Source organism: Synechococcus sp. FACHB-909 (assembly GCF_014698945.1).
Lineage (GTDB): Bacteria > Cyanobacteriota > Cyanobacteriia > PCC-6307 > Cyanobiaceae > Cyanobium.
Map to the genome: position 1 here is coordinate 167,239 of NZ_JACJTY010000002.1, position 55,426 is coordinate 222,664.

At 70.8% G+C, this 55,426-nt stretch carries 52 protein-coding genes (2 of these 52 running past the window's edge); 33 read left to right on the forward strand and 19 right to left on the reverse strand.

Annotated features, from left to right (window positions below):
* On the forward strand, positions 1-249 hold the 3' portion of the coding sequence (locus tag H6G99_RS04185; RefSeq protein ID WP_094585314.1) for an FmdB family zinc ribbon protein. 24 nt of this gene lie to the left of the window's left edge; the window shows 249 of its 273 coding nt (coding positions 25-273); its start codon lies off the left edge, out of view; the stop codon is at positions 247-249.
* Between the two features lie 93 nt (positions 250-342).
* Here the strand turns inward: H6G99_RS04185 and urtE are convergent, their stop codons facing one another.
* The 6 genes from urtE to ureG form a co-directional block, all read right to left on the reverse strand.
* Positions 343-1,068, reverse strand: a complete 726-nt coding sequence (gene urtE, locus H6G99_RS04190) for an urea ABC transporter ATP-binding subunit UrtE (protein ID WP_190610091.1) — start codon at positions 1,066-1,068, stop codon at positions 343-345.
* A 31-nt stretch (positions 1,069-1,099) separates the two neighbouring features.
* A complete protein-coding gene (gene urtD, locus H6G99_RS04195; RefSeq protein WP_094585312.1) occupies positions 1,100-1,846 on the reverse strand; it encodes an urea ABC transporter ATP-binding protein UrtD in 747 nt (248 codons plus the stop codon).
* A 70-nt stretch (positions 1,847-1,916) separates the two neighbouring features.
* Positions 1,917-3,023: an urea ABC transporter permease subunit UrtC gene (gene urtC / locus H6G99_RS04200; RefSeq protein WP_094585311.1), complete on the reverse strand. Its 1,107-nt coding sequence runs from the start codon at positions 3,021-3,023 to the stop codon at positions 1,917-1,919.
* A gap of 60 nt (positions 3,024-3,083) precedes the next feature.
* Positions 3,084-4,241 carry an ABC transporter permease gene (locus H6G99_RS04205; RefSeq protein WP_094585310.1) on the reverse strand — a complete coding sequence of 386 codons (1,158 nt, stop codon included), beginning with the start codon at positions 4,239-4,241 and terminating at the stop codon, positions 3,084-3,086.
* 139 nt (positions 4,242-4,380) lie between these two features.
* Positions 4,381-5,676, reverse strand: coding sequence for an urea ABC transporter substrate-binding protein (gene urtA / locus H6G99_RS04210; RefSeq protein WP_190610093.1), 1,296 nt, complete (start codon positions 5,674-5,676; stop codon positions 4,381-4,383).
* Between the two features lie 226 nt (positions 5,677-5,902).
* On the reverse strand, positions 5,903-6,517 hold the full coding sequence (gene ureG, locus H6G99_RS04215; protein ID WP_094585308.1) for an urease accessory protein UreG: 615 nt from the start codon (positions 6,515-6,517) through the stop codon (positions 5,903-5,905).
* A 50-nt stretch (positions 6,518-6,567) separates the two neighbouring features.
* Here ureG and H6G99_RS04220 point away from each other — a divergent pair, with 50 nt between their 5' ends.
* Both H6G99_RS04220 and H6G99_RS04225 read left to right on the forward strand, forming a co-directional pair.
* Positions 6,568-7,188 (forward strand): hypothetical protein, encoded by a 621-nt coding sequence (locus H6G99_RS04220; protein WP_190610095.1) that lies wholly within the window; start codon positions 6,568-6,570, stop codon positions 7,186-7,188.
* 2 nt (positions 7,189-7,190) lie between these two features.
* Positions 7,191-8,060, forward strand: coding sequence for an MlaD family protein (locus tag H6G99_RS04225; RefSeq protein ID WP_190610096.1), 870 nt, complete (start codon positions 7,191-7,193; stop codon positions 8,058-8,060).
* A gap of 36 nt (positions 8,061-8,096) precedes the next feature.
* Here the strand turns inward: H6G99_RS04225 and H6G99_RS04230 are convergent, their stop codons facing one another.
* The 3 genes from H6G99_RS04230 to ureE are packed head-to-tail and all read right to left on the reverse strand — an operon-like array spanning position 8,097 to position 10,338.
* The gene (locus H6G99_RS04230; protein ID WP_190610098.1) at positions 8,097-9,110 is read right to left on the reverse strand and encodes an ABC transporter substrate-binding protein; all 1,014 of its coding nucleotides are present in this window, start codon (positions 9,108-9,110) and stop codon (positions 8,097-8,099) included.
* Positions 9,110-9,793 carry an urease accessory protein UreF gene (locus tag H6G99_RS04235; RefSeq protein WP_190610100.1) on the reverse strand — a complete coding sequence of 228 codons (684 nt, stop codon included), beginning with the start codon at positions 9,791-9,793 and terminating at the stop codon, positions 9,110-9,112. Before H6G99_RS04235 ends, H6G99_RS04230 begins: the two co-directional genes overlap by 1 nt.
* Positions 9,790-10,338, reverse strand: coding sequence for an urease accessory protein UreE (gene ureE / locus H6G99_RS04240; protein WP_190610102.1), 549 nt, complete (start codon positions 10,336-10,338; stop codon positions 9,790-9,792). Before ureE ends, H6G99_RS04235 begins: the two co-directional genes overlap by 4 nt.
* 110 nt (positions 10,339-10,448) lie before the next feature.
* Between ureE and H6G99_RS04245 the strand changes: the two genes are divergently transcribed.
* The 9 genes from H6G99_RS04245 (at position 10,449) to ureC (ending at position 19,432) form a co-directional block, all read left to right on the forward strand.
* The gene (locus H6G99_RS04245) at positions 10,449-11,363 is read left to right on the forward strand and encodes an urease accessory protein UreD (protein ID WP_190610104.1); all 915 of its coding nucleotides are present in this window, start codon (positions 10,449-10,451) and stop codon (positions 11,361-11,363) included.
* 53 nt (positions 11,364-11,416) lie between these two features.
* The gene (locus tag H6G99_RS04250) at positions 11,417-12,100 is read left to right on the forward strand and encodes a Coq4 family protein (RefSeq protein WP_190610106.1); all 684 of its coding nucleotides are present in this window, start codon (positions 11,417-11,419) and stop codon (positions 12,098-12,100) included.
* A 33-nt stretch (positions 12,101-12,133) separates the two neighbouring features.
* The gene (locus H6G99_RS04255; protein ID WP_190610108.1) at positions 12,134-12,910 is read left to right on the forward strand and encodes a sulfite exporter TauE/SafE family protein; all 777 of its coding nucleotides are present in this window, start codon (positions 12,134-12,136) and stop codon (positions 12,908-12,910) included.
* 104 nt (positions 12,911-13,014) lie between these two features.
* Positions 13,015-13,566: a LemA family protein gene (locus H6G99_RS04260; RefSeq protein ID WP_190610110.1), complete on the forward strand. Its 552-nt coding sequence runs from the start codon at positions 13,015-13,017 to the stop codon at positions 13,564-13,566.
* Complete coding sequence (locus tag H6G99_RS04265; protein ID WP_190610111.1) at positions 13,559-15,358, forward strand: DUF2207 domain-containing protein; 1,800 nt, start codon at positions 13,559-13,561, stop codon at positions 15,356-15,358. The genes H6G99_RS04260 and H6G99_RS04265 overlap by 8 nt, the downstream gene beginning before the upstream one ends.
* A 55-nt stretch (positions 15,359-15,413) precedes the next feature.
* Positions 15,414-16,988, forward strand: coding sequence for a serine hydrolase (locus H6G99_RS04270; protein ID WP_190610113.1), 1,575 nt, complete (start codon positions 15,414-15,416; stop codon positions 16,986-16,988).
* 78 nt (positions 16,989-17,066) lie between these two features.
* Positions 17,067-17,369, forward strand: coding sequence for an urease subunit gamma (locus tag H6G99_RS04275; protein ID WP_015110097.1), 303 nt, complete (start codon positions 17,067-17,069; stop codon positions 17,367-17,369).
* 14 nt (positions 17,370-17,383) lie between these two features.
* The gene (locus H6G99_RS04280; protein WP_094585297.1) at positions 17,384-17,701 is read left to right on the forward strand and encodes an urease subunit beta; all 318 of its coding nucleotides are present in this window, start codon (positions 17,384-17,386) and stop codon (positions 17,699-17,701) included.
* A gap of 6 nt (positions 17,702-17,707) precedes the next feature.
* Positions 17,708-19,432, forward strand: coding sequence for an urease subunit alpha (gene ureC / locus H6G99_RS04285; RefSeq protein ID WP_190610115.1), 1,725 nt, complete (start codon positions 17,708-17,710; stop codon positions 19,430-19,432).
* On the opposite strand, the gene H6G99_RS04290 is transcribed toward ureC, so the two are convergent.
* Complete coding sequence (locus H6G99_RS04290; RefSeq protein WP_190610117.1) at positions 19,417-20,178, reverse strand: hypothetical protein; 762 nt, start codon at positions 20,176-20,178, stop codon at positions 19,417-19,419. The genes ureC and H6G99_RS04290 overlap by 16 nt on opposite strands.
* Before the next feature lie 36 nt (positions 20,179-20,214).
* The gene (locus H6G99_RS04295; RefSeq protein ID WP_190610119.1) at positions 20,215-20,685 is read right to left on the reverse strand and encodes a PilZ domain-containing protein; all 471 of its coding nucleotides are present in this window, start codon (positions 20,683-20,685) and stop codon (positions 20,215-20,217) included.
* Positions 20,686-20,906: 221 nt separating this feature from the next.
* On the opposite strand from H6G99_RS04295, the gene H6G99_RS04300 reads away from it, so the two are divergent.
* From H6G99_RS04300 to H6G99_RS04325, 6 genes are all read left to right on the forward strand, one after another.
* Positions 20,907-22,346 carry a circularly permuted type 2 ATP-grasp protein gene (locus H6G99_RS04300; protein WP_190610121.1) on the forward strand — a complete coding sequence of 480 codons (1,440 nt, stop codon included), beginning with the start codon at positions 20,907-20,909 and terminating at the stop codon, positions 22,344-22,346.
* Complete coding sequence (locus H6G99_RS04305; protein WP_094585292.1) at positions 22,340-23,320, forward strand: alpha-E domain-containing protein; 981 nt, start codon at positions 22,340-22,342, stop codon at positions 23,318-23,320. The genes H6G99_RS04300 and H6G99_RS04305 overlap by 7 nt, the downstream gene beginning before the upstream one ends.
* Positions 23,305-24,204, forward strand: a complete 900-nt coding sequence (locus H6G99_RS04310; protein ID WP_190610123.1) for a transglutaminase family protein — start codon at positions 23,305-23,307, stop codon at positions 24,202-24,204. The genes H6G99_RS04305 and H6G99_RS04310 overlap by 16 nt, the downstream gene beginning before the upstream one ends.
* A 105-nt stretch (positions 24,205-24,309) precedes the next feature.
* A complete protein-coding gene (locus tag H6G99_RS04315) occupies positions 24,310-26,736 on the forward strand; it encodes a glycogen/starch/alpha-glucan phosphorylase (RefSeq protein WP_094585290.1) in 2,427 nt (808 codons plus the stop codon).
* Positions 26,737-26,766: 30 nt separating this feature from the next.
* Positions 26,767-28,893: a transglutaminase family protein gene (locus H6G99_RS04320; protein WP_190610125.1), complete on the forward strand. Its 2,127-nt coding sequence runs from the start codon at positions 26,767-26,769 to the stop codon at positions 28,891-28,893.
* 157 nt (positions 28,894-29,050) lie between these two features.
* On the forward strand, positions 29,051-31,186 hold the full coding sequence (locus H6G99_RS04325) for a putative bifunctional diguanylate cyclase/phosphodiesterase (RefSeq protein WP_190610127.1): 2,136 nt from the start codon (positions 29,051-29,053) through the stop codon (positions 31,184-31,186).
* A 9-nt stretch (positions 31,187-31,195) separates the two neighbouring features.
* Here H6G99_RS04325 and H6G99_RS04330 read toward each other — a convergent pair whose 3' ends face one another.
* Positions 31,196-31,672: a redox protein gene (locus H6G99_RS04330; protein ID WP_094585287.1), complete on the reverse strand. Its 477-nt coding sequence runs from the start codon at positions 31,670-31,672 to the stop codon at positions 31,196-31,198.
* 231 nt (positions 31,673-31,903) lie between these two features.
* Here H6G99_RS04330 and H6G99_RS04335 point away from each other — a divergent pair, with 231 nt between their 5' ends.
* The 3 genes from H6G99_RS04335 to H6G99_RS04345 are packed head-to-tail and all read left to right on the forward strand — an operon-like array spanning position 31,904 to position 34,042.
* Positions 31,904-32,365: a nitrate reductase associated protein gene (locus H6G99_RS04335; protein WP_190610128.1), complete on the forward strand. Its 462-nt coding sequence runs from the start codon at positions 31,904-31,906 to the stop codon at positions 32,363-32,365.
* On the forward strand, positions 32,362-32,955 hold the full coding sequence (locus tag H6G99_RS04340) for a molybdenum cofactor guanylyltransferase (RefSeq protein WP_190610130.1): 594 nt from the start codon (positions 32,362-32,364) through the stop codon (positions 32,953-32,955). The genes H6G99_RS04335 and H6G99_RS04340 overlap by 4 nt, the downstream gene beginning before the upstream one ends.
* A 10-nt stretch (positions 32,956-32,965) precedes the next feature.
* Complete coding sequence (locus H6G99_RS04345; protein ID WP_190610132.1) at positions 32,966-34,042, forward strand: GTP 3',8-cyclase MoaA; 1,077 nt, start codon at positions 32,966-32,968, stop codon at positions 34,040-34,042.
* Here H6G99_RS04345 and H6G99_RS04350 read toward each other — a convergent pair.
* On the reverse strand, positions 34,027-36,309 hold the full coding sequence (locus tag H6G99_RS04350; RefSeq protein WP_190610134.1) for an FdhF/YdeP family oxidoreductase: 2,283 nt from the start codon (positions 36,307-36,309) through the stop codon (positions 34,027-34,029). The two genes, H6G99_RS04345 and H6G99_RS04350, sit on opposite strands and share 16 nt — an antisense overlap.
* Positions 36,310-36,432: 123 nt before the next feature.
* Here H6G99_RS04350 and H6G99_RS04355 point away from each other — a divergent pair, with 123 nt between their 5' ends.
* Complete coding sequence (locus H6G99_RS04355; protein ID WP_190610136.1) at positions 36,433-36,882, forward strand: VOC family protein; 450 nt, start codon at positions 36,433-36,435, stop codon at positions 36,880-36,882.
* Here H6G99_RS04355 and grxC read toward each other — a convergent pair.
* Positions 36,879-37,145, reverse strand: coding sequence for a glutaredoxin 3 (grxC, locus tag H6G99_RS04360; RefSeq protein ID WP_190610139.1), 267 nt, complete (start codon positions 37,143-37,145; stop codon positions 36,879-36,881). The two genes, H6G99_RS04355 and grxC, sit on opposite strands and share 4 nt — an antisense overlap.
* A gap of 118 nt (positions 37,146-37,263) precedes the next feature.
* Between grxC and H6G99_RS04365 the strand changes: the two genes are divergently transcribed.
* From H6G99_RS04365 to H6G99_RS04375, 3 genes are read left to right on the forward strand one after another with little or no spacing between them, the layout of a single operon-like run.
* Entirely contained in the window at positions 37,264-37,605 is a 342-nt protein-coding gene (locus tag H6G99_RS04365) for a YciI family protein (RefSeq protein ID WP_190610140.1), read from the forward strand.
* Between the two features lies 1 nt (position 37,606).
* Positions 37,607-38,884: an RNA polymerase sigma factor gene (locus tag H6G99_RS04370; protein WP_190610142.1), complete on the forward strand. Its 1,278-nt coding sequence runs from the start codon at positions 37,607-37,609 to the stop codon at positions 38,882-38,884.
* 56 nt (positions 38,885-38,940) lie between these two features.
* Positions 38,941-40,251: an alpha/beta hydrolase family protein gene (locus tag H6G99_RS04375; RefSeq protein ID WP_190610143.1), complete on the forward strand. Its 1,311-nt coding sequence runs from the start codon at positions 38,941-38,943 to the stop codon at positions 40,249-40,251.
* Here the strand turns inward: H6G99_RS04375 and H6G99_RS04380 are convergent.
* Positions 40,148-41,134 carry a hypothetical protein gene (locus H6G99_RS04380; RefSeq protein WP_190610145.1) on the reverse strand — a complete coding sequence of 329 codons (987 nt, stop codon included), beginning with the start codon at positions 41,132-41,134 and terminating at the stop codon, positions 40,148-40,150. The genes H6G99_RS04375 and H6G99_RS04380 overlap by 104 nt on opposite strands.
* 5 nt (positions 41,135-41,139) lie before the next feature.
* Positions 41,140-43,362 carry a catalase/peroxidase HPI gene (gene katG / locus H6G99_RS04385; RefSeq protein ID WP_190610146.1) on the reverse strand — a complete coding sequence of 741 codons (2,223 nt, stop codon included), beginning with the start codon at positions 43,360-43,362 and terminating at the stop codon, positions 41,140-41,142.
* 116 nt (positions 43,363-43,478) lie between these two features.
* Here katG and H6G99_RS04390 point away from each other — a divergent pair, with 116 nt between their 5' ends.
* From H6G99_RS04390 to selD, 6 genes are read left to right on the forward strand one after another with little or no spacing between them, the layout of a single operon-like run.
* A complete protein-coding gene (locus tag H6G99_RS04390) occupies positions 43,479-44,039 on the forward strand; it encodes a hypothetical protein (protein WP_190610149.1) in 561 nt (186 codons plus the stop codon).
* On the forward strand, positions 44,039-45,469 hold the full coding sequence (locus H6G99_RS04395; RefSeq protein WP_190610150.1) for a glycoside hydrolase family protein: 1,431 nt from the start codon (positions 44,039-44,041) through the stop codon (positions 45,467-45,469). Before H6G99_RS04390 ends, H6G99_RS04395 begins: the two co-directional genes overlap by 1 nt.
* Positions 45,470-45,510: 41 nt before the next feature.
* Complete coding sequence (locus tag H6G99_RS04400; protein WP_094585274.1) at positions 45,511-46,455, forward strand: calcium/sodium antiporter; 945 nt, start codon at positions 45,511-45,513, stop codon at positions 46,453-46,455.
* A gap of 54 nt (positions 46,456-46,509) precedes the next feature.
* Complete coding sequence (locus H6G99_RS04405) at positions 46,510-46,845, forward strand: hypothetical protein (RefSeq protein ID WP_094585273.1); 336 nt, start codon at positions 46,510-46,512, stop codon at positions 46,843-46,845.
* Between the two features lie 19 nt (positions 46,846-46,864).
* The gene (gene sulP, locus H6G99_RS04410) at positions 46,865-48,577 is read left to right on the forward strand and encodes a sulfate permease (protein ID WP_190610152.1); all 1,713 of its coding nucleotides are present in this window, start codon (positions 46,865-46,867) and stop codon (positions 48,575-48,577) included.
* Positions 48,574-50,700 (forward strand): selenide, water dikinase SelD, encoded by a 2,127-nt coding sequence (selD, locus tag H6G99_RS04415; RefSeq protein WP_190610154.1) that lies wholly within the window; start codon positions 48,574-48,576, stop codon positions 50,698-50,700. The genes sulP and selD overlap by 4 nt, the downstream gene beginning before the upstream one ends.
* Here selD and mnmH read toward each other — a convergent pair.
* Positions 50,657-51,697 carry a tRNA 2-selenouridine(34) synthase MnmH gene (mnmH, locus tag H6G99_RS04420; protein ID WP_190610156.1) on the reverse strand — a complete coding sequence of 347 codons (1,041 nt, stop codon included), beginning with the start codon at positions 51,695-51,697 and terminating at the stop codon, positions 50,657-50,659. The genes selD and mnmH overlap by 44 nt on opposite strands.
* A 105-nt stretch (positions 51,698-51,802) precedes the next feature.
* Between mnmH and H6G99_RS04425 the strand changes: the two genes are divergently transcribed.
* Both H6G99_RS04425 and H6G99_RS04430 read left to right on the forward strand, forming a co-directional pair.
* On the forward strand, positions 51,803-52,750 hold the full coding sequence (locus tag H6G99_RS04425; RefSeq protein WP_190610158.1) for a putative selenate ABC transporter substrate-binding protein: 948 nt from the start codon (positions 51,803-51,805) through the stop codon (positions 52,748-52,750).
* 134 nt (positions 52,751-52,884) lie between these two features.
* Positions 52,885-53,961 (forward strand): ChaN family lipoprotein, encoded by a 1,077-nt coding sequence (locus tag H6G99_RS04430; RefSeq protein ID WP_190610159.1) that lies wholly within the window; start codon positions 52,885-52,887, stop codon positions 53,959-53,961.
* Between the two features lie 15 nt (positions 53,962-53,976).
* On the opposite strand, the gene H6G99_RS04435 is transcribed toward H6G99_RS04430, so the two are convergent.
* Together H6G99_RS04435 and H6G99_RS04440 are read right to left on the reverse strand one after the other, a co-directional pair.
* Entirely contained in the window at positions 53,977-54,642 is a 666-nt protein-coding gene (locus H6G99_RS04435) for an SDR family oxidoreductase (protein ID WP_190610161.1), read from the reverse strand.
* Positions 54,643-54,686: 44 nt separating this feature from the next.
* Positions 54,687-55,426 carry the 3' portion of a cation diffusion facilitator family transporter gene (locus H6G99_RS04440; protein WP_190610163.1) on the reverse strand. Its footprint extends 169 nt past the window's final position, so the window shows 740 of its 909 coding nt (coding positions 170-909); its start codon lies beyond the right edge, outside the window; the stop codon is at positions 54,687-54,689.

The window sequence follows — 55,426 nt, forward strand, 5'->3', positions numbered from 1 at the left end:
AGCAACGGCTGCGAAAACTATGAGGTCTGGCGCAGCATCGATGAGCGCCAAAAGGAAACCAACTGCCCCACCTGCACTGCCGAAGGCGTCCGTGTGTTCACGCCGGTGATGTCACTCAGCGGTTCGTTTCGCCTGAAGCAGGAGCAGTCCGAACCCCGCCTGGTTCGCAAGGAAACCAAGGAAGCCACCGGCAAGCCACGGCTCAAGGAGAGCGGCACCCGCCCCTGGATGCTCAATCGCGGCTGCTGAGCGCAAGACGAAGCCAAAGTCCTCCCAAGCAAAAGTCCCGGGCCGCGCCACCGCTGGTGGCATCGACCCGGGACTGGCTGTTGGCCGGACTCCTCAGACGGTGAGGAATTCCTTGATCACGTCATCGGAGAGCTTGTCGGTCTGGCCGCTGGAGACGATGCCGCCGCGTTGCATGGCGTAGTAGAAGTCGGACTGGCGCACGAAGTGCAGGTGCTGCTCCACCAGCAGCACACTGATGCCGGTCTCCTTCATGATCCGCTGCACCGCGTGTTCGATGTCGAGGATGATCGAGGGTTGGATGCCTTCGGTGGGTTCATCGAGGAGCAGCAGCTTGGGCTTGCCGAGCAGGGCCCGGGCGATGGCGAGCTGCTGCTGCTGGCCACCACTGAGGTCGCCGCCTTTGCGCTTGAGAAACTTCTCCAGGATCGGGAAGAGATCGAAGATCAGCGGGTCGATGTGGCGGTTCTTTTCCAGACCACCGGGCAGGGCCTCCATGCCCAGCAGCAGATTCTCCTTGACCGACACCTGGGGAATGATGTCCCGGCCCTGGGACACGTAGCCGATGCCGGCCCGGGCCCGTTTGTAGGGGGGCTGGTTGGTGAGCTGGCCGTCCTGGTAGGCGATCGTCCCCGATCGCTGCTGCAGCAGGCCGATCACGGTCTTGAGGAAGGTGGTCTTGCCGACGCCGTTGCGGCCGATCAGGCAGACCATCTTGCCTTCGTGGATCGTCAGATCCACGTTGCGGAGAATGTGGCTCTCCCCGTAATACACATTGAGGTCGGAGACCTGAAGCAGGGGCTGGGCGCTGGTGGTGGACATGGGCTCGCGGTGGGTGAAGGTCGGGAAACGATCAGTGTTCGGGCGGCCCCAGGTAGACCTCGATCACGCGCGGGTCGGCTTTGACCTTCTCCAGCGGACCCTCGGTCAGCACCTGTCCCTGGTGCAGCACGGTGACATCGAAGCCCAGGTCGCGGATGAACTCCATGTCGTGCTCGATCACCACCACGGTGTGGTCACCGGCGAGGGACTTGATCAGTTCGGCCGTGCGCAGGGTTTCCTCATCGGTGAGGCCGGCCACGGGTTCGTCCAGCAGCAGCACCTCGGGGGCCTGGGCCACCAAGGAGGCAATGGCCAGCCATTGCTTCTGGCCGTGGGAGAGGGAGCCCGCCTTGACGGTGGCGAAGGGCGCCAGGCCCACGTAGTTCATGATCCGATGCACCTCGTCCTTGGAGGACTGGGGCAGGCCGGAACCCAGGAGGCTGAAGGCGTTCTTGACCGGTGAGGCGGAGAGCTCCAGATTCCGCAGCACGGTGAGATTCTCGAACACCCGCGGGGTCTGGAACTTGCGGCCAATGCCGTTGCGCGAGATCTGCTGCTCGGAGACGCCAAGCAGGGACTTGCCTTTGAAGCTCACCGATCCTTTCGTGGGCCGCACCTTGCCTGTGATGACATCGAGGAAGGTGGTTTTGCCGGCACCGTTGGGGCCGATGATGGACTTCAGCTCTCCCTTGTAGAGCTTCAGGCTGAGGTCGGTGAGGGCATAGAAGCCATCGAAGCTCACGCTGACGTCATTGAGCTCGAGTAGAGGTTCTGACATGGACTTCGGAAGGGTGCGGAATCAAAAGAGCGGTCACAGCAGATGAGCCAGGAAGCAACTTCCTGGAGGGCTAATCCACAGGAACGGCCTCCTTGTCGAGCTTGGGGTAGGTCTTGGCAGGTTTGGCGATGCCGAAGGCGGCCAGGAAGGTGCGGAAGCCTCCTTTGGTGATCCAGCCGTAGATGCCATCGGGCATCAGAACCACCACGAAGATGAACAGGGCCCCCTGGACGAACAGCCAGGCTTCGGGCAGGGCCTCGCTCACCAGGCTGCGCAGGTAGTTGACCACGGTGGCGCCGATGATCGGCCCCACCAGGGTGCCCCGTCCGCCCACGGCGACCCAGATCACCATCTCGATCGAGAAGGAGATCGACATGTACTGGGGCGAGACGATGCCGGACTGGACGGTGTAGAGGGCTCCGGAAATGCCGCACAGGGCGCCCGCCACCAGGAAGACGATGGTCTTGAAGGGGACGGGGTTGAAACCGGCGAAGCGCAGGCGGCTCTCGTCGTCGCGGATGGCGATCAGGGCATCACCGAAGCGACCGCTGGTGAAGTAACGGCAGACCAGAAACGCCAGGGGCAGCAGCACCACCGTGAGGCGGTAGAACCACACCTGCATGTCGGGCGAGCCCACCAGCTGGCCGAACAGTTCGCTGGTGCTGGTCTTGAGGCCGTTGGTGCCGTCGAAGAGTTTCTGCTGGCCGTTGAAGAAGTGGAAGAAGACCATCAGAGCCGCCTGGGTGATGATCGAGAAGTACACCCCCTTGATGCGGTTTCGGAAGATCAGCCAGCCCACCAGGCCCGCCACCACGGCCGGAATCACCCACAGGGCGATCAGGGTGAACACCGGTGACCAGAAGGGTTGCCAGAAGAAGGGCAGCTGGTCGACGCCGTAGTTCTCGAAGAACTTGGGAATCCCGTTGCCACCGGCGAGGCTCTTGGTGTTGAGCATCAGGTACATGGCCACGGCGTAGCCGCCGAGGGCAAAGAAGATGCCCTGGCCCAGGCTCAACAGACCGGTGTATCCCCAGATCAGGTCGATCGCCAGTGCCGTGATCGCCAGCGAGAAATAGCGGCCGAACAGGTTGAGGCGGAAATCATCCAGGGCTGCCGGCAGGATGAACAGGGCGATAGCCAGGAGAATCCAGGGGACGAGTCGTTGGAAGATTTTCACAGGTAGGGCCTCCTGGTGGGGAGATGGAACGGGAATCTGCAGTGGGTGGAACTGATCGGGTCAGGCATCGACCGAGCGACCCTTCTGGGGGAACATGCCGTTGGGGCGGAACTGGAGGAAGACAATGATGAAGATGAACACCAGCACCAGCGACATGCTTGTGGTGGCAAAGAACTCGATCACCCCCTTGGCCGCCAACGGCATGTCAGGGAAGATTGTCAGCAGGGTGCCCGAGCCGATCACCGACTGGATGATGCCCAGCAGCAGCGAGGCCAGCACGGTGCCGAGCAGGTTCCCCACACCACCGAGAACGATCACCATGAAGCAGGAGACGATGTAAGCCGCCCCGAGGTTCGGACCCACCGAACCGAGCAGGGTGATGGCACAGCCGGCCACCCCGGCCAGGCCGGAGCCGATGCCGAAGGTGATGCTGTCGACACGGTCGGTGGGAATGCCGAGGCAGTTGCTCATCTGACGGTTCTGGGTGACCGCACGGATGCGCAGGCCCCAGACGCTCTTGTTGAGGAACCAGTAGGTGGCGAGCAGGAGCAGGGCCGACAGAAGAATGATGAAGATGCGGAGGCCGGGCAGTTCGATGCCGCCGATCATCCCCCAGCTTCCCTGGAGCCATTTGGGGGCGGTGACATCGATGTTGCGCGGGCCGAACCAGGGCTTGGCGAGGGGCCGGACCTGGTCGAAAAGGTTGACGGCGATCAGGCCGATTCCGATGGCGATGGCCCAGCCGAGTCCGTTGAGATAGGTGAAGAATGGTTTTTCGGAGAACTTCGCTGCCAGTAATTTCGAGATAATGAAACCGACAACGACACCCACGATGATGCCCAGCATCATGGCCGTCGAAACGCTTCGAATCAGCTGGATCAGAATCAGGCTGACTCCCCAGGTCGCCAGCAGCGTTTCAAGGGGCCGGCCATAGAGCTGCCGGATCAACGTTCTCTCCAGCAGTACCCCAATGAGCCCCGTCACGATGAACGCGAGTACCAGGGAGACCGGGAAATACAGCTCGAAGATCACACCACCCATGGGCTTGAAGGCCGATTGCACCACGTAGGTGACATAGGCCCCGAGCATCATGAATTCGCCATGGGCGAGGTTGATGACACCCATCAATCCGAACACGATGGCCAGACCTGTGGCTGCGAGCAGCAGCACAGATCCGATGCTGAGGCCATCGAGGATCTGAGAAAAGAAAAGTTCCAACGGAATGAAGGTTGAACGTTAGATCCAGCGCTGCCTGGGCGACGCTGGATCGGGTCGAACGTGGTGGTGTGCTGAGCCGGAAAGGGGTGGCCCCCGAAGGAGCCACCTGTCTTTCATGGATTCACGGACCGGGCCGTGATCACATCTTGAACTTGCCGGCGTCAGGACGATCCTGGGTCCAGTCGCAGGTGAAGCCCTTGGTCTCGGGAACGAACTGGTTCCAGGGCAGCGGGGGAATGGCCTTGACGCTGTCGTAGAGGATCTTGAACTGGCCGGTGGGCTCCGCCTCGCCGATGAGCACCCGCTCGGAGGTGTGGTGGTTGGGGAACATCTTGATTTCGCCCTGGGGAGCGGCGAAGGTGATCCCAATCATGTTCGAGCGGACCTTGTCGAGGTCTTCGAAAGTGCCTGCCTTCTCGACGGCGTTCTTCCAGAGGTACACCATGTTGTAGGCGGATTCCGCCGGGTCACCCGTGACGCGGTCGGCGCCGTACATCGCCTGGAAGTCGGCGGTGAACTTCTTGGAGGCCGGGGTGTCCAGGCTCATGAAGAAGTTCCACGCGGCGTAGGTGCCCGTGGTGTACTCGGGACCGATCTGGCGGATCTCCTCCTCGGCGATGGAGAAGGACATGATCGGGTACTTGGCCGGATCAATGCCCGAGGCCTTGAACTGCTTGAACAGGGCGACGTTGGAGTCACCGTTCAGGGTGTTGATGATGATCCCGCCATCGGGGAAGGCCTTCTTGATCTTGGCGATGATCGGGGCCACCTCGGTGTTGCCGAGGGGGATGTAGTCCTCGCCGACGGTTTCACCGCCAAGGGCCTTCATCTGCTCCTTGATGATCGTGTTCGCCGTGCGCGGATACACGTAATCGGAGCCGACTAGGTAGACCTTCTTGCCGAGCTTGTCGCCGAACTTGTCCATCAGCCATTGAACCGCGGGCTCAGCCTGCTGGTTCGGAACGGCGCCGGTGTAGAAGATGTTGCGCGAGCACTCCTGACCCTCGTACTGAATCGGGTAGAAGAGCATGTGGTTCTTCGACTCGAAGACCGGCAGCATCGCCTTGCGGCTGGCGGAGGTCCAGCCACCGAAGACGACGGCGACCTTGTCGGAGTCGATCAGTTTCTGGGCCTTCTCGGCGAAGGTGGGCCAGTCGGAGGCGCCATCTTCAGAGACAGCGACGATCTTGTAGGACTTGCCGCCGACCTTGACGCCGCCGGCGTCATTGATTTCCTTGATCGCCATCTCCTCGACTTCTTTCAAAGTCGTTTCGGAGATGGCCATGGTGCCACTGAGGGAATGAAGGATACCGACCTTCACTTCCCCATCAAAATTGCCGCCGGAACCGGACTCGCCCCCACAGGAGACGAGGGTTACGCTCACAGCAGTTGCGGCGATTGCAGCTGCCAGTCGCCTTGAAAGATGCAGAGACATTGAAGCCTGTTCAAGATGAATTGTAGTCGCCGTAACCGACGGCAAAGGGAAAGGTAAGGAAGGACGTGGTTACCCCCGGTATCCAATGAGACAGAAAGCCGCCCAGGGCTTGCCGGAGTGAGGATTTGAACGTCGCTGAGCTGTCGATATGTTGCATTACCTACGGTTTTTCTGATCAGCGGCTGAAAGGGGAATACCAGAAGGCTTGACCGATCCGGTGCAACGCTCAGACGGCCAGCGGTTCGGGCAGTTGCCGCAGCAGGAAGCTCTCGACCCGATCGAGGCCTTCACCGCTGCGCAGATTCGTGAAACACCAGGGCCGGCCGCCGCGCATCCGCTCGGTGTCGGCCTCCATCACAGCCAGGCTGGCCCCGACCATGGGGGCCAGGTCGATCTTGTTGATCACCAGCAGGTCGGAGCGGGTGATGCCGGGGCCCCCCTTGCGGGGGATCTTGTCGCCGGCGGCCACGTCGATCACATAGATGCACAGATCCACCAGCTCCGGGCTGAAGCTGGCCGCCAGGTTGTCGCCACCGCTCTCCACCAGCACCAGGTCCAGATCCGGGAAGGCCTCCTCCAGCTCCTGCACCGCCGCCCGGTTGATCGAGCAGTCCTCCCGGATGGCGGTGTGGGGGCAGCCGCCGGTCTCCACGCCCCGGATCCGTTCGGGGGCCAGGGAGCCGGCGCGGGTGAGGAACTGGGCGTCCTCCTGGGTGTAGATGTCGTTGGTGACCACCGCCAGCTGCAGCCGCTCCCGCAGCCGGCGGCAGAGGGCGTCGACCAGGGCCGTCTTGCCCGATCCCACTGGCCCGGCCACACCGACCCTCAGTTTGCTGCCCATCGCCCCGATCCAGGATGGGTGCCATCCTGACGCCAGCGCCGAGGGCTGCGGTGAGTGACGGACCGATCCCGACGCTGAGCCGTCGCTTCGAGCGGCTGGATGGGCGCCTGGTCGCCACCGTGGTGGGCACGGGGGTGGTGGTCTGCCTCGGCTTCATTGAGCTGCTGCGCAGCCCCCTGCAGCAGCTCTCCAGGCTCACGATCGAACTGCTGGCGGTGCGGGCCCTGCTGTTCCTGGCCCCGCTGCTGGTCAGCCTGCTGCTGCTGCTCCGGGATGGTCCGCTGCTGCTCGGCGGCCGGCGCCCCCCCGGTTCCTGGGGGCCCGACCTGCTGGCCAGCGGGCTGCTGAGCGTCGTGCTGCTGCTCTATTTCATGTCGGCGGTGATCATCACCGCCAGCCTCACGCTCAACCAGGGGGATGTGGCGGGGGAGGTGGGCTTCCTGATCGGCCAGCTGGAGCCGGCCCGCTTCGCGGCCGCCCTGGTCAGGGCGGGCGCCTATGGCGGGATCTGCGCCGCCATCTGCCTGCACCAGGCCCGTCGCGGCTCCTGCGACGCTGCGGGGATGGCGTCCCGCATGGCCCGGTCGCTGCGGCTCGGCATCGGGGTGATGGTCTGCCTCGATCTGCTCTGGACGATTGCGGTCGATCCCCTGCGCATGGGAGGAAACTGACCGTGGCCAGCACCGCCCCGCCGCGGCGCCCCGGCGCCCAGAGCCTGGTCTTCCTGGCGGGAGCGGTGGCCCTGCTGGGGGTGTTCGTGCTGGGGATCGCCCGCGCCGGCAACTGGCTCGCCCCCAGCGTCCGCCTGCAGTTCCGCACCCTCGATGCCGCTGGCCTGCAGACGGGCATGGCGGTGAAGATCTCGGGATTCGCCGTCGGCCAGGTGCGCCGGATCGTTCTGCAGCCCGACGCCCAGGTGCTGGTGGAACTGGAGCTGCGGGACCCCTACCGCTCCATGGTGGGCCGCCGCAGCCGGGCGGAACTGGCCCAGCTGGGGCTCCTGGGCGACAGCTACATCGCCATCACCCCCGACCCGGCGGCGATCGGCCAGCCCCCGATCGGTGATGGCGAGACGCTCGTGTTCACCAGCCGCCCCGACATCGATGACCTGCTCACCGAGGTGGCCAGCAGCCGCATCCCCCTGCAGCGGGCCGTCAGCAGCGGGCTGAGCCTGGCGGAGACCCGCCTGCCCCGCAGCCTCGACGAGCTCGATCGCACCCTGGTCGCCAGCCGCCGCCTGGCGACGCGCCTGGAGGCCGACACCCGTCGCAGCAGCAGCGAGCTCAACCGCACCCTTGGGGCCACCCGCGCCTTGGTCGAGCGGCTGGAGGACCGCGCCGACGGCACCGCCGCCGACCTGTCCGCCCTGATCCGGCGCCTGGAGAGCACCGAAACCCAGACGCGGCCGCTGCTGCTCCAGACCCTGCGCGAGCTTTCCACCATGGCCAGCGCCACCAACCGCCTGGTGAAGACGCTCAACGAGAGCTGGGTGATCGAACTGATCGAGCGGACCGGCGAGCCCCGCGGTGAGCGCGGCCGCTGATCGCCGGGATGGCCGCCGGGATGGCCACCGGCGGCGTCACCCCTCGACCCGGTCGGCCTGACGCAGCAGCTCCGGTGGGAACGTCACCCCGATGGCCCCGGCCGTGCGGCGATTCAGCAACAGCAGCTTCCGGGTCACCGGCTCGAAGGCCATCGTGGCGGGGGAACGGCCGCGCAGCACCTGCACGGCCAGGGCTCCGGCCTGGGCCCCATCGGCCTCCGGATCCCAGCCCACCACCGCCAGGCACCCCGGCGTGGCGATGTCGGCGGGATCGACGGAATAGACCGGCAGGCGATGGCGCAGGCCGGCCGCCGCCAGGGCGGGGAAGCCCACGCTGGTGGCGTAGTCACCCACCCGCACCAGGGCTCCCACCCGCTGGGCGGTCAGGGCGTCGGCGGCACGGGCCACCTCCGCCGGCCCCGCCACCGGCTCGATCACGACGGCGATCGAGCGTTGGCTCGCCTCCCGGCGCAGCAGCTCCGCTTCGAAGCTGGCGTTGGCTTCGGAGGGATGGAAGACGAGCCCCACGCTCGACAGGCCGGGGCTGATCCGACGGGCGAGGTCGAGCTGCTCGGCGAGGGGGCTGGTGCTCACCGTGCCCACCACATTGGGCCGGTGGCGGGTGTAGCTGGTGCCGGCCCCGGCCCCCCAGGGGTTGGAGCAGTAGGTGAACACCACCGGCACCCGGGCGGGGGCGATCGCCAGGATCGCCGCCAGGGGCGGGGTGCCGATGGCCACGAGCATGTCGACCCCGCCCTCCAGCAGGTCCTTCACCTGGGCGCGGCAGGTGGCCATGCTGCCCTCGCTGAAGCGTTCCAGCAGGATCACGCCGGCCGGCGCCCGGAAGCCGGCCCTGGCCAGGGCCTGCACGAACCCGCGGCGGGCGGCATCGGGGGCGGCCCCCCGCACGTACTGGATCAGGCCCAGCCGCGGCGGCCCTGGGGGGCGGTTGCGGGCGTTGCAGCCGACGGCCACCAGGGCACCGGCAACGGCGGCACCGCCCAGCAGGCGCAGCGCCCGCCGCCGGCTGGCCCCTGCGGTGGTGGCCATCAGCTGCGGAACAACCGGGAATACAGCTCACCATGACCCAGCTGGGCCAGTCCCGCCCCCACACCCCCGTTCCAGAGGGCCTCGGGATCGGCCGCCACCAGCTCCGCCGCCCGGGCGGCGATGGTGGGCGCCAGGGTCAGCTGCAGCCGCTGGGCTTCGGTGGGGCCCAGGGGCACCAGCCGCACGGCGGCGCTGAGCTGGGTGGCGATCCAGCCGTAGAGGTAGGCCTCGACCACCTCCTGGGGCGCGATGGCCAGGGCCACCCCGGCCCAGGCCCAGGCCGCCGGCCAGGCGAGCCGAGGGGGCAGGTCTCCAGGCAGGGGCAGATCCAGGTCGGCCAGCAGCTGCAGCAGGGAGCGGCCCATCTGCCGCTGCTGGGCCCGCACCTCGGCGGCCTCCCGCTGGGCCAGCAGCCAGCCGTCCAGCTCCAGCACCTCCCGGCGGGCCGGCCCCTCCGGGAACTCACGCCATCGGGTGAGCGCCTGCATCAGCCGGTTCAGGCTGGCGGCTTCGATCGCCAGCGCCCCCCGGGCCAGCTCCGCCTCCAGCCAGTGGGCCACGCCCTCGGCATCGCCCAGCTCACCGGCCTGGACGAGCACCTCCAGGCCTTCGGAATAACTGAACGCCCCCACCGGCAAGGCGGGACTGACGAGCTGGAACAGCCGCAGCCGGGCAACGCTCATGGGTGGGAATGGCCGTGATGACCATGATCGTGCTGGTGGGCGTGACCGGACCCTTCGTAGGCCCCGGGTTCGGGCAGAAAGGGCCCGGTGATTCGCTCCACGGTCAGTCCCCGATGCCGCAGAAGATCCTCGAGCACGCTGTCGACCCCCAGACGCAGCTCGTTGCGGTGCAGTTCCATGGCCACGTGGCGGTTGCCCAGGTGATAGGCCGCCTGCAGCAGGGCCAGGGGGTCGGCGGCCCGCACCACCATCAGCGGCTCATCGGCGGCCTCCACCACCACCAGGGGCCCACCGGCCTCCGGTGCCAGCCGGTCGCCAGGCTCCAGGGCCCCGCCGCGGGGCAGCTGCAACAGGAGGTCCCGCCCACAGGCGCTGCGGCGATGGCCCCGCAGGCTCGTGCGCTCGTCGGCCCGGAGCGGCAACCGCAGCGGCGGATCCGGCCCTGGCTCCGGGCCCGGGACCTCCCCGTGACGCAGGTGCCGCACCAGCACCAGGGAAGCCTTGGTGTCTGGAGTCGTGGTGTGGGGAACCGTGGGGCCGGGCATCGAGCGGGCCAGCGGGGGAGGGTGGTTCGGGCAGCCTGGCCAGCCGTTGGCCGGCGGCCCTGTGTCGGGCGCTACCAAATTCAGGCCCCCGGGGTCCCACGATCACCTCCATGCAGCTCACCGCTCCCGCCCCCTGGAGAGCCCAGGCCCGGCTTCGTTTCGAGACCACCGGCGGCGCGGACGGTGCCACCCGGCACCAGGGCGGAGCGACGGCGCCGCTGAAGATCCAGCGGGCCTTCGCCGCTGCCGATGGCCGCTGTCAACTGCCCCTGCTGCACACCGGCGGCGGCCTGGTGGGGGGGGATGAGCTGGCCATCGAGGCCGACCTCGGCGCCGGCAGCCGGGCCCTGATCACCAGCGTGGCGGCCCAGAAGGTCTACGGAACCGTGGGCCGCTCCCGGCGGGTCCCCGCCGGCAGCTGGACCTTTCAGACCCTCGACTTCCGCCTCGCCGCAGGGGCCGACCTGGAGTGGCTGCCCCAGGAGCTGGTGGTCTTCCGGGATGGCCTGTTCCAGCAGACCTGCCGGGTGGAGCTGGCCGACGGGGCCAGCTGGCTGGGGGCGGAGGTGGTGCGGCTGGGGCGCAGCGCCGATGGTGAGACGCTCGGATCCGGCCGCTGGCGCTCGTTGCTGGAGATCCGGCGGCAGGGCCAGTGGGAGCTGGTGGACCGGCTGGAGCTGGGCGGCGCCAGCCTGGAGAGCCCCCACGGCCTAGGGGGCCAGCCGGTGTTCGCCAGCCTGGTGTGGGCCGCCCCGGGGCCGGTGGGCGAGCCCCTGCTGGAGGCCTGCCGCGCCGAACGGCACGGGCTGGAGGGGACGATGGCCTGCGGCCGGCTGGAACGGGGCCTGGTGGCCCGCTACCGGGGCCGCTCCACCCAGGCGGCCCGCTTCTGGTTCACGCGCATCTGGGCCCGGATCCGGGCGGAGCGGGGCCTGGCGGCTCCGGTGCTGCCCCGGGTCTGGCCGTTCCAGGAGCAGCCGCTCGATCTGGAACCGCCCCTGCCGGTCCCGGCCCGCAGCTGGTGACCCCCGGCCAGGCGCCACAGCGGGCCTAGGTTCGCCCCAGGCGCAGCCCACCGATGCATCGCTTCCAGCTCTCCTTGCAGGCCCTGGGCCAGGCGCGCCAGCTGATCGCCGTGGGCCGCAGCCAGGGGGACCTGGCCCGGATCGCCGATCTGGTGGACAGCTTCCTGGACACGCCCCAGATGGAGGCCTGCATCGCCCGTTTCCGGGCCCTGCCGGGCGGGGCAGAGATGATGGACGAGCGCTATCCGCCCCTGCAACCGGATCTGGAGCGGCTCGAGACGCTGCCGGAGGGGAGCCTGGGCCGCACCTACGCCGCCCTGATCCGCCGCTTCAACTACGACCCCGAGTTCTTCCGCCCCCGCCCCGTCGACACGGAGGGCCGCTGGCTCACCCAGCGGATCGCCACCACCCATGACATCCACCATGTGGTCAGTGGTTTCGGCACGACGCCGGTGGGGGAGAACGGCGTGCTGGCCATCACCGCCACCCAGATCGGCTTCCCCGCCTACGTGAGCCTCACGCACGCGGCCCAGATCGCCTGCTTCCGCTTCAAGCTCGACGGCTACCAGACCCTGAGCCGGTCGATCAGCCACGGCACCACGATCGGCTTCACCGCCCGTCCCTTCGCCACGGTCCGCTGGGAGGAGGGCTGGGAGCTGCCGGTGGCGGAGTGGCGGCAGCGGCTGGGGGTGACCCTGCCGGCGGATGGGGAGCCCTATGGGATCGACCAGCCCTGAGCGGCCGCGGGGCCGTCCACCCTCCCAGCCGCGATGACGGACCCCCTGCCCTTCGTGATCCAGGCGACCGTGGCGGGCCTGGCGGCCATCGCCGCCGGCCTGATCAACGCCCTGGCCGGCGGGGGTTCCCTGATCAGCTTTCCGGCCCTCACGGCCATCGGCCTGCCGGCGGTGATGGCCAACATCACCAACACCGTGGCCCTGGCGCCCGGCTACCTGGGTGCCACCGTGGCCCAGCGCCAGGACCTGCAGGGCCAGCGGCGACGCCTGTGGCTGCTGCTGCCGGCCGGCGCCGCCGGCGGCCTTGTTGGCGGCCTGCTGCTGCTGCAGACCGGCGAGCGGCTGTTCACCCAGCTGGTGCCGTTCCTGATCCTGTTCGCCTCCGGGCTGCTGGCGGTGCAGGAGCCCGTGCGCCGCTGGGTGCAGCGCCGCTCCGAGCGCCACGGCCGCGCCCCCTCGGAGTTCTGGGCCGTGCCGCCGGTGTTCCTGGCGGCCATCTACGGGGGCTTCTTCGGCGGCGGGCTGAGCGTGATCGTGCTGGCGGTGCTGGCCCTCACGCTCGAGGACAGCCTCACCCGCCTCAACGGGCTCAAGCAGGCGGTGGCCTTCGCCACCAACCTCACCGCCGCCGCCTTCTTCCTGTTCTCCGGCCAGGTGGCCTGGGCTCTTGCGGCGGTGATGGCCATCGGGGCCATCCTCGGCGGGGCGCTGGGGGGCCGGCTGGCGTCCCGGATCCAGCCCGCCACGCTGCGCACCCTTGTGGTGGTGGTGGGCGTGGTGGTGGCGCTGATCTATTTCCTCAGGACATGAGCTTTCCTCAGGACATGAGCTGCCGGAAGCCCTGAGCGCAGGCCCGCGGATGGCCCAGCCGGACACCGCCCCTAGGCTTGAAACCCACCCCAATTCCTGGGCCGATGCCGCTGCTGCTGATCCTGGTGGCGGTCGCCGCCGTCGGGTTGATCCTGATGTACAACCGCCTGGCCCAGCTGCAGGTGCTGGCGGACAACGCCTGGGCCGACATCGACGTGCAGCTCAAGCGGCGCCACGACCTGATCCCCAACCTGGTGGAGACGGTGCGGGGTTACGCCAGCCACGAAAAGGAAAGCTTCCGGACCGTGATCGAAGCCCGTAACGCTGCCGTGGCGGCCCGGGGGCCCCGGGAGCAGCAGCAGGCGGAGCAGGCCCTCGGGGCGTCGCTCGGCCAGCTGTTCGCCCTGGCGGAGGCCTACCCGGCCCTGCGGGCGGTGGAGAGCTTCCAGACCCTGCAGACCAACCTCAGCCAGATCGAAGAAACCCTCCAGAGCGCCCGTCGCTACTACAACGCCGTGGTGCGGGACCTGAACACGGCGATTGTGCAGTTCCCCTCCAACCTGGTGGCCGGCGGCTTCGCGATCCGCCCGCGCACCTATTTCGAGCTGGAGAACCCGGCCGAAGCGGCGGTTCCCGCCGTCCGCTTCGATGGCTGAGGGCTCTCCGGCCGCCCGGCGGCTGCGGCGGCGCTGGCGCTGGGGGCTGGGGGGGCTGCTCGGCCTGGCCCTGACGCTGCTGCTCCTGGCCCCCTGGGGGGCCGGTGCCGCCCTCAGCGCCGCCGAGCGCCAGCTGACGCTCACCGATTTCCAGATGCAGGCGGTGGTGGAGCCCACCGGCGCCGTGCAGGTGAGCGAAACCCTCACCGCCCGCTTCGACGGCTCCTGGAACGGCCTGGTGCGCCAGATCCCCCTGCTGGCCCGGCGGCCCGGCGGGCTCGAACCCCTCGGGCTGCGGCTGCTCGCGGTCACCGACCCCGAGGGCCGGCCCTACCGCTATGAGAGCAGCCACCCCGGCTCCGACCTGAAACTGAAGATCTGGATCCCGGGCGCCGAGAACGCCAGCCGCACGGCCGTGATCACCTACCGGCTGAAGCGGGGTCTGCGCTTCTATCCGGACCACGACGAGTTCAACTGGAACGTCACCGGCAACGCCTGGGAGGTGCCGATCGAGCGGGCCTCGGCCCTGGTGCGGCTGCCGTCGGGGGTGTCCGGGCTGCATGCCGCGGTGTACACCGGGCCCCGTGGTGCCAAGGAGCGCAACGCCAGCCTGACGATCGGCACCGACACGGTCGCCAGCACCACGACCCGGCGGCTGGAGCCCGGCGAGGGCTTCACCCTGGCGGTGGGCTTCGCCAAGGGGCTGGTGCCACCGCCCTCGGCCCTGGCCCAGCTGATCGGCTGGTGGCAGGGGCGGCTGGCCCTGCTGCTGCCCCTGCTGAGCGCCGGCGTGCTGGGCCCGCTCTGGTGGCGCATCGGCCGGGATCCGGCGGTGGGCGCCGTGCCGGTGGCCTACGAACCCCCCGAAGGCCTCCCGCCGGCGGTGCTGGGCAGCCTGGTGGCGGAGCAGGTGAGCGGAACCGCCCTTTCGGCCACCCTTGTGGCGCTGGCGGTGAAGGGCCAGCTGCGCATAGAACACGACCAGCGGAAGCTGCTGTTCCTGAATCTGGGCAAGCGCTACGTGTTCACCCTGCTGGGCGAGCCGGACCAGCGGTCGGCGCTGCTGCCCCATGAGGCCTACCTGATCGAGACGCTCTTCCCCTTTGGCATGGCGGGGGACACGGTCAGCACCGACCAGCTCCGCGACCATTACTACGTGCATGTGCCCGGCTTCGAGCGCCTGGTGAAGCAGGCGGTGCTGGCGGAGCGGTTCTTCCGGCGCTGGCCCGGCACCGTGCGGGCCCTCACCTTCTTCGGCGGGCTGGGACTGGCGGCGGGTCTGTTCGTGCTCGCCTCGGCGCTGCTGCCCCACGACATCGTGCTGCTGCAGGGGGAGGCGCACCCGTGGCTGACCTTCGGCTCCCTGGGGCTGACGGTGGTGCTGGTGGGCGTGTTCGCCTGGATCATGCCCAGCCGCACCACCCGCGGCACGGCGGTGCTGCGCCAGACCCTCGGCTTCCAGGAGTTCCTGCGCCGGGTGGAGGCGCCGCGGCTGGAGCGGGTGGTGCTGACGCCGGAGCTGTTCGAGCGCTTCCTGCCCTACGCGATGGTGGCGGGTCTGACCCGGCAGTGGACGGCAGCCTTCCAGGGGATCCTCGAAGTGGCCCCCAGCTGGTACGTCAGCACCGGTGACTTCGATCTGACGGATTTCGGCAGCAGCCTCGAGGACTGTTTCAGCAGCACCGCCGGCGCCATGCAGTCGTCGCCGAGCAGCTCCAGCAGCTCCAGTGGCAGCTCCGGTGGAGGCAGCTCCGGCGGCGGTGATGGCGGTGGCGGCGGCGGCGGCTTCTGACCCAGGGTCGTGGGCCTCCGCCAGGCCTAGCTTTCCCCGAGTTGCCGGCGTTGCCGTGGCCCCAAGCGTCCTGCGCCGCCCAGGGGCGGCCGCCCTGGTTCTTGGTCTGGCGCTCCAGCTCCCGGGGGCCGCCCGCAGCGCCGAGGCGCCGTCGGGCCCGCCGCCGCCGCCGCGCCAGGTGACGGCGGCAAGCCTGGCGGCCGCCCTGCCCCGGCTCGATGCCCTGGCCACGGAGATGCAGCGCAGCACCGGTGTCCCGGGCCTGGCGATCGTGGTGGTGCACGCCGACCGGGTGGTGTTCCTCAAGGGCTACGGCCTGCGGCGGGTGGGCGAGCCCGGTGCGGTGGATGCCGACACCGTCTTCCAGCTGGCGTCGCTCTCGAAGCCGATCGCCGCCACGGTGGTGGCCGGCCTGGTGGGCGACGGGCGCGTGGGCTGGGACGACCCGGTGCTGCGCACCCTCCCCCAGGCCCGCATCGGTCCGCCGGCCATCGCCGCCGCTGTGACCATCCGCGACCTGCTGTCCCACCGCAGCGGCCTGCCGGACCACGCCGGTGATCACCTCGAGGACCTGGGCTTCGATCGGGCCACGATCCTGGAGCGGCTGCGGCTGCTGCCCACCGGCAACCGCTTCCGCGCCGACTACGCCTACACCAACTTCGGCTTCACCGCCGGTGCCGTGGCCGCCGCCAACGCCGTCGGCCGGCCCTGGGAGCAGCTCTCCAGCGAACGGCTCTACGGGCCCCTGGGCATGGCCCGCACCAGCTCCCGCCACGCCGACTTCGCGGGCGCCGCCAACCGCGCCTCCCTGCACGTGCCGGAGGGGGGCCGCTGGGTGGCCCGCTACCAGCGGGATGCCGATGCCCAGGCCCCCGCCGGCGGCGTGAGCTCCAGCGTGCGGGACCTGGGCCAGTGGCTGCGGCTGCAGCTGGCCGACGGCCGCCTCGATGGCCTTGCGGTGGTGGACGCCGCCGCCCTGGCCGAGACCCACCGGCCCCAGATCGTCAGCCAGCCGCCCCGCGAGCCGGCCACCGACCGGGCCGGCTTCTATGGCCTGGGCTGGAACGTGAGCTACACCGACCGGGGCACGGTGCAGCTGGGCCATTCGGGCGCCTTCGATCTCGGCGCCGCCACGGCCGTCTACCTGCTGCCGGCGGAATCCCTCGGCATCATCGTGCTCTCCAACAGCCAGCCGCTGGGGGTGCCGGAGGCCCTCAGCCTCAGCTTCCTCGACCTGGCCACCACCGGAACGGTGAAACGCGATTACCTCGCCGCCCTGCGCCCCCTGTTCCGGGGCATGGAGCAGCAGGACTACCCCGCCGTGGTCACCCCGGCCCGGCCCCTGCCGGCCCGCCCCTCCGACGCCTACATCGGCAGCTACGCCAATGCCTACGTGGGCGCGATCGCGGTGGTGCGCCGCGGCGATGGCCTTGAGCTGCAGCTGGGTCCCCGCCTCACCCCCTTCCCCCTCACCCCGGTGAGCGGCGACACCTTCCGCTACCAGCCCCCCGGCGAGAACGCCTACGGCCCCAGCGCCGTCAGCTTCACGGTGGGTGCCGACGGCCGGGCCACGGCGGTGCGGATCGACAACATCAACCTCAACGGCCAGGGGGTGCTCCAACGGCGCTGATCGGGGCACCGAACGTTCCTTCTGAACCTGACCCGGTGCCGGAGCGCTGCGAGAGTGGGGCCGGCCAGCGCAGCCTTCATGAACCTCACCCCCCAGGAGAAAGACAAGCTGTTGATCGTCACCGCCGCCCTGCTGGCGGAGCGGCGACTCGGCCGGGGCCTGAAGCTCAACCATCCCGAGGCGGTGGCCTGGCTCAGCTTCCAGGTGATCGAAGGGGCCCGCGACGGCCGCAGCGTGGCGGAGCTGATGCGGGAGGGCACCACCTGGCTGAGCCGGGATCAGGTGATGGAGGGGGTGCCCGAGCTGATTCCCGAGGTGCAGATCGAGGCGATGTTCCCCGACGGCACCAAGCTCGTCACCCTCCACGAACCGATCCGCTGACCCCCCACCACGCCATGCCCCCCCTGATCCCCGGCGAACTGATCCCCGAGCCCGGCACGATCGATCTCAACGTCGGCCGTCCCGTCACCACCCTGTCGGTGGCGAACCGGGGTGACCGGCCCGTGCAGGTGGGTTCCCACTTCCACTTCTATGAAGCCAACGGCGCCCTCGAGTTCGACAGGGAGGCGGCCCGCGGCCTGCGGCTCGACATCCCCGCCGGCACCGCCATCCGCTTCGAGCCCGGCGACCAGCGCGACGTGCACCTGGTGCCCTACGTCGGCGACCGCCGCGTCTTCGGCTTCAACGGTCTGGTGAACGGCCCCCTCGACTGAACCCCCATGGCTTACCGAATTGACCGCCGTGCCTACGCCGAGACCTACGGCCCCACCACCGGCGACCGGCTGCGGCTGGCCGACACCGAACTGATCCTGGAGGTGGAGAGCGACTGCACCACCTACGGCGATGAGGTGAAGTTCGGCGGCGGCAAGGTGATCCGCGACGGCATGGGCCAGGCCCAGACCCCCCGCTCCGAGGGCGCCGTCGACACGGTGATCACCAATGCCCTGATCCTCGACTGGTGGGGCATCGTCAAGGCCGACATCGGCCTGAAGGACGGCCGCATCTGCGCCATCGGCAAGGCGGGCAACCCCGACATCACCGATGGGGTGACGATCGTGGTCGGCCCCGGCACCGAGGCCATCGCCGGTGAGGGGCACATCCTCACCGCCGGCGCGATCGACACCCACATCCACTTCATCTGCCCCCAGCAGATCGAAACCGCCCTCGCCTCCGGCGTCACCACCCTGCTGGGCGGCGGCACCGGCCCGGCCACCGGCACCAACGCCACCACCTGCACCCCCGGCGCCTTCCACCTGGCCCGCATGCTGCAGGCCGCCGAGGGGCTGCCGATCAACATCGGCTTCTACGGCAAGGGCAACGCCAGCACCCCGGCGGCGATCGAGGAGCAGATCCGCGCCGGGGCCTGCGGCCTGAAGCTGCACGAGGACTGGGGCACCACCCCGGCGGCGATCGACTGCTGCCTGACGGTGGCCGACAAGTACGACGTGCAGGTCTGCATTCACTCCGACACCCTCAACGAGGCCGGGTTCGTGGAGGACACAATCCGGGCCATCGGCGGCCGCACCATCCACACCTTCCACACCGAGGGGGCCGGCGGCGGCCACGCCCCCGACATCATCCGGATCTGCGGCGAGCCCAACGTGCTGCCCAGCTCCACCAACCCCACCAAGCCCTACACCGTCAACACCCTCGAGGAGCACCTCGACATGCTGATGGTGTGCCACCACCTCGATCCCCGCATCCCGGAGGACGTGGCCTTCGCCGAATCGCGCATCCGCCGCGAGACGATTGCCGCCGAAGACATCCTCCACGACCTGGGCGCCTTCAGCATCATCGCCAGTGATTCCCAGGCCATGGGCCGCGTCGGTGAGGTGATCACCCGCACCTTCCAGACGGCCCACAAAATGAAGGTGCAGCGCGGTTTCCTCCCCGAAGATGCCGCCGGTCCCCGCGGTGGCCGCAACGACAACACCCGCCTCAAGCGCTACATCGCCAAGCTCACCATCAATCCCGCCATCGCCCATGGCCTCGACAGCCAGATCGGCTCGGTGGAGGTGGGCAAGCTGGCCGATCTGGTGCTGTGGAAGCCGGGCTTCTTCGGCGTCAAGCCGGAGCTGGTGATCAAGGGGGGCTCGATCGTCTGGGCCCAGATGGGCGATGCCAACGCCTCGATCCCCACGCCGGGGCCCGTCCACGGCCGGCCCATGTTCGCCGCCTACGGCGGATCGGTGGCGGCCAGCTGCCTCAACTTCGTCAGCCAGGCCTGCCTCGAGGACGACCTGCCCAGCCGTCTTGGGCTGAAGCGGCCCTGCGTGCCGGTGGTGCAGACCCGGGGCATCGGCAAGGCCCAGATGCGCAACAACACGGCCCTGCCCAAGGTGGAGGTGGACCCCCAGACCTACGAGGTCTTCGCCGACGGCGAACTGCTCACCTGCGAACCGGCGGAGGTGCTGCCGATGGCGCAGCGCTACTTCCTGCTGTAGGGCGCACCGCGGCGGCTCAGGCGCCCCCGCAGCCGCCGGCTCCAGCCGAAGGCGGCCAGGGCTCCGGCCAGGGGCAGCGGGCCCGGAACGTCCGAGGCGGCCGGGAAGGCCCGCACCACGAGCTGGCTGAGCAGCACCTCCGTGCTGCTCGAGTCACGGTCGCCGCCGACGCCGGTGATGGCGATGACCTGGTTGGCCCCGACGACGAAGGGGTTGGCGAAGGCGTAGCTGGTGCCCACCTGTTTGTCGAACAGGGTTTCGGTGGAGACCACCGGACTGGTGGGCTCACCCCAGGTGAGCAGGGGGTTGCCTAGGCCGACCCGCAGGCTGCCGTAGCGGTAGCTGACCAGCTCCACCGCCTGATCGAAGACCAGCTCGATGGCGCTCTGATTGGCCGTCCCGGTGCCGTTGCCGGGGGTTTCCAATCCGCAGTTGGTCAGGCCGATGTCGTTCAGGCCGGCCCCGCCGGCCTTGTAGAGGCAGACCCCCCCATCCGTGGCGCTCACGGGTTTGGCGGTGTCGTCAGGGAGCAGGGCGTTCTGGAAGACCAGCCGGAGCATGCGGCCGTCGGCCTGGGCGCTGAAGGTCTTGGTGGAGGAGGCCTGGGGATCGGCGGGGGTGGCGGTGCCGCTGCCGAGGTCGAAGGTGAAGGTGGTGCCGAGGGCCTGCCCCGGCGAACCACTCAGGACAAGCCCTGCGCCGAGGAGGGTTCCCAGAAGCGGGCGAGCAAGCGGCAGGGCGGACATGGCGGCGCTGCTCGATGCACGAATCTGAAGCGCAATCTACGGAGTTTGCGCCGCTGCGCCACCCATCCGCTCCTCCTCAAGGGCCCATTCCTCCTGGTTGGGGTCCCGGCGTGTGCCGCGCCGCTCCACCGAAAGGACCGGCACCTCCTTGAGGGGGGTGGCGAAGGCCACACCGAAGCTGAGGGCGAAGTGGGCCCGGGTGAACCAGCGCAACTGGGCCCGCAGGCGCAGCTGACCGAAGCCGGGATGGGAGCGCACATCCAGCAGCAGCCACTGCCCCGCCTCCAGCGCCTGGTCCTCGTTGGCGATCAGGCACATCCCGCCCTCGGCCACGTCGGCCATGTCGGCGATGAACCAGCGGCCGAAGGGCTGGCCATCGGCGTTGAGACGCCGGACGGCGATGGTGCGGCAACTCTCGATCGAGTGCCGGGCGAAGGCGCGCTTCTCGCGCCGGGTTCCGGTTCTTTCCCTGTCATGCAGGAGGGCGCCCGCAGCGCGGGGGGCCATGGGGGCCTGGGATCCGCTCTGGCTGGTCAGCATGGCCCTCGTCCCTGCCGGTGTGTCCATCCTGAACCCTGCGTATCCCACAGCGGCCCTTGCTTATAAAAACGCTATTCGTATGAAGCGCTAGCCCCGCAGAGGCCCAGGTCACCCCGGGTTTCGTAGCAACGGCAACGGGTGGCCACCCCGGCGGCACTGCAGGATCCAGGCGCGCGGACGGGTGTGGAATGTTCAGTCAATACAAGCCGAACCAGGGGTACGACGAGTACTTCACCGCCACCGACCAGCCGAGGGCGACCCTGACCCCCTTGCTGTCCTCCCTGGGCCAGATGGGGCTCGACCAGCTGAACCGCAACCACGCGGCCGCCGGCATGCTGCTCAAGCGGCTCGGCGCCACCTTCCGGCTCAACGATTCCGACAGCAAAGGCGTCGAGCGGATCCTCCCCTTTGATCCCCTCCCCCGCCTGATCGGAGCCCGGGACTGGGAGCGGCTGGAGCGGGGCCTGTTCCAGCGCCTCGAGGCGATCGACCGCTTCCTGGCCGACGTCTACGGCGACCAGAAGATCCTTGCCGACGGGGTGGTGCCCAGGGCCGACGTCGAAAGCTCCCAGGGCTGGCGGCCCCAGATGCAGGGCTTCCGTCCGCCCCTCGGCCGCTGGTGCCACATCTCCGGCCTCGATCTGGTGCGCGACGGCGACGGCACCTGGCGGGTGCTGGAGGACAACCTGCGCTGTCCCTCGGGTGTGGCCTATTTCCTCGAGAACCGGCGCGTCATGAAGCGCATGTTCCCGAGCCTGTTCGCCGGCCGCACGGTGCAGCCCATCGACGACTACCCCTCCCACCTCCTGCAGACCCTGCGGGAGCTGGCCCCCTGGACCGACACCCCCAAGGTGGTGCTGCTCACTCCGGGAGTGTTCAACAGCGCCTACTTCGAGCGCAGCTACCTCGCCCAGCAGATGGGCATCCAGCTGGTGGAGGGACGCGACCTGGTCTGCGAGGGGGATCGGGTCTGGATGCGCAGCACCGCCGGCCTGGAGACGGTCGACGTGATCTACCGCCGCATCGATGACGACTTCCTCGACCCGGCCGTGTTCCGCAGCGATTCGCTGCTGGGTGTCCGGGGGCTGATGGGGGCCTATGCCGCCGGTCGGGTGGCGATCGCCAATGCCCCCGGCACCGGCGTGGCCGATGACAAGCTCATCTACGCCTACGTGGGCGAGATGATCCGTTACTACCTGGGCGAGGAGCCGATCATCGAGAACGTCCCCACCTACATCTGCTCCCGCCCCGACGACCAGGCCTACGTGCTGGCACACCTCGGGGAGCTGGTGGTGAAGGCCGTGGCGGAGGCCGGCGGCTACGGGATGCTGATCGGCCCCCATGCGAGCCAGGCGGAGATCGACGAATTCGCCGTCAAGATCCAGGCCAACCCCCGCAACTACATTGCCCAGCCGACCCTGGAGCTCTCCACCGTGCCCTCCCTGAGCGAAGGGGAGCTCTATCCCTGCCACGTGGATCTGCGGCCCTACGTGCTGCGCGGCAAGGAGGCCTGGGTGAGCCCCGGCGGCCTCACCCGCGTGGCGCTGCGTCGCGGCTCCCTGGTGGTCAACTCCTCCCAGGGCGGCGGCTGCAAGGACACCTGGATCGTGGATGAAGCCCCATGCTGAGCCGCGTCGCCGACTCCCTCTACTGGATCAACCGCAACGTCGAGCGGGCCGAGAACATCTCCCGGTTCGTGGAGGTGAGCGAAGCCATGGCCCTCGACTGTCCCCCCGGCAGCGCCGAGCCCTGGCTGCCCCTGATCGAGGCCAGCGGTGACCGCAAGCTCTTCGATGAGCTCTATCCGGTGGTCACGCCTGACGCGGTGATCCATTTCCTGGTGCGGGAGGCGAAGAACCCCAGCAGCGTTCTCAACTGCATTGCCAATGCCCGGGAGAACGCCCGTCAGATCCGGGAGGTGATGACCACGGAGATGTGGGAGCAGATCAACGACATCTACTGGACGTTGCAGGAGGAGGCCTTCTGGCGGCAGCCGCCCCAGGAGCAGCTGCGGGAGATCCGCCGCGCCTGCCAGCTCTTCTACGGCATCACCGACGCCACCCTCAGCCGCGACCTCTCCTGGCAGTTCAGCCGGCTGGGGCGGCTGCTGGAGCGGGCCGACAAGACCACCCGGATCCTGGACGTCAAATACTTCCTGCTGCTGCCGTCCCCCGAGGAGGTGGGTGGGGTGCTCGACGAGCTGCAGTGGATCTCCCTGCTGCGCTCGGCGGGGGCTTACCAGATGTTCCGCCAGTCCAGCCAGCAGGCCATCGAACCCAAGGCCGTGGCCGCCTTCCTGCTGCTCGATCCGATCTTCCCCCGCTCGGTGCGCTACTGCCTGGAGCGGATCAGCGACACGCTGCGGATCATCCGCGGCAGCTCCGTTCCCCGCCCCGCCGACGATCTGGAGTGCCTGATCGGGCTCACCCTGGCCCACTGGAGCTTCACCAGGATCGACGAGCTGGTGGCCACCGGGCTCCATGAAGCCATCGACAACTTCCAGTCCGATCTCAATCGCCTGCATGAGCTGATCGAAGCGCGCTACTTCATCGCCCCCGCCGGCACCACCGCCAGTCAGGAGGCGGCATGCGAGCCCGCATAACCCACACCTTCGATTACCGCTACAGCGCTCCGGTCTTCCTGGGTCCCCACCGGTTCTGCCTCAAGCCCCGGGGCCACGGCTTCCAGCGCCTGCTGCACTTCCACCTGGCGGTCACGCCGGAGCCGTCCTGCTTCTACCCATTGCTGGCCGCCAGCGGCGATGAGATCCTGCGGGCCCGCTTCACGGGCAGCACCGAGCACTTCCGGGTGCAGGCGATCAGCGATGTGGAGACCCAGCAGCCCCCGGCCCTGGCGACCTGCCTGGAGGACCAGGAGCCGCTGCTGCCCTATCCGGTGGGCCACCTCAACGGCGATCTGCTGGGCTCCCTGGAGGGCTGGCTGCCCAACGGCCAGCACGACCCCGCCGCCGTGGACCTGGCCCAGGAGGCGCTGATGGGCAGTGACCAGCGGGGGCTGATGTTCCTCGAGCAGCTGGTGGAGATCATCAAGGACCGGGTCAAGTACACCCAGCGGCACGTGGGGCCGGCCTGGCCGGCGGGGCGCACCCTCAAGGAGCGGGTCGGCTCCTGCCGCGACCTGGCGATGTTGATGGTCGAGACCTGCCGCTGCGTCGGCCTGCCGTCCCGGTTCGTGAGCGGCTACCACCTGGTGGAGCCACAGCCGAAGCAGTACGACCTGCACGCCTGGGCGGAGGTCTACCTGCCCGGGGCGGGCTGGCGGGGGTTCGACCCCAGCGGCATGGGCAGCGTCGACGACCGCTACATCACCCTGGCCACCTCCTCCAAGCCCACCCTCACCGCGGCGGTGAACGGCAGCTTCTCGGGCCCCACGGGGGTGGACAGCGAGCTGGAATGGGCCATCGAGGCGGAGCTGCTGGAGCCCACGCCGATGGGCTCCGCCTGGCACGAGGTGCTGCACGGCTGAAGCGAAGCCACTCTTAAGGTGCGCCCGCTGGTAGCCGATGCATCAGCGGCGGCGGCACTCCCCAGGCCAGGACTGGTGCCACTTCGTCGCTCGCCGCCCATCCCCATGGCCAGCCCCACACCCGCCGCGTGCCCGCCCAAGGGCCAGGCCCTCCTGGAGGCGATGCGGCGCCATCTGTTCTCCAGCCAGGCCAAGTCCGCTTCCCTCGCCACCACCCACGACCACTACGTCTGCCTGTCGCTGGCGGTCCGGGACATCCTGCTGACCAGCTGGGTCGACACCGCCGACACCTACACCAGCCAGCACGTCCGCACCGCCACCTACATGTCGGCGGAATTCCTGCTGGGCCCCCACCTGGAGAACAACCTGGTGAGCCTCGGGCTGCGGGAGGAGGCCGCGGCCGCCTGCGAGGCCCTCGGCCTCACCCTTGACGAGATGCTGGCGGAGGAGCCGGAACCGGGCCTGGGCAACGGCGGCCTGGGCCGGCTGGCGGCCTGTTTCCAGGAGTCGATGGCCACCCTCGAGCTGCCGGCCATCGGCTACGGCATCCGCTACGAGTTCGGCATCTTCCGCCAGCAGATCGGCCCCAACGGCCAGATGGAAAGCACCGATCCCTGGCTGGCCCGCGGCAACCCCTGGGAGGTGATCCGGCCGGAATGGAGCTATCCGGTGCTGATCGGCGGCCAGACCGTGATCGGCGTGGCCTACGACACCCCGATCCTGGGCTACGGCGTCCACACCGCCAACACCCTGCGGCTGTGGTCGGCCCAGGCGCCCGACGCCTTCGATTTCGCCTCCTTCAATGCCGGCGACTACACCCGGGCCGTGCTGCACAAGGTGCAGTCGGAGACCCTCTCCAAGGTGCTCTATCCCAATGACGAGCTGGAGCAGGGCAAGCGCCTGCGGCTCAGCCAGCAGATCTTCTTCGTCTCCTGCTCGCTGCAGGACATGTTCCGGATCCTCGGCAGCCAGGGGATCCCAGTCACCGAGTTCCACCGCAAGTTCGCGGTGCAGCTCAACGACACCCACCCGGCGATCGCCGTGGCGGAGCTGATGCGTCTGCTGATCGACGTCCACGGCGTCGACTGGGACACCGCCTGGAGCATCACCACCGCCACGATCAGCTACACCAACCACACCCTGCTGCCCGAGGCCCTGGAGGCCTGGGGGCTGGAGCTGTTCCAGCAGCTGCTGCCGCGCCAGCTGCAGATCATCTACGAGATCAATGCCCGCTTCCTGCGCACCCTGCGCATCCGCTTCCCCGGCCAGCCGGAGCTGCTGGAGCGGCTGTCGCTGATCGAGGAGGGGCCGCACCGCAAGGTGCGCATGGCCCACCTGGCGGTGGTGGGCAGCCACACGGTCAACGGCGTGGCGGAACTGCACAGCCGCCTGCTGAAGGAGAACCTGTTCGCCGATTTCGCCCGGGTGTGGCCGGATCGCTTCACCAACATCACCAACGGAGTCACGCCGCGGCGCTGGCTGGCGGTCGCCAACCCGCCCCTGGCCGCCCTGCTCAACGACGCCATCGGCACCGACTGGTGCCGGCACCTCGACCAGCTCCGCCAGCTCGAGCCCCTGGCCACCGATGCGGCGTTCCTGGAGCGCTGGCAGGGGGTGCGGGAGCAGGCCAAGGAGCGCCTGGCGGCGACGATCCGCCAGGACACCGGCGTGCTGGTGGACCCCTCCTCCCTGTTCGACGTGCAGGTGAAGCGGATCCACGAGTACAAGCGCCAGCACATGGCCGCCCTGCAGGTGGTGGAGCGCTACCTGCGCCTGCGGGCCGGGGAGGACCTGCCGCCGCGCACGGTGATCTTCGGCGGCAAGGCGGCCCCCGGCTATGCCATGGCCAAGCTGATCATCCGCCTGATCGTGGGCATGGCGGAGATCATCAACATCGACCCGGCGATGGACGGCCGCCTGCGGGTGATCTTCCTGCCCAACTTCAGCGTCAAGCTGGGCCAGAAGATCTACCCGGCGGTCGACCTGTCCGAACAGATCTCCACCGCCGGCATGGAAGCCTCCGGCACGGGCAACATGAAGATGTCGCTGAACGGCGCCCTGACGATCGGCACCCTCGACGGGGCCAACATCGAGATCCGCGAGCGGGTCGGTGACGACAACTTCTTCCTGTTCGGCCACACCGCCGAGCAGCTGGCCGCCATCAACCGCAACGGCTACCACCCGATGCCCTGGCTGGAGAACGACGCCCTGGCCAAGGAGGCCATCGACCTGATCGGTTCGGGCCACTTCAGCGAGGGCGACCGCGACCTGTTCCATCCGCTGCTGGCCAATCTCTGCAGCAGCGACCCCTTCCGGGTGATGGCCGACCTGGGCGACTACCGCCGCGCCCAGAACGAGGTCGACAGCGCCTGGTGCGATGCCGGACGGTGGAGCATGATGTCCGTGCTGAACACGGCCCGCTGTGGCTTCTTCAGCAGCGACCGGTCCATCCAGGAGTACGCCGAGCGCATCTGGAAGGTGGCTCCGGTTCCTGTCAATTCCTGCAGCGTGATTCCAAGCCCGTCCCCATGAGCCTCCCGCAACCCGCATGAGCTGGCCCGCATGAGCTGGATGGACAGGGTGGCCGAGGCGGCCGAGTCCCGCCTGAGGGCCGCCGGCATCCAGCTCACCCTCGGCGGTGAGCCCACCCTGGTGCCCCTCGAGCCGGAGGGGCCGGAGTGGAGCGTCACCGCCGATGGACCCACCAAGCTCCCCATCGCCCGGGCCATGGCCCGGGATCTGCAGCAGCGGGTCTGGCCCGGCAGCACCCTCCTGTACTGCCCCGGCAAGCGTTACGACGGCGAAGTCAATCCCCGCTGGGCCCTGCGGCTGTTCCTGGGGGACGACGGCACGGCGCCGGTGCGCTGGCCCGGCCTCTGCCAGCCCGGCCTGGAGGGGACACCGCTGACGGCCGAGGCCGGCCCGGCCTGGCTGGAGCAGCTGGGCGCCCGGCTGGGCATCCGCCTGCAGCCCGTGCTGCTGCGGGACCCCTTCGATCCCGAGCGCCGGGCCTGGGCCGCCCCCCTGAGCGTGGCGCCGCCCGAGGCGGACGACCCGGCGGCGGCGGTGGCCTGGGCGGTGGCGCCCTGGCCCCTGGAGGAGGGCCTGCGGGAACTCACCGGTGCCCCCGGTCCCGCCGGCCTGCGCCTGCCCCTGGAGCATCTGCCCGAGGACGTGCCCCGCCAGGTGCTCACCCTGGAGGTGGACCCCGAGGGCTGGGAGCTGTTCCTTCCCCCCCTGGAGCGGGAACCCCTGCGCCTGCTGCTGCAGGCGGTGGCCGACAGCCTCGGCCCGCTGGCGGCGCCCCGGCTGAGCGGTGTGCTGCCCCTCGATGCCGGCGAGCGCTGGCAGGTGCTGGGCCTGACGGCCGACCCCGGGGTGCTGGAAATCAACCTGCCCGTCTGCCACAGCTGGCTGGAGTACCACCAGTGGCTGCAGCGGCTGGAGGAGGTCGGCGCGCGCGTCGGACTGCGCAGCTGGAAGGACCTGGGCGACGGCCGCCAGGAGGGCACCGGCGGCGGTAACCACCTGCTCTGGGGTGGTCCCGACCTGGCCCACCATCCCTTCTTCTCCCGGCCGGCCTGGCTGACGGGGATCCTGCGCTACTGGCAACGGCATCCGTCTTTGGCGTATCTGTTCTGCGGCCCCGGGGTGGGGCCGGCCTCCCAGTCGCCCAGGCCGGACGAGGCGATCGGCGAATGCTTCGACCTGGAGCTGGCCTACCGCGCCATCGAGCAGGCGGAGGGCCAGCCCTCGAGCGAACCCTTCGGCGATGTCCGTGGCCTGATCGGCGAGACGCTGCGCCATCTCCACGCCGACCGCAGCGGCAACAACCACCGCAGCGAGATCAGCTTCGACAAGTTCTGGAACCCCGGAGCCCCGGCCGGCTGCCTGGGCCTGGTGGAGTTCCGGGCCCTGGAGAGCCTGCCCCGCATGGAGTGGAGCAGCACCATCGCCCTGCTGTGGAGCGCCCTGGCGGCCCACCTGCTGGAGCCCCGCCACCGGCCCGACCGGCTGCACGACTGGGGATCGGCTCTGCACGACCGCCAGCTGCTGCCCAGCCAGCTGTGGGCCGATCTGGAGGCCATCCTGGCCGACCTGGCGGCCGACGGCCTGGCCCTCGATCCGGCGCCGTTCCGGGCCATCTGGGAGTGGCGCTTCCCGCCCCTGCTGCGCTGGCAGGGGGAGGCCGGCGCCACCGGCGCGGCACCCGCCCTGGAGCTGCGGCCGGCCCCAGAGCCCTGGCCCCTGATCTGCGACACCCCGGTGCAGGGTGGGTTCACCAGCCGGTTCATCGACGGCTCCCTGCGCCGCTTCGAGGTGGTGGCCAATGGGGCCTTCCGCCGCGACTGCGGGCTGTTCATCAACGGCCGGCCCCTGCCGCTGGAGCCCGCGGCCGACGGAGCCGACCGGCCCTTGGCGGTCCGCTTCCGCTTCCAGCGTCTCTACCCGTGCCTGCATCCGGCGATCGAGCCCCACATGCCCCTGGAGCTGATCGTGCGCACCCCCGGCGGCGATCGGGCCTTCCAGCTGCACCCGGACGGCCACCGCTTTGATGCCGCTCCGTCACCTGTGGCCGAGCCGGTGCCCGAGGCTCCCCCCTGGCAGGGACGCCAGCGCCCGACGGATCTCACCATCGATCTGCGGATTGACGAAAACCAAGTGCGGACGGGCGATCAGGGGCGTTGAATTCTTCTCTTTTCCTCACTTTTGAGGCCCTGGGCTGCCCAGGCCTCCAGTGAAATCTTCAGGAGCAAGGCCGTCATCCCGCCGTCCTTCAGCCTGGCAGGGGCTTTTCTTCCCCAGTCTGGTCAGCAATGAAAACGCTGCCTAAGATCTGCCGTGAATGGAACCGTCAGTGCAATCCTTCTGGTTCAGCACCCCGGCGGAACAGGGGCTGATTCCTTGCGTCGACAGCGTCGGCGATGCACTGCGTTTTGCTGCCGATCTGGGCAGTGATGATCTGGTTGTGCTTGATCTGGCCAGTGGCCATTTCATCGACTGCAACCGTTCCGCCCATGAGCGGCTCGGCTACGCCCGCGAGCACTTCCTCACCCTGAATCCGGCGGCGATTCAGGCGGATGGGGAGCTGGCCGACGACCTGATGCGCGACCAGCTGCGGGCGATGCGACAGCAGCCCAGGGGCAGCTTCGCCACGCGCCACCGGGCCCGCTCCGGCGCCTGCCGGGATGTGTCCGTGAGCTACCAGGTGCTCAATCTCTGCGGCCGGCTCGTGGCCCTGGTGAGCCACCGTGACCGCACCGAACTGGACACGGCCCTGCGGGAAAGCACCCGGCTGGGCTCGCTGCTGCAGGAGGCCGAACGGCTCACCCATGTGGGCAGCTGGGAGCTGAACCACCTCACGGGCGAGCTGCTCCTGTCGAGGGAGACCTACAGCATCCTGGGCATCCCCCCGGACGTGGGGGCCCTGACCTATGCGCTGTTTCTCGGCAAGGTGCATCCGGACGATCGCGCCCTGGTGGAGGCCACCTTCCAGGATGCGACCCGCTCCGGCCGCCCCTACAGGATCGAGTACCGGCTGCTGCTCGACGATGGCCGCCTCAAGGTGGTGCTGGAGCGGGGGCGCACCGTCCTCGGCGACGACGGTGCGCCGCTCACCACGCTGGGCACGGTCCAGGACATCACCGAACAGCACGAGATCCAGCAGCGGCTGGAGCGCATCGCCTTCGTCGATCCCCTCACCCGGCTTCCCAACAAGGCCGCCACCGTCCGCCAGCTGGCCCGCCTGCTGCGCACGGCCGGCAGGGAGCACGGCATCGTCCTGATCAACCTCGACCTTGACAACTTCCAGTCGATCAACAACAGCCTCGGCCATGAGATCGGCAACCAGGTGCTCCAGGCCAGCGGCAGCTGCCTGCGGCACCTGCTGCGCCCCGACGACTGGCTGGCCCGGGTGGGCAGTGACGAGTTCATCCTGCTGCGGCCCGTGGCCATGGCCGACCGGCTCGAGGCCCTGCAGTGGGCGGAGGAGATCCGCCGCAGCCTCGGCAACACCCCCGGGATGGGCACCGGTCTGGCGGTCCAGCCCAGCGCCTCCCTCGGGGTGGCCCTGGCCCCCGACCACGGCACCGACCCGGACACCCTGCTGCGCTGCGCCAACACGGCCCTGATGGAGGCCAAGCAGAACGGCAAGAACCAGCTGCGCTTCTACACCCCGGAGATCAGCCTGCAGCTGCGGGAGCGCCTCGAGCTGGAGCTCAGCCTGGGCCGGGCGATCGATCGGGAGCAGCTGCGCCTCTTCTACCAGCCCCAGATCGATCGGGGTGGCAGCCGGATCGCCGGGGCCGAGGCCCTGCTGCGCTGGCGTGATCAGAACGGTCGGATGGTGTCCCCCAACGTCTTCATCCCGCTGGCGGAAAAGACCGGCCAGATCCACACCATCGGCCTGTGGGTGATCGAGGAGGCCTGCCGGCAGCTGCACGCCTGGCATCGCCAGGGGCTGCGGCCGGGAAAGCTGGCGATCAACATCTCGGCCCTGCAGCTGGGGGCCGACCATCCCTCCCTCTCCGAGCTGCTGGCCGGGGCGCTGAACACCTACGACCTGGTGCCGGAGAACCTCGAGCTGGAGATCACCGAAACAGCCCTGCTGAACGATCCCGACCGGGCCGGCGAGCAGCTGCGGCAGCTCGCCGAGAGCGGCTTCAGCCTGGCCATCGACGACTTCGGCACGGGCTACTCCTCGTTGGCCATGCTCCACTCCCTGCCCCTCGACAAGCTCAAGATCGACCGGTTCTTCGTGGAACGGCTCGGCAACGACGATGCCGACCTGGCCATCGTCAAGGCCACGATCGTGATGGCCAAGGAACTGGGGCTGATGACCCTGGCCGAAGGGGTGGAAACCGCCGAACAGCTGCGGATGCTGCAGAACCTCGGCTGCGATCAGTTTCAGGGGTTCCTGCTGGGACGGCCGATGCCCGCCGAGGCCTTTGAAAGCCTGCTGGCCGGCGCGGCGGTGGCCTGAAGACCCGGCCTACCAGCTCACCCCGTGGAGCTTGGGCAGGGGGGCGGTCTTGGAGGTCACGGCGAACAGCCGGGGGATGCGGTGGCTGTTGTACACCCGGAACTCCCGCACCACGCTGGCGCCCTCCTCGCGAACGGCCTGGTTGAGCACCAGGGAGCCATCGGGATCGGAGACGGAGCGGTGGAACGTGCCGGGGGGAATGCGCAGGATGTCGCCGCCGCAGTCGAGGCGAACGATGTGATATGGGTAGTTCCAGCCGAGATTGACCAGGAAGAAGGTGCGGCCGCCGTGCATGGCGAGCAGGTTGTCCTCCTGGTGGGGGTGCAGATAGAACTGCCAGCTGCCGGTCTCCGGGCAGTCGGGCGGGCTCACCGCCGGACCCGAGTGGACCACCAGATCCCGCTTGTTCGAGGTGGGCACGGTGATGTCGAAGAACCGCACCGACGGCGTGTCGCGGAACTTCTCGTAGGGGATCAGCTCGAACATCGGAGCGGGCCGGGGACCCTGGCTGGCCCCGGAGGGCCGGTGATCCTGCAGCTCGTCTCTCGACGGGACGGTGGCGGTCATGGGAGCGACTCCGTGAGAAGCCTCTGCGGTCTCTTCAGTGAACCTAATCCTGGTGGGGTCCCACGGTGAGATCGGCTACGAAAGGCCGTGGGGCCTGGGCCAGTTCCGGTGGTGGTGCTGCCTAGGGTGGGCCTCCTGCGCCCCGGACCCATGGGCCGCCACGACCACTGTTTCGGCTTCGAGGCCGACTTCGTCGGCGACCTTCGCTGCATCCCCATGGCCGTGCGGCGCAAGCTCGATCTGGTGGGGGTCAAGCTGAAGCTGGTGCACTGGAGTGACCTCGACGAGGGGGAACGGCAGCGGCTGCTGGACTGGCCCGACGATCCCGAGGCCCTGGCGGCGCTGGACCACTGGCTCGCCCAGCGCACGGCCGCCATGGCCGCCGGCGCCGCCGGGCGGCTGGAGCCTGCTTGCGGCGCCCCGTGGCAGCAGGGCGACGAGCCCCCGGAGGTGTTGCTCGCCTCCTGCCGCCAGCTGGGCCTGACCCTGCCCCCCCACGCCTGGGGGCAGCTCGATGAGCTGCAGCGCTTCGCCCTGGTGAAGCTCAGCCATCCGGGCCATGAGCACCGCAACCTGCCGCGGGCCCTGGCGGAATTCGCCCTGCTGGCATGAGCGGCCTGCGGGCCTGCCTGCTCAGCGGCGGCGCCAGCCGCCGCATGGGTACCGACAAGGCCCTGCTGCCCCACCCCGCCGGGGGCACCTGGCTGGAGTTCAGCCTCGGGCGACTGGCGGCGCTGCCGCTGCCGATCACCCTGGTCAGCCACCACCGGGCCCACCATGATCTGGCGCTGCCCCTGCGGGACGGGCTGGGCCATCCGATCAGCGTCCTGGAGGAGCCGCCACCCCGGGAGGGGCCGCTGCTGGCCCTCGACCGGCTGATGACGCACCACCCCGGCCAGGGCCTGCTGCTCTGCCCGGTGGACATGCCCTGGCTGGAGGCCGCCACCCTCGAGGCCCTGGTGGGGGCCGCCACTGGTCCCGCCGCCATCCACCTGGCCCACGACGGCCGGCGGCTGCAGCCGCTGCTGGGGGTCTATCCGGCCGATCCTGGTCTGCGGGCGCGGCTGGGTGCCTTCACGGCGGCGGGCGGCCGGCGGCTGCAGGACTGGCTGGCGGGCGAGGTGGTGGTGCCGGTGGCCCTGCCGGCCGCGGGCCTGCGCAATGCCAACACCCCCGACGACGCCACCGGCCTGTGGCCCTAGCTTGCCTGCCATGGCGGAGCGTCCCCTGGATCTGCATGGCCGCCCCCTGGGGGTGCTGCGGCTGTCGCTGACGGCCCGCTGCAACCTGGCCTGTCCCTACTGCTGTCCGGATCTCGAGGACCCGCCCGACCTGCTGACCCTGGCGGAACGGGTGGCCCTGGTGGAGGCGACCGTGGGTCTGGGGGTGCACACCCTGCGCCTCACCGGCGGCGAGCCCCTGCTGCACCGGCGCCTGGAGGAGCTGATCGCCGCCCTGCAGCCGCTGCGGCGGCGGGACCCCGGCGATCCCCGCGGCGCCCTGCGGGAGATCGCCCTCACCAGCAACGGGGTGCTGCTGGGGGCCGAGCGGGCCCGGCAGCTGAAGGCGGCGGGGCTCGACCGGATCACCCTCAGCCTCGATGGCACCGACGGGGCCAGCGTGGCCCGCATGGCCGGCCTCGGGGGCGCGGCCGCCGGTGACGCCGTGCTCCAGAAGGTGCTGGCGGCGATCCGGCACGCGCGGGAGGCCGGCTTCGATCCGGCCCGCGGCGCCCTGAAGCTGAATGCGGTGATCACCCGCTCGGGCAACGCCGACCAGTTGCTGCCCCTGGCGGCCCTGGCCCGGGAGCAGGGGCTGGAGCTGCGCCTGATCGAGTTCATGGATGTGGGCAACCGCAACGGCTGGGAGCCGGAGCAGGTGCTGCCGGCGGCCGAGATGGTGGCCCGCATCGGGGCGGCCTGGCCGCTGGAGCCGGTGGGACGGGCGCCCCACGGCACCGCCGGCCGCTGGCGCTACCGCGACCGCGCCGCTGACGCTGCCGGAGCCGATGGCGGCGCCCACCTGGCGGTGGTGGCCTCGATCACGGCGCCCTTCTGCGGCGACTGCAACCGGCTGCGGATCACCGCCGACGGGGTGGCCTACAGCTGCCTGTTCGCCGCCGATGGCACCGACCTCAAGCCCTGGCTGCGGCCCCAGCCAGAGCCGGGCCGGCTGCGGCAGGCGCTGGAGGGGCTTTGGCGCGCCCGCCGCGATCGCTGGAGCGAGGAGCGGCAGGAGGCGGCCGAGCGGCGGCCGGCGCCGGCGGAGATGGCCTACCTGGGGGGCTGATTTGCTCCGGCAGCGGCAGCCACCGCCCCCCGCACCAGCACCGGCACCCGCTTGAAGGCCGGGGTGCCGCAGCGGGGGTCGATGACGGCCTTCATGATCACGTTCACTTCTGGATAGAACATCAGCGCGGCGCCCTCGCGGATCTCTCCGGGGATGATCTCCACCCCCTCGAGGGCGCCCGCCTCGCCCTGCACCGTCACCCGCTGGTGGGCCGCCAGGCCGCAGCGGCGCAGGTCGGCCCGGTTCATCAGGATCGTGTGGCGATGGGGCATGCCCCGGTAGCTGTCGCCGGCCTTGTAGACGACGGTGTTGTGCTGGCCGTAGCTGCGGGCCGTGATCAGGGCCAGCACGAGGCCCGTTTCCCCGGGCCCGAGGCCGCCGAAGTGCTCCGCCTCCGGCAGCGTGAGTTCGGGCAGGGGGGTGGGCGCCATCCGGGCCCGGCCGCTGGGGGTGGGGAAGGTTGGGGTGTCGAACAGGCGCCCCTCGACGCTGAACTCCTGCCGGGTGGCATCGATGCGGGCGATCGGGCCGTAGCCGGGCACGGTGCGGCCGATCAGTTCCCGCACGTAGGACGGATCCTGCAGCCGCCCCCAGTCGATCGGATCGCTGCCCATGCGGCGCCGGGCCAGTTCGGCCAGGAAGGCCACCTCGCTGATCAGGTCGGCGTCGCGCAGGTGGGTGGAGCCCGGCTCGTTGAGGCGCACGTAGTTGTTGCCCGATTCGGTGGTGGTGCGGTGCGGCGTCTCGAAGCGGTTGAACACCGGCAGCACCAGGGTCTGCCGGGCCGCCAGACCATGGAAATGGCCCTGGTTGGGCTTGGTTGCCAGATACAGGATCGTGTCGATGCGGCCCAGGGCCCGCTTCGCCTCGCCGCTGTCGGGGTTGGCGCCCCAGAGGTTGCCCCCCAGGCACAGCAGGGTGTCGACCCGGCCGGCATCGGCGGCCTCGATCAGGGCGCGGGTGTCGTAGCCGGGCACCCGGCTCAGGGGCCGGCCCAGCAGCTGCTCGAGGGCCTGCTGCATCTCCGCCCGCAGCTTGACGCTGACCCCCATCGAGCCGAAGCCCTGCACGTTGGAGTGGCCCCGGATCGGCATGGTGCCGGCGCCGGGCCGGCCCACGTTGCCGCTGAGCAGGGCGGTGTTGGCGATCGCCTGCACGTTGTCGATGCCGTTGGCGTGGTGGGTGATGCCCATCGCCCAGGCGAACACCACGCCCCGGGCCGCGGCGATCACGGCGGCGGCGTGCTCCAGCTCCTGGCGGCTCAGACCGCAGCTGGCGGTGATCGCTTCCCAGGAGGTGCTCTCCAGCTGTGCCAGCAGCGCCTCCCAGCCCTCGGCATGGGCGGCCAGGAAATCGCGCTTCACGGCGCCGGCCTCCAGCAGGGCCTTCTGCAGCCCGAGGAACACGGCCGTGTCGCTGCCCGGCACGGGCTGCAGGAACAGGGAGGCGATCTCCGAGCCCGCCAGCATCGAGCGGATCGGGAAGGCGGGGGAGCCGAACTTGAGCAGCCCCACCTCGATCACCGGGTTGATGACGATCACCGTGCCGCCCCGCTGGCGCAGCTTGATCAGCTCATTCATCAGCCGCGGGTGGTTGGCCGGGGCGTTGGAGCCCACCAGCACCACACAATCCGCCTGCTGCAGGCTCTCCAGGCTCACCATCGAGGTGCCCGAGCCGAAGACGGCATTGAGCCCCACGGTGGAGGGGGCGTGGCAGAGGTCGGAGCAGTCGGCCAGGTTGTTGGAGCCCATGGCCCGCAGCAGCAGCTGCAGCAGGTAGGCGGCCTCGTTGGAGGAGCGGCCCGAGCTGTAGGAGGCCACCCGCTCCGGCGGGCGCTGGAAGGCGGCCTCGGCGATGGCGAACACGTCGTCCCAGCCGATGCGCTCGTAGTGGCTGCCGCCCTCGCGCAGCAGCAGGGGGTGGCTGAGGCGGCCGAGGCGGTCGGCCTCCATCGAGGTGAGCCGCTGGAGGTCCGTCAGGCTGGAGGTGCCGAACACCCCCTCGCTCACCGCCGGCTGCAGCTCGGCCATGATCGCCTCGACGCTCTTGAGGCAGCGCTGCAGCGGCTCCCCAAGCTCGTCGATGAAGCCGCCATGCTGGCCGCCGGTGCCCCAGGCGCAGGAGAGGCAGGCGCTCTTGTGGTTGAGGGTCTGCCAGAGCTTCGGCCCCCGCGGCGAGAGGGTGGCCTTGGCCCAGCCGTCGATCAGGGGCCAGCCGCCGCCCTGGCCGGGCGTGGCGGCATCGGCGGGGCTGGCGTTGTCGCTCATCGGGCCGGCCGGCGTTGACCCTCACTCTGGCTGCTGGGATCCCCGGCTGGGGGGCCTGGGGCTACCTCCGGATCGTGGCGTGCCCAGCGAGAATCGGGCCAGCCGCGGAGCGAGGCAGCGCCCATGATCCGGCATTTCGACCACGTCACCGTTGTCGTTCGCGACCTGGCGGCAGCCCGGCACTTCTTCGGCCTGCTGGGCTTCGTCGTGGACAAGGCCGTGCTGATCAGCGGGCCCCAGTTTTCCGACTACATGGGGGTGGAAGGCATCGAGGCGGACCACGTGACGCTCGTGCTGGCCGGCGCCACGCCGCGGCTGGAGGTGCAGCTGCTGCACTACCGCCACCCGGAGCCCCTCCCCGAGCTGGCCATGGACAACCTGGCCCGGGTGGGGTTCAACCACATCTGCTTCGCCGTCGACGACCTGGAGGCCACGGTGGCCCGGCTGCAGGCCGGGGGTGTGGAGCTCCGCAACGCGGTGATGGAGTTCCACCACCGCAAGCTGGTCTTCCTGCGCGGCCCGGAGGGCATCACCGTGGAGCTGGCGGAATGGAAGGGTGGCGCCGCCCCCTAGCTGGCGACGGCCAGCAGCGCATCCAGCCGGCCCTGGCGCTCCAGGGCGTAGAGGTCGTCGCAGCCGCCCACATGGGCGTCGTCGATGAAGACCTGGGGCACCGAGCGCCGGCCGTCGCTGCCCCGGGCCACCATCGCGTCGCGGGCGTCCTCGTCGCCATCGATCACGTATTCCTCGTAGGTCACGCCCTTGCGGTCGAGGAGCTGCTTGGCCCGGATGCAGAAGGGGCAGAAGCGCCAGGTGTAGATCTCGACCTTGGGCATGGAGAGCACGGGTGAGTCGGGTGTGGCCATTCTGTCGAAATGGCGGCCCGCCGTCCGTCATGGAGATGACGCAGGCCCTTCGGGAGTGTGTCCCCCACCAACCTTTCGAGTCCCCACCATGCAGTACGCCGTTCTGATCTACGAAAGCGAGCAGGACTTCGCCGACCGTCCCGGCCTGATGCCGGCCTACGCCGCCTACTCCCAGGCCCTGGCCGAGGCCGGCCACATGGCCGGCGGCGAGGCCCTGCAGTCCGCCCACACCGCCACCACCGTGCGCCTGCGCCACGGGGAGCGGCAGGTGCAGGACGGGCCCTTCCCCGACAGCAAGGAGCAGCTGGGCGGCTTCTTCCTGATCGATGTGCCCGACCTCGACGCCGCCCTCACCTGGGCCGCCCGCTGCCCGGCGGCGGAGCGCTGCGCCGTGGAGGTGCGGCCCGTGCTCGCCATGGAAGCCCACTGAGATGGAGGGGCGGCGGGCGGCGGAGCTGGCGGCACGGCAGTCCTTCGGGAAGCTGGTGGCCTGGCTCACCGCCCGCTGCGGCGATGTGGCGGCCGCCGAGGACGCCCTTGGCGATGCCTTCCTCGCCGCCCTGCGGCGCTGGCCCGTCGAGGGTGTGCCCCGGGCCCCCGAAGCCTGGCTGCTGGTGGTGGCCCGCCGGCGTCTGATCGACCGGGCCCGCCGCGACCGGACCCTGGAGCAGCTGCTGCCGGAGCTGGACGCCGTCGCCACGGATCCCGACACCCCTGAGCCGCCCATGGAGTTCCCCGACGAGCGGCTGCGGCTGCTGTTCCTCTGCGCCCATCCGGCGATCGATCCGGGAATCCAGGCGCCGCTGATGCTCCAGACCGTCCTGGGGCTCAACGCCTCCCGGATCGCGGCCGCCTTCCTGGTGGCGCCGGCCACCATGGGCCAGCGGCTGGTGCGGGCCAAGGCCAAGATCCGTGAGGCCCGCATTCCGTTCGTGCTGCCGGGTGCCGAGGCCCTGCCCGTCCGCTCGGCGGCGGTGCTGCAGGCGATCTACGCGGCCTACACCACCGGCTGGGATGGTCAGGGCGACGACGGCCGCGACCGGGGGCTGACCCAGGAGGCGGTGCTGCTGGCGCGGCTGTGCGCCGCCCTGCTGCCCGAGGAGCCGGAGGCCGGCGGCCTGCTCGCCCTGCTGCTGCACTGCGAGGCGCGCCACGGGGCCCGCCGGGCCGCCGACGGCAGCTACGTGCCGCTGCTGGAGCAGGAGCCGGCCCTGTGGGACGCCGGCCTGATCGCCGAAGCCGAGGCGGTCCTGACCCTGGCCTCCCGGGCGGGGCGGCCCGGGCGCTTCCAGCTGGAGGCGGCGATCCAGTCGCTCCATGCCCACCGCGCCGTCAACGGCAGGGTCGACTGGCCGGCCCTGCTGGGGCTCTACGACGCCCTGCTGGCCCTGGCCCCGAGTGCGGGGGGGCGGGTGAGCCGGATCGCCGTGCTGGCCGAGCTGGCTGGCCCCGAACGGGCTCTGGCCGAACTGGAGGCTCTGGCGGCCGCCGAGCCGGCCCTGAAGGAGCACCAGCCCTGGTGGGCGCTCCGGGCCCACCTGCTGCAGTGCACCGGCCAGGCCAGCCAGGCCCAGCTGGCCTACCGGCGCGCCATCGCCCTGGCGGACGATCCGGCGGTGCGGGCGTTTCTGGGCGAGCGGGCCAGGGCGGCGTTCCCGGCCCCGCTGCCTGACGATCCCGGTGATCGCCGGCATGCTGGGCGTCCCTGAGGCCTCGGTTTCCAGCCGCCGCCAGCGGATGGTCCGTCGCCGCTGCGCCTGACCCGATGAGCCAGCCCACCACGACCGACTGGCGCTGCGTCCACGTGGAGGGGCACGCCTGCACCATCTGGCAACGGGGCTGCCACGAGCAGGGCAACTACCTGCGGGTCTATGTGCCGGATGCCGCCGCCAGAGCGGAGCAGCCCCTGCGGGTGGTGCTCTACCTGCACGGCTTCGCCCTGTGCATGCCCTCGTTCTACGAGAGCCACCTGCTGGCCCTGGCGGCGGAGGGATACATCGTGTTCTTCCCGGATTTCCAGTGCAGTGACTACCCCTCTCCTGCCCCCGGGAAACCCGTGCCGACCTGGCAGGAGGTGCCCAAGGCGGGCCCCTGGACGAGCAAGGCATTGCGCGTCGCCGTCCGGCCCCAGGGCGCGGCCGGTCCGGAGGCGCTGGGGGACCTGCGCCGGGTGGTGCTGTCGCTGCTCCTGATCGAGCTGATCCTGGTGGTGATCGGCTGGTTCCGGCGCACCTACGCCAAGAACCTGAGCCACCTGCTCTGGACCGTGGCCAGGAGCCTGGCTTCGTCGCCGAAGGACTGGCTGGCCCAGGCTCTGGCCCTGGTGGAGGCGGGCTGGGACGATCTGGCCAGGGAGCCGGCCTACGCCCACTGGCGGCAGGCCCAGCCCATGGTCTACGGCTTCGGCCATTCCCTGGGCGGGCTGCTGAGCCTGAGCCTGCCCTGGGCGCTCCGCGATCAGCCGGCCGCCCGCTTCCGGCCGCGGGTGATCGTGGTGGCCGATCCGGCCGCCGCGTCGGAGATGGGCATCCCCCGCTTCGCCATCGCCTTGCTCAGGCTGTTCGGCGCCCCCTTCACCGCCGATCCCCTGCGGATCCAGGAGACCGGCCCCCAGCTCTGCCAGCCGGTGGCGATCCTGCACGGCGCGGACGACGACCTGGTGCCGCCGGCCCAGTGGGTGGGCCCGATCGATGGCGGCGGCACCAACTTCTCCGCCATCGCCAGCCAGACCAAGGCGATCTACTTCTCCTGCTCCGATCCGCACGCCAGCCCGCCGCTGTGCGCCTTCCACAACCAGGCCGTCACCTGCACCCGCTTCTACGACGACGCCCTGTTCGAGTTCTTCGGCGGGGTGAAGCACGGGGCCAACGCCTACAACACCGCCTACATCTGGCCCGGGGCCCTCGCCCTGTTCGGGGAGCAGGTGCAGCCGGCGGACCTGCTGGGGGCCCTGCCTGAGCGACCCTTCGCCATCACGACGGGGGAGCCCCCGCCGCCTGACGGGGCCGAATGCCGTACTGGCGGCGCACCTCCTCCAGGGGCCGGGGGAAGTCGTCCCAGGGATCCCAGTCGCTGATCAGGTCGCGGGTGACACCGAGGCCGTGCTCCAGGCCGCGGAAGATCACCTCGGGATCCGCCTGGCCGGTCTCGGCCGCCGTGACGGGGGTCGAGCCGATGCCCAGCTGGAACTGGGCCAGGCCGAACAGGATCGTGAAGAAGGGGTCGTTGCGGCCGAAGCCGGCCTGGAAGCCGAGTACGCCGCATTCCTCGCTGGGGCTGGTGCCGTAGCCACCGAGCACGTGGCAGCAGTCGTGGCGCACCACCGGGGGCGGCGGCCCGCCCAGCTCGCCGGGAACGCTGAAGCCGTTGGCATCGATGAAGGCCAGGTAGGCCCGGCCGAGGCTGCCGTGGGGCAGTTCCGCCAGGGCCCGGTAGCGGCGGGCGAGGGCGGGATCCTCTTGGTTCAGCAGCGAGCGGGCGATCTGCAGGGCGCCGGCGGGGCCCTCATCGCGCACGTAGGCCGCGGCGGCGCCCCGCTGGAACCCCCGCCGCATGATGTCGAGGCGCACCAGGTTGAACTGGTGGTCGAGCACGTGGCGGAAGGCCTGCACCGGGGCGTCATCGATCGCCAGTGCCCGGGTCGTGGCCTCCAGCCTGGCCAGGCGGGCCTCGCCAGGGGAGTCCTCCAGCAGGGCCAGCACGGTCATGCCGCGCAGGATCCGCTCGCGCCACTCGGGCTCCGGCACCGCCGCCGCCAGCTGCTCCGGCGTGAGGGGCTCGAGCTCCTCGAGCGGAATGGGCAGCCGGATCAGGTGGTCGCGGATGGCCGTGATCGTGCGCAGGGCCATGGGGCTGGGCGGCCCGCCCTCGGCGGCGATCGCCAGCAGGCTGCCCAGGCCGGCCCGGCCGATGGCCTCGCGGCGTTCCGGGGGCGGTTGCGCAGAGAGCAGGGGGTTCATGGCGTTCAGGCGAGCTCGAAGCGGTCGAGGTCCATGACCTTGCCCCAGGCCGCCACGAAAGCGGCCACGAAGCGCTCAGCGGCGTCGGAGGAGGCGTACACCTCGGCGATCGCCCGCAGCTGGGCGTTGGAGCCGAAGATCAGGTCGACGCGGCTGGCGGTCCACTTCAGATCACCGGTGTGGCGGTCGCGGCCCTCGAAGCTGTCCTCCGCCTCGGTGGTCGCCGTCCAGGTGGTGCCCATGTCGAGCAGGTTCACGAAGAAGTCGTTGCTGAGGGTCTCGGGGCGATGGGTGAAGACCCCATGCCGTGACTTGCCGTGGTTGGCATCCAGCACCCGCAGACCGCCCACCAGCGCCGTCATCTCCGGGGCGGTGAGGGTGAGCAGCTGGGCCTTGTCGATGAGCAGCTCCTCGGCGGAGGCCGGCAGGCCCGTCCGCAGGTAGTTGCGGAAGCCGTCGGCCTTCGGTTCGAGCACGGCGAAGGAGGCCACGTCCGTCTGCTCCTGGGAGGCATCCATGCGCCCCGGGGTGAAGGGCACCGTCACCGCGTGGCCGCCCCGGCGGGCCGCCTCCTCCACCGCGGCGCAGCCGCCGAGCACGATCAGATCGGCCAGGGAGATGCGCTTGCCGTCGTGGCGGGAGCCGTTGAACTCCTGGCGGATCGCCTCGAAGGCCTCCAGGGCCCGGGCCAGCTTGGCGGGCTGGTTCACCTCCCAGTCCTTCTGGGGGGCCAGCGCCAGCCGGCCGCCGTTGGCGCCGCCGCGCTTGTCGGAGCCGCGGAAGCTGGCGGCCGCGGCCCAGGCGGTGGCCACCAGCTGGGAGATGGGCAGCACCGCCTCCAGGATCCGCCCCTTGAGGGCAGCGATGTCATCAGCGTCCACCAGGGGATGGTCGACGGGGGGAATCGGGTCCTGCCAGAGCATCACCTCGTCCGGCACCAGGCTGCCCAGGTAGCGGGAGCGGGGCCCCATGTCCCGGTGCACGAGCTTGAACCAGGCGCGGCGGAAGGCCTCTCCCAGCTGGTCGGGGTTGGCGTGGAAGCGCCGGGAGATCTCCAGGTAGGCCGGATCGACCCGCAGGGACAGATCGGTGGTGGCCATCATCGGCGCGTGGCGCTTCGACGGGTCGTGGGCATCGGGCACGGTGCCGGCAGCCGCCGGATCGGTGGGCCGCCACTGCCAGGCCCCGGCGGGACTCTTCTCAAGTTCCCACTCGTAGCCGAACAGGTTGTCGAAGTAGCCGCCGTCCCACTGCACGGGGTTGGCGGTCCAGGCGCCCTCCAGACCGCTGGTGATCGTGTCGTCCCCCTTGCCGCTGCCGAAGCGGTTGCGCCAGCCCAGCCCCTGCTCCTCCAGGCTGGCGGCTTCGGGTTCCGGTCCCACCAGGTCCGGATCGCCGGCGCCGTGGCACTTGCCGAAGGTGTGGCCCCCGGCGATCAGGGCGACCGTCTCCTCGTCGTCCATCGCCATGCGGGCGAAGGTCTCACGGATGTCCCGGGCGGCGGCGAGCGGATCGGGTTCGCCGTTGGGCCCCTCCGGGTTCACATAGATCAGGCCCATCTGCACGGCAGCGAGCGGGTCCTCCAGCTCGCGGTCGCCGCTGTAGCGCTTGTCCCCCAGCCATTCGGTCTCCGGGCCCCAGTCGATGTCGATCTCCGGCTCCCAGACGTCCTCCCGGCCGCCGGCGAAGCCCAGGGTGGGCAGGCCCATCGATTCGATGGCGCAGTTGCCCGCGAGGATGATCAGATCGGCCCAGGACAGGGCGCTGCCGTACCTCTGCTTGATGGGCCACAGCAGCCGCCGGGCTTTGTCCAGGTTGCCGTTGTCGGGCCAGCTGTTGAGGGGCGCGAAGCGCTGGGTGCCGGCGCCGGCGCCGCCGCGGCCGTCGTGGATGCGGTAGGTGCCGGCGCTGTGCCAGGCCATGCGCACGAAGAACGGCCCGTAGTGGCCGTAGTCGGCCGGCCACCAGTCCTGGGAGGTGGTCATCAGGGCGACCAGGTCCTGGCGCAGGGCCTCCAGGTCGATGGTGCGGAACGCCGCGGCGTAGTCGAAGCCGCCACCCATCGGATCCGACAGGGGCCCGTGCTGATGCAGCACCGCCAGGTTCAGCTGCCGCGGCCACCAGTCCCGGTTGGAGCGGGCCCCGGCCGTGCTGCCCCGGAGGGTGCCGTGCAGAAAGGGGCATTTCCCGCCGGTGTCGGCACCGGTCGGCGGGGACAGTCCGTCCATCGGCGGCGGCAGCATTTGTGCCGAATGTAGGCATGGAATTCCGTGGGGTCCGCAGCGGCGGGGGCTCCCGGAAGATCGGGCCACAATGAGATCAGCCCGTGTCCCCCGGTGCCCCCATGACGACCCCCGCCCGTGCCGCCGCCGGACCGACGACCGGGTTTCTGGAGGAATCCCCCGGCAACCGATCCTCCATGCGGTTGATGTGTCTGCTGGCCCTGCTGGCGTCGATCGCCTTCGGGTCGATCACGATGCTGCGCAGCGCCCCGATGGTCAGCCGGGACGCGGCCGGGCAGGACAGCCTCACCTATCCACCCCGGGACGACACCGGGATGATCGTCACCTTCGCCTTCCTGCTCGCCGCCTTCGCCCCCAAGGTGGTGCAGAAGTTCGCCGAGCAGCGTCTCGGGGCCCTGGGGTCCACCGGCCTGCGGGAGCTGGTGCTCGGCGTCGTCCGGTCCGACCCGGCCACCGCCACTGACTCGGCCGCCGCGGGCACCCCTTCTGCCGCTGCCGCGGAGGATCCGCGCCTGGGCCAGCTGCGGGAAGAGCTGGGCCGCCTGCGCGCCGAGCTCGAGCGCAGCCGCACCCCCATCCAGGTGAGCCCGGCCACCCCCGTCGCGCCGCCGGCGCCGGCCCTGACGCCCCTCGAGCGGATCCGCCTGGGGGGAAGCCTCTGATGCCCTACATCACCGCCCGCCAGGATGCGGGGCTCAGCCCCAGCCCCGCCGCCGTCGATGCGGACTCTTATGTGGCGTCCGGCTCCCGCATCGCCGTGGCCTGGGTGCGTCCCGCCCCCGGCACGGACCTGGCGATCGCCCGGCTGGCGGGGCCCTACACCTGCCCCGGCGGCGCCGTGCCGCTGCCGGACGGCGAGCAGCGCTACCTCAATCCCGCCCGTTTCATCATTCCCGATGAGGCCTGGCTGCCGGCGTCCGGTGGCGGGGCGCTGCCCCCGGAGGTGGCCCAGCTCAACCACCACTACGAGGGCTGCCGGCTCCAGGCCTACCCCGATCCCCGCACCGGCGGCGCCCCGATCACGATCGGCTGGGGCAGCACCTTCTACCAGGACGGCTCCCCGATCCGGCTGGGGGATGTGATCACCCAGGAGCAGGCCGACGCGCTCTACGAGCACAACTGCCGCGAGCGCTTCTGGCAGGTGCTCGAGGCCACGATCCCCTTCTGGGCGGAGATGGGGGATCGCCAGCGGGCCGCCCTCTGCAGCTTCGCTTACAACAACGGCGCCCATTTCCACGGGGATGGGTACCACGACACCCTCGACCGCCACCTGCGGGAGCGCCGCTGGCCGGCCGTTCCCGCGGCCCTGATGCTCTACCGCAATCCCGGCGAGACGGTGGAGGTGGGGCTGGGCCGCCGCCGCCGGGCCGAGGGGCTGGTGTGGGGCGGCATGGAGCCCGCGGTGGCCTGCGCCCAGGCGGAGCGGGAGATCCGCACCCCGGCCGACTGCGAAGCCTGGGAGCAGCGGCTGAAGCAGGAGGCCGCCGGCGCGGCCCCATCGGCGAGGGTCCTCACGGTTCCGCCCGCCGCCTCCGCCGCGCCCGCGCCCGCTCCTGATCGTCCCGCCGACCTCCCCGGGCTGGTGGGTCCGAAGAAGACCCCCCGGGACTTCGGCTTCAGCGGATCCGACAGCCACGTGGTGGTCAACGACGCCAGCGAGACGGCCAGGGCCTACGACGTGGAGGGCCGGCTGCTCTGGGAGATCCCGGCGCTGGCGCGCGGCCAGGGCCGGGAGGACCAGTACCGGGACACCTCCACCGACACCCCGCCGGGGATCTACCGCATCGCCAAGAAGGTCTACCGGGACTACGAGCAGGATCCCAGCCCCACCTACTCGGATGATCGCCGCAGCTATGGCTGGTACAGCTTCGATCTGGAGGATCTGGAGATGCAGGAGCGGCGTTTCGGCCGGGCCGGGATCATGGTGCACGGCGGCGGCAGCGCCTGCGGCTGGCCCGGGGCCTGGGCGCCGCGCCAGCCCCTCCACGCCACCCTGGGCTGCGTGCGGCTGCACAACGAGGATCTGCGCGACAAGCTGCTGCCGCTGGTGGAGCAGGGAACCGTCTACGTGTCGGTGTACCAGGAGGCCTGAACCGGGCGCCATACGCTCCCTGTCCAGCCATCGGAGTCCCCATGGCGACCGCTGACCTTGTGTTGCTTGGGTCCGGCGTCCTGGCTGCCGGTGTGGGCGGGGAGCTTTTCGTGCGTGGCGCCGTGGGCCTGGCCCACTGGGCACGCCTCTCACCCGGGATCGTCGGGGCCACGGTGGCGGCCTTTGCCACATCCAGCCCGGAATTGTCGGTGGCGACCATGGCGGCGCTCGAAGGCAAGCCCCAGATCGCGCTGGGGGATGCCCTCGGAAGCAACGTTGTCAATGTGGCCCTGATCCTGGGCCTCACGGTGGCGATCTCAGGGCAGCGCATGCCTGCGGAGGGCGCCCGTCGCGATCTGCCGGTGGCCTTGGCGGGCCCGCTGCTGACAGGGCTGTTGCTTCTCGACGGCACCCTCTCGCGGCTGGATGGCGTCCTGCTTCTGGTTGTCTTCCTCCTCTGGATAACGGGCGTGGTGCAGGAGGTGCGTCGGCAACGCAGCGTCGCCGAGGTGCTTCGGGGGGAGCGGCGCGGCTGGCCTGCCGTCCTGTTCTGTGGCGTCGGCCTGGGGCTTCTGCTGGTGGCCGGGAGGCTGGTGGTGCTGGGGGCCCGGGGTCTTGCCCAGTCCTTCGGCATCGATGCCTTCCTGGTTGGCGCCACCCTTGTGGCGATCGGCACCTCGATGCCGGAGCTGGCCACGTCGCTGATCGCGACCCGGCGGGGTCAGGCTGAGGTCGGCCTGGGCACGATCCTCGGCAGCAACATCTTCAACGGGCTCTGGGTGGTGGGCGTCGCCGCCACCATCAGCCCGATTGCCGTGCCGCTCCAGGAGGTGCAGCTGGTCCTTGGCTTCGGCCTCGCGGCGCTGTTCCTGCTGATCCTCCCCAAAGGCTCTGACGTCCTGCAACGCTGGCGCGGCTGGCTGCTGCTGACCTTGTACGGCGTTTATGTCCTGGCGATCGTGCGTGGCCGGGGGCTGATCGGTTGAGGTGTTGCGGACCGTGGTACCCCCCTACCCTGACGGCAACGCCATGGCTCCGGCATGCCCACCTCCTTCGCCCTGATGCTCCTGGCGCTCCTCGACACGACGCCGCGGCTCGCCGAGGCCCAGCCCCAGGGTGGGGAGCTCAGCCCGCGGGAGGAGTTCATGGTGATGGTGGGGGTGGGCTCCGGCTACATGAGCGCCCTCTGCAACCTGGAGAAGGACGGGTTCATCTCGACCGCCACCCGCGCCAAGCTGGCCAACGAGCAGCTCGCCGTGATCGGCGGCGACCCCTCCACCAAGGACGATCTGGAGGGGGTGCTCGCCGGTATGAAGGGCGTCGAGGAGGACAAATCCCTGTGCCCCAGCCAGGTGCTGCCGCCCCGCCGGAAATGAGCCGCCACGGGGGACGCTGATGGAGCCGCGTCAGGGCCTGGCGGTGGTGCTGCCGGGCCTGGCGCGGCTGCTGGGCTACCAGCGCAGCTGGCTGCGGCCTGACCTGCTGGCGGGCGTGACCGTGGCGGCGTACCTGGTGCCCCAGTGCATGGCCTACGCCGAGGTGGCCGGTCTGGCCCCGGTGGCGGGGCTGTGGGCGATCCTGCCGCCCCTCTTTCTCTATGCCCTGCTGGGCTCGTCCCCCCAGCTGTCGGTGGGGCCGGAATCCACCACCGCCGTGATGACGGCCGCGGCGGTCGGGCCGCTGGTGGCGGGGGATCCGTTGGCCTACGCGGGCTTCTGCAGCCTGCTGGCCCTGCTGGTGGGGCTGGTGTGCTGCGCCGGCGCCTGGGCCCGGCTCGGTTTCCTGGCCGACCTGCTCTCGAAGCCGATCCTGGTGGGCTACCTGGGGGGCGTGGCCCTGATCATGATCGGCGGCCAGCTGGGGCGGATCAGTGGCCTGAAGCTGCAGGCCGCCGCGCTCCCCGGCCAGCTGGTGGAGCTGCTGGGCCGGCTGGGGGAGATCCACCGGCCCACCCTGCTGCTGGCCCTGGGGGTGCTGGTGTTCCTGCTGCTGGTGCAGCGACGTTTCCCCCGGGCCCCGGGCCCCCTGCTGGCGGTGCTGCTGGCGATGGCGGTGGTGGCGGGGGCCCACCTGGACCAGCAGGGGGTGGCGGTGATCGGTGCCATCCCGGCCGGGCTGCCCCACCCCTCCTTGCCGCCACCGGTGTCGGGCGACCAGCTCCGCTCCCTGCTGACCGCCGCGGTGGGCATCGCCCTGGTGGGCTACTCCGACAACGTGCTCACGGCCCGGGCCTTCGCCGCCCGGGGCGGCTACCGCATCGACGCCAACCAGGAACTGCTGGCCCTGGGCACCATCAACCTGGGCAACGGGCTGATGCAGGGTTTTCCGGTGAGCAGCAGCGGCAGCCGCACCGCCATCGGCGATTCCCTCGGCAGCCGCTCCCAGCTGTTCTCCCTGGTGGCCCTGGCCATGGTGCTGGCGGTGCTGCTGTGGCTGCGGCCGGTGCTGGCCCTGTTCCCCACGGCGGCCCTGGGGGCGATCGTCATCTATGCCGCCCTGCGCCTGATCGACATCCCCGAGTTCCTGCGGCTGCAGCGCTTCCGCCCCAGTGAATTCCGCCTCGCCCTGATCACCCTGCTGGGGGTGCTGCTGACCGACCTGCTCACCGGTGTGGCCCTGGCGGTGGGGCTGTCGGTGATCGATCTGTTCGCCCGCCTGGTGCGCCCCCACGACGCCGTGATGGGGATCGTGCCCCGGCTGGCCGGCCTGCACGACGTGCGCGACTGGGAGGGGGCGCGCACCATCCCTGGCCTGGTGCTGTTCCGTTTCGATGCCCCGCTGTGCTTCGCCAATGCCGAGCACTTCCGCCAGCGGGTGCTGGCGACGATCGCCGCCGAGTCCCAGCCGGTGGCCTGGTTCGTGCTCAATGCCGAGGCGATCGTGGAGATCGACATCACCGCGGCCGACGTGCTCGAGGAGCTGCAGCGGGAGCTGACCGCCCGGGGCATCACCTTCGGCCTGGCGCGGGTGAAGCAGGACCTCTACGGCCAGCTGGAGCGGGCCGGCCTGGTGGAGCGGATCGGGCCGCGCCTGTTCTTCCCCACCCTGCCCACGGCGATCGCCGCCTTCCAGGCCCGGACGACCGGCGCGCCGCTGCCGGGCCCATGAACGCCGCTCCCGAGCGCCATCTGCTGGTCCTGGCGGGGGGCGGCCACAGCCACGTGCTGGTGCTGCGGCGCTGGCTGATGCGCCCCCACACCCGGCCGCCGCGCACCCGCATCACCCTGGTGAGTCGCCACGGCACGGCCCTCTATTCGGGCCTGCTGCCCGCCGTGGTGGCGGCTCTGGAGCCCCCGGAGGCGGCCGCCATCGACCTGCGCCGCCTCTGCACCCTGGCGGGCGTGACCTTTGTGCAGGCGGAGATCACCGGGCTGGACCCGAAGGCCCGGGAGCTGCAGCTGGCGGGCCGTCCGCCCCTGCGCTTCGACCGGCTCAGCCTTGATCTGGGCGCCGTGACCGCCACCCCGGGGGAGGCGATGGCCGTCAAGCCGCTGGAGCCTTTCCTGGCCTGGGCGGAGCGGCGCCGTGCCGGCGAGCCCCTGGTGATCCGCGGGGGCGGGGCCGCCGCCGTGGAGCTGGCCCTGGCCTTCCGGGCCCGGGGGATGGCCTGCCAGCTGCTGCTCCAGGGGGAGTCGTTGCATCTGGGCTCGGCCGCGGCGAACCGGGCCGGTGAACGGCTGCTGTCCCAGGCGGCCATCCCGATCCAGCGGCGGGCGCCAGCAGAGGCCCCGGCCGATCTGGCCTGCACCGGCAGCCGCGCCCCCGCCTGGCTGGCGGCCGCCGGCCTGCCGGTGGACCCCGGCAGCGGCCGGGTGCTGACCGAATCCAGCCTGGCGGTGATCGGCCATCCGGAGCTGTTCGCCAGCGGCGACTGCGGCCTGATCGCCGCCGATCCCCGGCCCCCCTCGGGGGTGTGGGCGGTGCGCTCGGCGCCGGTGCTGGCGGAGAACCTGCGCCGCAGCCTGGCCGAACCCGCCCGGCCGCTGCGGCCCTGGCGGCCCCAGGCGCGGGCCCTGCAATTGCTGGGCGACGGCGGCTGGCACCCTGCTGGCCCCCGGGCCCTGGCGTTCTACGGCCCCGTGGCCGTGGGGCCATCGGCGTGGATCTGGCGCTGGAAGCAGCGCATCGACCGGGCCTTCATGGCCCGCTTCGCCGCGCTCCAGGCCATGGCCGCGGCTGCCATGGCCTGCCGTGGCTGCGCCGCCAAGCTGGGGGCGGCCCCCCTGGCGGCCGCCCTGGCCCGTCTCGACCCCGACGGACCACCGCGGCCGGTGGAGGACGCGGCCGTGGTGGGCAGCGGCGCCGACGGCCACCTGCTGCTGCAGAGCGTCGACGGCTTCCCCGCCCTGGTGGACGACCCCTGGCTGAACGGGCGGCTCACCACCCTGCATGCCTGCAGCGACCTCTGGGCCAGCGGGGCTGCCGTGGACAGCGTGCAGGCCCTGGTGACGGTGCCCGAGGCGGCCGCCGCCATCCAGGAGGAGCTGCTGCTGCAGACCCTGGCAGGGGTGTGCTCGGTGCTCGATCCCCTCGGCGCCGCCCTGGTGGGCGGCCACACCCTGGAGGGTCGCGACGGGGCGGGGCTGGCCCTGGCCCTGACCGTGAACGGCACGGTGGCGCCGGCGGCCCACTGGGGCAAGGGGCCGCTGCGGCCCGGCGAGGTCCTGCTGCTGAGCCGGCCCCTGGGCAGCGGCGTGCTGTTCGCCGCCGCCATGGCCGGCGCCGCCGCACCCTCCTGCATGGAGGCGTTGCTGGAGGGGATGCAGCACAGCCAGGCACCCCTGGTGCCGCTGCTGGCCGCCCATGGATGCCGCGCCTGCACCGACATCACCGGCTTCGGCCTGCTGGGCCACCTCGGCGAGATGCTCGACGCCTCCGGCGCGGGGGTGGCGGTGGAGCTGGAAGCCGCCGCCATTTCCGCCTATCCCGGTGCTCTGGAGTTGCTGGAGCGGGGCTTCGCCAGCACCCTGGCCCCCGCCAACGCCGCCGCCCTGGCCCTGCTGGAGGGGCCCGTGCAGCTGGTGGGGGCCGGTGGGCTCGCGGGATCGGCCGCCCTGGCGGGGCTGCTGATCGACCCCCAGACCTGCGGACCGCTGCTGGCGGCGCTGCCGGCGGCCGAGGCGCCCGCGGCCCTGGCGGCCCTGCGCGGCGCCGGCTTCGGGGCGGCGGCGGTGATCGGGCGGGTGGTCAGCCGGCGGGCGGCCGATGCAGCGTCACCAGCCCCCGGCTGATCAGCTCGTGGGCGGCCTCCGGTGCCGCCAGGCCCCCCAGATCCACGGGGGTGATGGCATGGCCGTCGAGGTCGTGGTCGTAGCAGCGGTCGTAGTAATCGAGCATCTGCCGGCAGGCGGTGGCCCAGTCGCCCTGCTCGATCGCCTCCAGGGCCAGGGCGGTGCGCTGGGGCCCCAGCCGCTTGGCGATGCGCCGGGTGGCCTCCGCCAGGGCGAGGGGATCCTGGGCGCCGTAGATCTCCACCAGGTGGTCCACCCGCTCCTGTAGGGGCCGCTCCACCGCCAGCACCGGCGCGGCCTTCATCTGGTGCCACAGGCCGGCGGGAATGCGGCAGCGGCCCACCATGGCGCTCTCGGCCTCCAGCCAGATCTGCTCCGCCCCGGCCAGGGGGGCCAGGGCGGCGGCCAGTCGGTTCTCGTAGTGCTCGCTGCTGGGCTGCTCCGGCAGGCCCAGCCCGCCGAAGCTGCTGCCGCGGTGGTGCGCCAGCCCCTCCAGATCCACCACCGCCGCCCCCCGCTCCTGCAGGGCCAGCAGCAGTTCGGTCTTGCCGCTGCCGGTGCGGCCCCCCAACAGATGCACGGGCCAGGGCCGCTCGAACAGCTCCAGCACCCAGCGCCGGTAGCTCTTGTAGCCCCCCTCCAGCAGCAGCACCGGCAGCTCCAGCTGCTGGGCCAGCCAGGCGACGCTGCCCGAACGCATGCCGCCGCGCCAGCAGTGCAGCCGCAGGGGCGCCCCGGCCGAGCGTTCGCTCCAGGCCACCAGTTCGGCGGCCAGGGCCTCCATCCGCGGCCCCACCAGGGCCAGACCCCGTTGCACGGCGGCCTGGCGGCCCTGCTGCTTGTAGAGGGTGCCCACCTCGGCCCGTTCCGCATCGCTGAACAGGGGCAGATTGGCGGCCCCGGGGATGTGGCCCTGGCGGAATTCGGCCGGGGTGCGCACGTCGAGCAGCGCGCCACCCCCCGCCAAGAACGCAACGATGGGAAGGCAGGGCGCCATGGGGCTCGCGGCTGGGACGGGGGCGCCTGGCGATGACGAAGGCCGCGGGCCGGCACCCACCTGATGGCCATAGTGGAGCAACGGTCTACCCCCTGCCCGAGCCCGATGCTTCTCCGGATCCGCGCCACCGCCAGCGCCGCCCTAATGGGGGTGTCGCTGGCGCTGCTGCCCCTGGTGGCCCCCGCCGCCGCCCCGCTTCCCGGCCTGCTGGCTCCGGCGGCGGCCCAGCAGAGCCAGAAGGTGCTGCGCATCGGCGCCATCCCCGACCAGAAGCCCGAGACGCTCAACCGGCTCTACCCGCTGGTGGCCAATGAACTCAGCCGTCAGCTGGGGGTCAAGGTGGTCTACGTGCCGGTGGTCGACTACGCCGCCGCCGTCAGTGCCTTCCGCACCGGTGGCCTGGATCTGGTCTGGTTCGGCAGTCTCACGGGGGTGCAGGCACGCCTGCAGAAGCCCGGCGCCCTGGTGATCGCCCAGCGCGACATCGACGCGTCGTTCCAGAGCGTCTTCATCGCCAACACCAGCAGCGGCCTCAAGCCGATCAGCAACGTCAAGGGGCTGGCGGAGCTGAAGGGCAAGCGCTTCACCTTCGGCTCGGAGAGCTCCACCTCCGGCCGCCTGATGCCCCAGTTCTATCTGAGTCAGGCCGGGGTCAAGCTGAGCGACTTCGCCGGCGGTGCACCCGGTTTCAGCAGCAGCCATGACGCCACGATCGCCCTGGTGCAGAGCGGCGCCTACCAGGCCGGCGCCGTCAGCGAAGAGGTCTGGCGCAGCAGCCTCAGCGAGGGCAAGGTCAACCGCGCCAAGGTGATTCCGATCTGGAAGACCCCCGGCTATCCCAACTACCACTGGATTGCCCAGCCCGATCTCGACAATCGCTTCGGCAAGGGCTTCACCACCAGGATGAGGACGGCGATCCTCAGCTGGCGCCCCACCAATCCCAGGCAGAAGGAGGTGCTGGCGTTGTTCGGCGCCCAGCGGTTCATCCCCGCCAATGCGGCGGCCTACAGCCCCATCGAGAAGGTGGGTCGCCAGATCGGCAAGATCCGCTGATCCCGCTTGTCCGCTGCCACGGTCGCTGGCACCGCCGCGGGCCGAGGGCCGCCGGGCTGGCCCTGGGTCTGGCTGCCCTGCTGGGGGCGCCTGGGGCCGCGGCCGCCAGCGCCTGTGTGCCCGCGGGGGCCTGGGTGGAGCCCAGCGCCGCCGGTCCCCGCACCGTGGCCGCAGGCGAGCTGCTCGATCGCCTGGCCCGGCGTCCGGTGGTGCTGCTGGGGGAGCGCCACGACAGCGCCGCCCACCACCGCTGGCAGCTGGCCACGCTCCAGGCGCTGCAGGAGCGCAGCCCCGGCCTCAGCCTCGGCCTGGAGATGGTGCCGCGCCGGCTGCAGCCGGTGCTCGATCGCTGGGTGGCCGGGGCCCTGGAGGAGCGCGCCTTCCTCGACGCCCTCGACTGGCCGGCCATCTGGGGCTACGACGCCGACCTCTACCTGCCGATCCTGCGCTTCGCCCGTGACCGGCGGCTGCCGCTGCTGGCCCTGAACGTGGAGCGCCGGCTGGTGCGGCGGGTGCGGGCCGAAGGGTTCGCGGCGGTGCCCATCAAAGAGCGGGAGGGGGTGGGACGCCCGGCGCCGGCCAGCGCCGCCTACCGGGCCCAGTTGCACCGGCTCTGGCGACACCATCCCTTCGTGCCCAGCGACGGCAAGGGGCTGCCGGGGCTGGAGGACCCCTCCTTCGGCCGCTTCGTGGAGAGCCAGCTGCTGTGGGACCGGGCCATGGCCGAGGCCATCGCCGAGCAGCGCCGCCGGCGCCCCGGGGCGCCGGTGGTGGCCCTGATCGGCAACGGCCACCTGGCCGGGGGCCACGGCGTGCCCCATCAGCTGCGGGCCCTGGGCCTGGCGGAGGCGGCCTGGCTGCTGCCCTGGGAGGACAGCCTCGACTGCGCGGCGCTGCAGCCGGCTCTGGCGACGGCAGTGTACGGGGTGGTGACGCCACCGCCGGTGGGCCTGCGGCTGGGGGTCTACCTGGAAACCCACGCCGGCCGGGTGGAGATCCGCCAGGTGGCCCCCGGCTCGCTGGCGGAGCGCTCCGGCCTGCGGGTCGGCGATGGGATCACGGCGGTCGACGGCCAGCCCGTGAGCAGCGCCCGCCAGGTGATCGAGCGGGTGGCCGCGCACCCCGTGGGCCGGCCCCTCGGCCTCACCCTGCGACGGAATGGCAGGCTCCTGCCGCTGCAGCTGGCCCTGCCCCTGGCGCCGGGCCCCTGAGAGCTCGCTCCGGCCCTACCAGGGCAGCACCTGGCCGTTGGCGTGCCAGAACGTGCCGCTCGTTTCCAGGCTGAGGGCGTCGATGCGGGCCAGCAGGCCGCGCACGGACTCCTCGGGGCTGATGCCGTGGGCACTGAAGCCCGTCATGCGGGTGCTCACCAGGCCGGGATGGAGCAGGGCCACGGCGATGCCGCGGGGGCGCAGGTCGATGGCCAGGGACTTGCCGGCCATGTTGAGCGCCACCTTCGACATCCGGTAGCCGTAGGAGCCGCCGGAGCCGTTGTCGTCGATCGAGCCCATGCGGCTCGTCATCAGGATCACCTTGGCGCCCTCGCCCAGATGGCCCAGCAGGGCCCGCGTGAGCCGCAGGGGGGCGATGGCGTTCACCTCGAACTGGCGCCGCAGGCTCTCCGCATCGAGGCCCCCCAGGCTGGTGGATTCCAGGATCCCGGCGTTCAGGATCAGGGCATCGAGGCTCAGGCCGTCCAGCCGTTCCACCAGGGCGTCGATGGCGGTCCCATCGGTGAGGTCGATCCCCGCCTCGATGCGGATCCCCAGGCTCTCCAGTTCCGGCGACGGGGTGCGGCAGACCGCCACCACCGTGTCGCCCCTGGCCTGGAGCTGGCGGCAGTACTCCAGACCGATGCCGCGGTTGGTGCCGGTGATCAGAACGGTGGCCATGGGGACGGGGCGGCGGTGCGACGGCTGGCTGGATCGTATGGGGCTCAGCCCTCCTCCCAGCGGAATCCCTGGTCATCCCAGGCTTTCGGGTCCTCGATCGGCTCGAGGTGGGTCAGCACATCGCTGCGGGGCAGGGCGACGGCGATCTCCTCTTCGAGCCGCTCGCAGAGGTCATGGCCGGCCTGCACGGTCCAGCGGCCCGGCACCAGCACGTGCAGGGCGACGAAGCGGCGCGATCCCGCCACCCGGGTGCGCAGGGCATGGAAGCGGATCTCCTCCGATTCATGGGAGGCCAGCAGCGCCTCCAGCTTCTCCTGTTCGTCGATGGGGAGCGAGCGGTCGAGCAGGCCGGTGGCCGTCTCCCGCAGCAGATTCCACCCCGTCAGGGTGATGTTGAGCGCCACGGCGATGGCGATCAGCGGGTCGAGGATCGTCAGGCCGGTGAGCTTCACCAGGCCGATGCCCAGCAGCACCCCGGCGGAGGTCCAGACGTCGGTGAACAGGTGGTGGGCGTCGGCCCGCAGGGTGATCGAGTGGAAGTGGCGGGAGGCCCGCAGCAGCACCCAGGCCACCACGCCGTTGAGCAGGGTGGCCACCAGGGAGAGGGCCATGCCCAGCCCCAGCTGCTCCAGGGGCTCAGGAGCCTGCAGACGCCCCACGGCGGCGTGGATGATCGCCAGGGCCGCCAGCACGATCAGCACGCTCTCCAGGCCGCTGGAGAAGTACTCGGCCTTGAAGTGGCCGTAGTGGTGGGCGCGGTCGGCGGGCTTGGCGGCGAGGGTGA

Bases quoted from the DNA above. Each gene is read 5' to 3' on its own strand.
- H6G99_RS04400 (WP_094585274.1), top strand. From the start codon at position 45,511: ATGGCGACCGCTGACCTTGTGTTGCTTGGGTCCGGCGTCCTGGCTGCC.
- H6G99_RS04260 (WP_190610110.1), top strand. From the start codon at position 13,015: ATGCCGCTGCTGCTGATCCTGGTGGCGGTCGCCGCCGTCGGGTTGATC.
- H6G99_RS04320 (WP_190610125.1), top strand. From the start codon at position 26,767: ATGAGCTGGATGGACAGGGTGGCCGAGGCGGCCGAGTCCCGCCTGAGG.
- katG (WP_190610146.1), bottom strand. From the start codon at position 43,362: ATGGACGGACTGTCCCCGCCGACCGGTGCCGACACCGGCGGGAAATGC.
- H6G99_RS04390 (WP_190610149.1), top strand. From the start codon at position 43,479: ATGACGACCCCCGCCCGTGCCGCCGCCGGACCGACGACCGGGTTTCTG.
- ureG (WP_094585308.1), bottom strand. From the start codon at position 6,517: ATGGGCAGCAAACTGAGGGTCGGTGTGGCCGGGCCAGTGGGATCGGGC.
- ureC (WP_190610115.1), top strand. From the start codon at position 17,708: ATGGCTTACCGAATTGACCGCCGTGCCTACGCCGAGACCTACGGCCCC.
- H6G99_RS04340 (WP_190610130.1), top strand. From the start codon at position 32,362: ATGAGCGGCCTGCGGGCCTGCCTGCTCAGCGGCGGCGCCAGCCGCCGC.
- H6G99_RS04290 (WP_190610117.1), bottom strand. From the start codon at position 20,178: ATGTCCGCCCTGCCGCTTGCTCGCCCGCTTCTGGGAACCCTCCTCGGC.
- selD (WP_190610154.1), top strand. From the start codon at position 48,574: ATGAACGCCGCTCCCGAGCGCCATCTGCTGGTCCTGGCGGGGGGCGGC.
- H6G99_RS04405 (WP_094585273.1), top strand. From the start codon at position 46,510: ATGCCCACCTCCTTCGCCCTGATGCTCCTGGCGCTCCTCGACACGACG.
- grxC (WP_190610139.1), bottom strand. From the start codon at position 37,145: ATGCCCAAGGTCGAGATCTACACCTGGCGCTTCTGCCCCTTCTGCATC.
- H6G99_RS04395 (WP_190610150.1), top strand. From the start codon at position 44,039: ATGCCCTACATCACCGCCCGCCAGGATGCGGGGCTCAGCCCCAGCCCC.
- urtA (WP_190610093.1), bottom strand. From the start codon at position 5,676: ATGTCTCTGCATCTTTCAAGGCGACTGGCAGCTGCAATCGCCGCAACT.
- H6G99_RS04235 (WP_190610100.1), bottom strand. From the start codon at position 9,793: ATGAGCGTTGCCCGGCTGCGGCTGTTCCAGCTCGTCAGTCCCGCCTTG.
- H6G99_RS04435 (WP_190610161.1), bottom strand. From the start codon at position 54,642: ATGGCCACCGTTCTGATCACCGGCACCAACCGCGGCATCGGTCTGGAG.
- mnmH (WP_190610156.1), bottom strand. From the start codon at position 51,697: ATGGCGCCCTGCCTTCCCATCGTTGCGTTCTTGGCGGGGGGTGGCGCG.
- H6G99_RS04280 (WP_094585297.1), top strand. From the start codon at position 17,384: ATGCCCCCCCTGATCCCCGGCGAACTGATCCCCGAGCCCGGCACGATC.
- H6G99_RS04375 (WP_190610143.1), top strand. From the start codon at position 38,941: ATGAGCCAGCCCACCACGACCGACTGGCGCTGCGTCCACGTGGAGGGG.
- H6G99_RS04265 (WP_190610111.1), top strand. From the start codon at position 13,559: ATGGCTGAGGGCTCTCCGGCCGCCCGGCGGCTGCGGCGGCGCTGGCGC.
- H6G99_RS04330 (WP_094585287.1), bottom strand. From the start codon at position 31,672: ATGTTCGAGCTGATCCCCTACGAGAAGTTCCGCGACACGCCGTCGGTG.
- H6G99_RS04345 (WP_190610132.1), top strand. From the start codon at position 32,966: ATGGCGGAGCGTCCCCTGGATCTGCATGGCCGCCCCCTGGGGGTGCTG.
- H6G99_RS04230 (WP_190610098.1), bottom strand. From the start codon at position 9,110: ATGGCCACCACCGCAGGGGCCAGCCGGCGGCGGGCGCTGCGCCTGCTG.
- H6G99_RS04335 (WP_190610128.1), top strand. From the start codon at position 31,904: ATGGGCCGCCACGACCACTGTTTCGGCTTCGAGGCCGACTTCGTCGGC.
- H6G99_RS04305 (WP_094585292.1), top strand. From the start codon at position 22,340: ATGCTGAGCCGCGTCGCCGACTCCCTCTACTGGATCAACCGCAACGTC.
- ureE (WP_190610102.1), bottom strand. From the start codon at position 10,338: ATGCCCGGCCCCACGGTTCCCCACACCACGACTCCAGACACCAAGGCT.
- H6G99_RS04370 (WP_190610142.1), top strand. From the start codon at position 37,607: ATGGAGGGGCGGCGGGCGGCGGAGCTGGCGGCACGGCAGTCCTTCGGG.
- H6G99_RS04300 (WP_190610121.1), top strand. From the start codon at position 20,907: ATGTTCAGTCAATACAAGCCGAACCAGGGGTACGACGAGTACTTCACC.
- H6G99_RS04245 (WP_190610104.1), top strand. From the start codon at position 10,449: ATGCAGCTCACCGCTCCCGCCCCCTGGAGAGCCCAGGCCCGGCTTCGT.
- urtD (WP_094585312.1), bottom strand. From the start codon at position 1,846: ATGTCAGAACCTCTACTCGAGCTCAATGACGTCAGCGTGAGCTTCGAT.
- H6G99_RS04425 (WP_190610158.1), top strand. From the start codon at position 51,803: ATGCTTCTCCGGATCCGCGCCACCGCCAGCGCCGCCCTAATGGGGGTG.
- H6G99_RS04380 (WP_190610145.1), bottom strand. From the start codon at position 41,134: ATGAACCCCCTGCTCTCTGCGCAACCGCCCCCGGAACGCCGCGAGGCC.
- H6G99_RS04310 (WP_190610123.1), top strand. From the start codon at position 23,305: ATGCGAGCCCGCATAACCCACACCTTCGATTACCGCTACAGCGCTCCG.
- H6G99_RS04295 (WP_190610119.1), bottom strand. From the start codon at position 20,685: ATGGCCCCCCGCGCTGCGGGCGCCCTCCTGCATGACAGGGAAAGAACC.
- H6G99_RS04365 (WP_190610140.1), top strand. From the start codon at position 37,264: ATGCAGTACGCCGTTCTGATCTACGAAAGCGAGCAGGACTTCGCCGAC.
- H6G99_RS04255 (WP_190610108.1), top strand. From the start codon at position 12,134: ATGACGGACCCCCTGCCCTTCGTGATCCAGGCGACCGTGGCGGGCCTG.
- H6G99_RS04350 (WP_190610134.1), bottom strand. From the start codon at position 36,309: ATGAGCGACAACGCCAGCCCCGCCGATGCCGCCACGCCCGGCCAGGGC.
- H6G99_RS04250 (WP_190610106.1), top strand. From the start codon at position 11,417: ATGCATCGCTTCCAGCTCTCCTTGCAGGCCCTGGGCCAGGCGCGCCAG.
- H6G99_RS04315 (WP_094585290.1), top strand. From the start codon at position 24,310: ATGGCCAGCCCCACACCCGCCGCGTGCCCGCCCAAGGGCCAGGCCCTC.
- H6G99_RS04325 (WP_190610127.1), top strand. From the start codon at position 29,051: ATGGAACCGTCAGTGCAATCCTTCTGGTTCAGCACCCCGGCGGAACAG.
- H6G99_RS04355 (WP_190610136.1), top strand. From the start codon at position 36,433: ATGATCCGGCATTTCGACCACGTCACCGTTGTCGTTCGCGACCTGGCG.
- sulP (WP_190610152.1), top strand. From the start codon at position 46,865: ATGGAGCCGCGTCAGGGCCTGGCGGTGGTGCTGCCGGGCCTGGCGCGG.
- urtE (WP_190610091.1), bottom strand. From the start codon at position 1,068: ATGTCCACCACCAGCGCCCAGCCCCTGCTTCAGGTCTCCGACCTCAAT.
- H6G99_RS04275 (WP_015110097.1), top strand. From the start codon at position 17,067: ATGAACCTCACCCCCCAGGAGAAAGACAAGCTGTTGATCGTCACCGCC.